This window comes from Vibrio sp. JZG120, from assembly GCF_053890955.1.
This window is the reverse complement of the sequence record NZ_JBSRRK010000001.1, coordinates 1-57,671: the sequence shown is the minus strand read 5'-3', so window position 1 is coordinate 57,671 and position 57,671 is coordinate 1. Positions and strand designations below refer to the sequence as shown.

Here is a 57,671-nt window from a genome sequence, read left to right as displayed (position 1 = left end):
CACGAAAACCGATGCCATCACACATTCTAACCATCTAACCTAGGAGCTTACTCATGGATTACGCATTAATTTGGTACGCTTTGATTGGGCTCGCTGTTCTGATTTATGTCGTGTTAGATGGCTTTGATCTCGGTATTGGTATCCTATTTCTCAGCGCTAATGACGATGAAGAGCGCGACATGATGATGAACAGCATCGCTCCTGTTTGGGATGGGAATGAAACTTGGCTAGTTCTTGGCGGAGGTGGGCTTTTTGCCGTGTTCCCCCTCGCCTACGCGGTCATTATGCCAGCACTCTATGCTCCCCTGATTTTAATGCTGCTCGGGTTAATTCTGCGCGGGGTTTCTTTTGAGTATCGCTTCCGAACACAACGCGGAAAGTTTTTATGGGATAGCGCTTTTTTCATTGGTTCACTCACCGCGGCATTGATGCAAGGCATTATGCTCGGAACCCTGCTCCAAGGTATAGAGGTTAGTGAACGAGCATACGCAGGTGGATGGTTTGATTGGCTTTCACCATTTAGCGTATTTTGTGGCTTGGCGCTTGTTTGTGCTTACATTCTGCTTGGTTCATGCTGGTTATTAATCAAGCTTCCAGAAGAGCTGATGGGGCGTTACTACGTGGTCGCGCGACGATGGGGACTAGCGATGGTAGCCTGTATATTCATCGCCAGTTTGTGGCTGCCATTGAGCCAAAATATCGTATTTGAACGTTGGTTCTCATTACCAAACTCGCTGCTGTTTTTCATTTTACCAATCATTGCAGCGGCATTCATTTGGCAGCTATTCAAAGCCTTACTCGACCACAAAGCTGTTCGTGCCTATGTACTTGCCATCGGCCTGTTTCTTGTTTCCGCGATGGGTTTCGGTGTCAGTACATTTCCTTACTTGGTTCCCTTCGCACTCACTTATCAAGACGTCGCCGCGCCAGATAAAAGTTTGGCATTTTTACTTGTCGGTGCGGTGGTATTACTTCCTCTGATCATAGCCTACACGGCTTATTCGTATTGGGTTTTCCGCGGTAAGATGAAACGTGGAGAGGGATATCACTAATGAAACTAAAACCCATTTTGTGGTTCATTGGTATTTGGCTGGCAAGCGTGGTCGCCTTGTTTATCATCAGTTCGTTGATACGAGCTGCGATATTGTAGGCCAAGAGTCTACTGCACCACATCTGAAGTCATTGAGGTCTATACTCAAGCAAGAGTAAAACAACGGAGTGTTTTTATGACCTTAAAGCAGATTCTGGCAACTTTGATTCCTTTGACAGGTCTACTGTATTCACCAAATGCATTGTCCGTAGACAAGCAGATGTCATCCGCCATGAAAAGTAAAATGCGGTCTATTTGCTCCACAACAGACAAACAGGGCCATTGGCAAATTGCTGAAGCAACTCCTGACGCCAGACGCTCACTCAACATGGTGCTTTATCAAATGAATGCCGATGATAAATTGAAAGCAATTCATGAGGTGAGAACGAAAATGGTCGGCGGCACCCATTATGCATTTGAGTTCGAGTTGCAAGATGGCCAAGTCTGGAATGCGATTGTGTTGCACAGTGCCCGAGGCGATTACATGATCGAAAGACACGCCAAGAAAGGTGAGCTTTGCTCCAAAGAGCAATAAACACTGCAGCTCTACAGTCAAAACAGTAAAGGCGACTGAGTCAGTCGCCTTTACTGTGGGTATGTTTAGGTATCGCTTCAAAAGCTTGGGAAAAGTAATAGCTTTTAACCTGAGGTCTAATCAAATCACAAGCTAACCCAAGGTCATCATGCTTTGTGAAAGGTAAATGTTCTGATAGAACCTCTTTTGACTTTTTATCAACCGTTTTAAAAGATTCAATAATTCTTAGAGGAACGTGAAACTGATGATCTCTCACGAGAAAGAAATAGTATTGGAGATGCTCGCCATATATCGCAGCGTTATTAATCTCGCTACCAATTTTCACAGCTTCAACACGACTGCCTTCACAATCAAATTTAAACACATTGGTAATTTCTGCTTCCATAGAGCCTGGTACATAAACGATATAGCCAGCACTGAGCTCATGACCAATTAATACATAGCTCTCGTCGCGCTCATGCAGTTGATACGCAAAAGAATGAAATGCACTACAAAGTAAAATGAATCCAAGCCGTTTCTTCATTTTGTCTTCAACTCATTTATGACTTTACGTACGAAGTTTGCCTTAGCATCCGTATATTTTTCGATGGTAATTTCAGCTTGTTCCACCAAAGAAAGTTTTAGAGAAACATGAGGAAAGTGCGCAATACCTAGTACCATATCGATAATAGGTTTGGCAGGCATATCCAAAATGGCAGTACTGCCAATATGCTCGATTTGAGTTGACATCATCTCCGTCACTAACGCCAGTTCAGATCGGCTGCGTGCAAAATCCTGTCGCCATGCAGGATCATGCTTAACAACACCTACGTTGTAATTGGCTAAACCTAATTTCATCCATCCCTCTCCTAATAAACCCAAATATCATAAGAAGGAAATTATCCAATCACCAAAGTAAAAGCCAAACTTCCGGCACACCCGACACTAATTACTCAACAAATAGAGTCATCTCTGGTGTACTTTTGGTTTGGCTTTCTACTGTTAAACCGTCTCGGTTTTCGCCTCTATCTTCTCATTCACCTTATCGCAAATGTATTCCCCAATAGGCATTGCAGATGTCGCTGCAGGAGAGGGTGCGTTGCAAACATGCAGGCTTCTCGCACTCTCGGCAAACAAGAAGTCATGAACCAAAGTGCCATCAGATAACACCGCTTGCGCACGAATACCCGCAGGATATGGTTTGAGATCGTCGACCTTGATGCTTGGGCAGTATTTATTGACCAGCTTGAGATAACCCGGCTTCCACCACGAGTTCTTAAACTCATCCAGTCCGGTTTTTAGATGCTTTTGTGTCACCTTCCAGAAACCGGAGAAACTGAGCATTTGCATGGTATCTTGCAAGCTGAAATTAACCTTGTTGTACCCTTCTCGCTTCCAACCTTGCACCGCATTTGGACCAACGGTCACGCTGCCATCAATCATACGCGTTAGGTGGACACCTAAGAATGGCAAATCAGGGTCGGGAATTGGATAAATAAGATGATTCACCACTTGGTCGTGTTTGCTATCTAAGCGGTAGTATTCACCACGATAAGGGATGATCTGAAAGTCAGTTGGAATACCCATCATCTTAGTCATACGATCCGCCATCAAGCCGCTGCAAGTAACCAAGAACTTAGCATTGAGCTGCATGGTTTGACCGTCTGAAATGCAGGTCAGTTGGACTTCTTCGTCCTTCTCTTCGGCTGCCACCACTTTGGTTCTCAGGCTGATTTGACCTCCGAGCTTTTTGAACTCTTCCGCCATCTGCTCAGTGACCAAACGATAATCGACAATACTGGTGGTTTTGACATAAATCGCGCCCAAGCCTGTGATGTTTGGTTCAGCCAGTTTGAGTTGAACTTCATCGAGTAGCTTTACGTCGATACCGTTGACATGGCAGCGCTCATAAAGGGCATTCATACGTTCGACTTCTTGCTCATTGGTCGCAACCAACAACTTGCCACAGCTCTCCACCGGAATATCGTGCTCAGCACAGAACGAAATGGTTCGCTCTACCCCACGCTTACAAAAATCGGCTTTTAAGCTGCCCGGTGCGTAGTACACCCCAGCATGAATCACGCCGCTATTGTGTCCGGTTTGGTGCTTGGCAAAACCGGACTCTTTCTCAACCAATAAAATGGATTTGTCTGGGTGACGCTGCTGCAGTTGCCATGCCGTCGACACACCAACGATACCGCCACCAACAATGATGTAGTCATAGACTGATTTCATACGACCTCTTATAAAACCGATAGTTGAGATTGTTGCAATTTGAACTTGCGACCACTGTAAATGAACACCGCGACAAATACCGCGCAGCTTGCCACACGAACCAACATTGGTATGTCGTGCCAAACCAGCAATGTACCCACCACTACCAACAAGAGACGCGTAAGAATGTTTAGAGGGCCTTCTAAGTAACCTTCAGTCGCACCAATCAATGCATAGGTACCGATGATGGCAAAAAAGCCCACGGTAATTACCGACGTTACATCCCAACTGACTAAGCCTGTGTAAGCAATAAGTAGCGGCACAAGATACAAACCTTTGGCGATTTTCCATGCCATCAAACCAGTACGCATTGGCGGTGTTTTCGCGATGGTTGCTGCTGCAAATGCGGTCAAACACACTGGAGGCGTTACGTTACTGTCTTGCGATAACCAGAAGATGATGAGGTGAGCAGCCAGCAATGCCAAGCCTACCTCTTCCATACCCAAACTTTGCTCTAGTAGGGTTTCCATAAAGTCCGCAGGTACTAGCGCCACCATTTCTTTCGCGGTTTCCAACGCCATTGGTGCGTTAAGCAGTTCCAGCTTTTCTGGCGCTGCCAACATGAAGATGGCTTTTGCTTGTTCAGGCAATTGACCTGACACCATCAATTCAAGCAATTGGTTTTCCGCAATCAACTTGTAAAGCGCAGGGGCAGACAGTGTGCCCAATACAATATACGCCGCTGTCACGGGTAAACCCATACCCAAAACAAGAGAAGCGAGTGCAATCAGAACGATCATGATGAACAAGTCGCCATTCGCCCAACCGTCGATCATCAACGAGAACGTGTTGCCGATACCCGTTGTGCTGATCACGTTGATCACCAAACCGATACCCACCAGCAATACGGCTGTTGTTGCCATGTTTTTCGCGCCTTGCGAGAGTGCTTCGATGATCGCTTTTGGTCCCATCTTGTGATCTTTCGAGAACCAAGAAGCCACCACCACAGAAATGATCGATAAGCCAGCAGCGTAAGTTGGCGTAAAGCCTTGAACCAACAAAGTAACCAATACCGCCAGCGGGATAAGGTTGTGCCAACCGCTGATCAACACTTTCAGTAGAGATTCATCGCTGGTCGTGATTTTTTGAACGCCGCTGCGTTTGGCTTCAATACGTACAAAGAACGCCACAGACAAGAAATAGATAAGAGCAGGAATGAAAGAAACCGCAATGATATCAACATAAGGAATTTGTGTGTAAGACGCCATGATGAAAGCACCCGCGCCCATCACTGGAGGCATCAACTGACCACCTGTTGACGCTGCAGCTTCAACACCCGCCGCAAAGCGCGAAGGGAAACCTGCTTTTTGCATTAAAGGAATACTGATAACACCGGTGGAAACCGTATTTGCCACACTAGAGCCAGATACTGAGCCCATCAAACCGGAGCCAATCACCGCAATAAAACCGGGACCACCGATGATTTTGCCAGCCGCAGCACGTGCCACATTGATGATGTAATCACCAACACCTGAGCGAACAAGAAACGCACCAAACAGAATGAACATGAATACGAAAGTCCAACTGATGCGCGAGATAGAACCAAACATGCCCTCAGAAGAATAAAAGCTACGGTAGAGCAAGGTTTCCATGCTCAACCCCGGGAAGTGGAAAATGCCTGTCGCCCACTTACCCCAAAGCACAACGTAACTCAGACACACCACAATCAGCACAGGAATAAACCAGCCCATGGTGCGTCGGATCAGCTCAATAACAATCAAAATTGCCATGATGGCGAAGACCCAATCGCTGGTCACGAACTTCACGCCACGTTCATACAGCGCATCTTCGGCATAGGGAATGTAGAGTAAACATGCGACCGCGCCCATAGCAATTAACACATCGATGCCGAGTGCAATCTTGCTCTGCTTTAGAGAGATATGAGCCGGATACCAAAGCGCACAAATCACCGCAAAGCCAGCAAAGTGGGTCGCGGAAATCCATAACTCTGGTAACGTCGATAAGGTATTAAACCAAATGTGCAAAGCAGACAACACCACGCCAAACACTGTGATTGTGGTGGTTACCCACGGAAAATCAGTGCGCGTGGGCAGCTCAAACTTCTGCAATTCCTTTTCTATTGAGTCGCTCATCTCATACTCCAAGCTCTGGCGGCTTTTTCCATCTTAGAAATCGGTAGGGATAAAATGCCCCGAGCCGAAACTCGGGGCGAAGTTGGCGTTATTTCGCCATTAGATCTGATGGGATTTCGATGCCCATTTCTTTGTAGTAACGCGCTGCGCCTGGGTGAAGAGGCACTGGCAAACCAGCGATCGCTTTCTCAATCGCCATTGCCTTTGTTGCTTTGTGGATGCCTTGTAGGAAAGGCAGGTTCTCGTAGATCGCTTTGGTTAGCTGGTAAACGTCTTCTTCCGAGATATCTTCACGAACTGCCAAGAAGTTTGGCTGTGCAATGGTGGTGATCGGCTTGTCTAAACCCGGGTACGTGTTCGCAGGAATTTCGTACTTCGTCCATAGGTTGTAGTTACCGTTCGCCTCTTTGATTTGCTCGTCAGTAAACGAAAGAATCGAAATGTCTTTACCCAGCGCAGCAAAAGCTTGAGTGACCGCACCAACAGGTACACCCGCAGGCGTGTTCATGCCATCAATGGTGCCGTTTTGAAGTGCGCTCGCACTGCCGCCATAGCCCATGTACGCAAGATTGAATTTATCAGGGTCTACCTTCAGCCCTTTCATGATTTGGCGACCAGAGTTTTCAGTACCTGAGTTCTTCTTACCGATAGAAAACTTCTTGCCATCTAGGTTGTTCAGGTCAGTCACTGTGCCCGTTTTTGCTAGATCCGAGCGAACAATAAAGTGCTCAACGTTTTGCCACAGCATAGAGACTGAGCGCAGTTGTTCTTGGCGACCGCTCTTCTCATAAGGACCTTCACCAGACCAAGCCCACGCACCGTAAAGACCTTGTAGAATCGCGAACTGTGCTTCGTTTTCGTTCAGCAGTTTAACGTTTTCACCAGAGCCCGCAGAGCTGATTGCAGAAAGGGAGAAGTGGTGCTTTGGTGCCAATTTCACTTTGCTTAACGTCGCCAGTGCTACGCCCACAGGGTAGTAAGTACCACCTGTCGATGCCGTTGCAAGAATGTAGCTACGATCTTCTGCCGCAGCGTTAGCAGCAATACCAAAAGAAGTCACAGCGACAGCCAAAGCTTTTACCAGCTTATTCATTTTCATTATTACTCTCCGTGTAGTCGTTTCACGATTGGGGATTTACATCATGTTAAATCTTTATTAACAACACATTCCCTAGAGCAATTGAAATGCCAACTTTTAACTCTTTGTATTTATTGAACTAAGTGCTGAAAGACATCAAAAATGAGCAAAATCCTGCTGATTTGATAGCAAAGTAATGAGCAAGATCTTGCTTATTCAAGAGAAGAAGGTTGCACGCCTAGATCGCAAAAGGTTAATAAAATGTGATCAAGACAAAATAAATGCACGACTCACTAATAAGCAATATTTTGCCGATGCAATTTTGGATTGAACTGCAACTAATGAGTGTCTTAACAATAAGAAGAAAAAGCGCATCATTCTAAACTGCTCACTTTATCAGCGGAGGCTTATAGCCTAAACGACTACAAATAGCACAAAAATACAGCAAAACAAGCCATGTTACAGAAATGAAAAGTCATTTATTCTAATTTTGAATTTAAAAAGCAGTTCGATCCACCAGTTAAGAAACAAACATTGACCGTATCAACTTATTTTCTACTTCGGGGTTGTACCAATAGCCCTATGTTCGTTAGGGTAACAACACGCCAAGGCAAACGTATTCCTTGGTATTTTTTCGTCATTAAGGATCACCCATGTCAGCAACTGCGCGATTACAATTCGCTTTAAAACGCCCATCTGGCGTTGCTGCTGCGATCCTCCTGCTCTCTCTGAAACTGATTCAGAGCTGACAGGCTATATCTAAACTTTCTGTCAGCTTGAGAAGAAGCTGACGGGAACACCACATACTCCTCCCATTCCTTTCAGTTTCTTCCAAGCGAAACATAAGAGGAATAACAATGTTAAGCGCACGCAATATCGCCGCTTTGGGCTTCATGACTTTCGCCATGTACTTAGGCGCGGGTAACCTGATCTTCCCTCCATTTTTGGGTTATCAAGCAGGTGAGAACTTTCTGAGCGGGATGTCTGGCTTCCTCTTAACGGGCGTAGGTCTGCCTGCAATGGCATTGGTGATGGTCGCTATCGTAAACGGTTCAGACAAACTAACCGCCGCCCTACCTAAACCTTTGGCGACCAGTTTTTGGGTGATGGTGTTTATCGTGATTGGTCCTGCTTTCGTAATACCACGTGCGATTACCGTCGCTTACCAATTTAGCTTTGCGCCAATGTTTGGTGATGCCGCTTTGGTGCCTTTCACTATTGCCTTCTGTGCTATCACCATTCTATTTGCCCTATATCCGGGTAAGTTAGTCGACAACCTAGGCAAGATCTTAACGCCTGCATTGATGGGTATCTTGATCATCATGTCTGTGACGGCTTTGGTTTCTCCTGCTGGCGAGCTAACTGCCGCAACGGGACCATACGTATCTGGCGCATTTGCTGAAGGCTTGACGCAAGGCTACATGACCATGGATGCGTTAGGTTCTATCGGTTTTGGTTGGATCATCTTCCGAGCGATTCGCAGCATGGGGGTGGATTGTCCGAAAGCCACCGCAAAATACACGCTAATCGCAGCTTTGATGTACGCGGTTGCCATGGCATTTGTTTACATCTCATTGGCTTACATTGGTTCGACGAGCTCGTACTTGGGTTCTGAATTCAGCAATGGTGGCGACATCTTAACGGCATTCACCTTCAGCCACTTCGGCGCATTTGGCTCACTATTACTAGGTGCCGTGATGGTATTGGCGTGTTTGACTACTGCTATCGGCGTAACCACCGCAGGCAGTGAGTTCTACGACAACACTTTCAGCAAAGTGAACTACAAAGGCTGCGTTATCACGACCATGGTACTGGCTGGTTTGATCGCCAACGTAGGTCTGGAGCAACTATTGGCTATCACATTGCCAGCGGTTGTGGCGCTTCACCCAGTAGCGATTGCGTTGATGATCATGGCACCAGTGCGCAACAAGATGTCGCAAATCATGGTCGTCGCGACGGCGTTCACTGCTCTAGCGTTTGGTTGTGTTGATGCGCTGCACATCCTCGGTTACATGCCAGATTCCACCGATGAGTGGATGGGTAATTACATGCCTCTGTACAATGACTTTGCTAGCTGGATTATGCCTAGCGTATTTATGATGATTGTTGGTCTGCTGTTTACGACGAAAACCAACCAAACCGAACAATTCGAGCTGGTAAATGAATAGCCGTTTAACATAAGACATCACTCAATAAGTAAGTTAATATGTAGTTCGCTTATTGATATCAGGCAAAGGAGTTGCCTGAACTATGGATTGATGTGGAGCGCTTATGGACAATCAGTATTTAGACATCAGAACGCTCAACTTTATCGTTATTCTGTTCTCTTGCATTTACTCAATCAGTCTACTTTGTTACCAATACACACAGAAAAAAATCAAAGGCTTAAAGACTTTTTCTCTCTCGCTGTTATTTATTGGCTTTGGGCCTTTTTTACTAGGATTTAGAGGCTCCGCACCAGATTGGCTTACCATCGTCATAGCGAATACGCTCATATTAATCGGCTTCTTGCTTACGCTTTACAGCGTGAGCATTTTTCGTCAATTCCCTCTAAAACTGGCCCACTCACTCGCTTTTTTAACGCCCATTTTCAGCGGTTCGTTTTATTATTTCACCTTCCATGACCATTCAATTAAAAGCCGTATCATTTACTTAAGTGTTTATATCTGCATCGTTACGTTTTTTAGTGGGATCGCCATGCTGAAAGGTACCAAGCAAGACCAAAAACTCCCAACCATAGTGATGGCGTGCTCCTTCTTTTGCTTCAGTATTTTTATGGGCTTCAGAGCACTTTGGAGCGCTTTCGCCAATGAAGTGCCAAATTTTATGACCGCAGGTTTTATCCACCAGATGACGTTTTTACTTAGCATCTGTCTGATTGTCGCTATGAGCTTTAGCATGTTGTGGCTAATTAATGGTCGCTTAATACAGTCAATCAATGATCTCTCACATTTAGACGCTCTCACAGGGCTTCATAATCGTCGCGCGATGGAAGAAATTGTTCCAAGCCTTGTTAATCAAGCGCACAAACGGAAGCAATCAATAAGCATCATCATGACCGACATGGACGAGTTCAAAGCGATTAATGATCACTACGGCCATACGGTAGGCGATTCCGTCATGGCTACGATTGCCGCTATCTTTAAGAAACACCTCCCAGAGTCAGCTTGCACAGTACGATTTGGTGGTGATGAGTTCATGATTGTTTTACTTGAAAAAGCACAACGCGCCAAAATTGTTGCCGAGCAAATTCGCCTGGCGGTGGAAACTGAAGCCTCATTGCAGTCATTCGAGAATGAGATCACCATGAGCTTTGGAATCAGTGAGTTATCTGAGGGACAATCGCTTCACGAGGTCGTTGCTGAAGCAGACGAAGCGCTGTATAGCTCTAAACATACGGGCAGAAACCAAGTCACCTTGTTTGGAGAAGGGAAAGGCCTAACTTATAAGTTTGTCCCAACCCCCTCAAAGAGCGCATAATCATATTTGTGACGCCCATAGCGGTAAGTCAGCTTAAAAATTGCGTTAAGTATAATCAGAACGATTTAAACCAAACTTTTGCATCTTTTGGTTAAGGGTTCGACGTGGTAAATCCAACTCCTGCATCACTTCATTGATGCGTCCGTGATGCCTGACCAATGAATCATGCAGCACCTTGCGCTCAAAATTGTGTAATTGAATAACCAGTGGAACACCCACTTGCGTCTCCTCCGTGGTTGACGAAGGACGGCTAGAGAGAATTTCCATCACAGATACCGTTTCATCCAAAGCAAAACGCATAGCCACGTTTCGCAGCTCTCGAACATTCCCAGGCCAAGCGTAGGAAAGCACAGCGTTTCTGTCGGCATCACTCAATGGTCGGGTTTCAGGGTTAGTTTGCAAGGTGAAGTGCTCAAACAAAATCAGTGAATCTTCTTCTCGCTCACGTAATGGTGGCAAATAGATCTGCGCCACATTGAGTCGATAATACAAATCTTGCCGAAACTCTTCATGATCATTGAGATCTTCTTTCGCCGCCGCGATCACTCGTAAATCAACCGAGATCTGTTGATTGCCTCCAACGCGCTCAACTGTATGTTCCTGTAATGAACGCAGCACTTTCACCTGCATGGACAGCGGCATACTCTCGATTTCATCAAAGAATAAGGTGCCTTTATCCGCGTATTCCAATTTGCCAATGCGTCGTTTGTTTGCACCAGTGAACGCCCCAGCTTCGTGACCAAACAACTCACTCTCGAAAAGGTGTTCTGGAATCGCACCACAGTTTATCGGCACAAAGTGATGAGGTTTTCTTTGGCTTTCATTATGTAAACTGGTCGCCACCAGCTCTTTACCACAACCTGTTTCGCCGTAAATGATCACGTTAGTATCGATTTTCGCCAATTTCGCAACTTGCTCGCGTAATTGCTGCATCACTCGACTTTGACCAATGAGCACCTCTTCTAAACCACTCACGCTAGCTAGATACTCTTGGCGGTGAAGCGTCGATGTTTGCGCGCGATGGCTCTCGACCGCATCTGTGACACGTTGAGACAAACGCTCCGGCTGGAAAGGTTTTTCAATAAAATCAAACGCGCCGTTTTGTAGCGCATTCACCGCCATATCCACATCACCATGACCAGTAATTAGTATCATTGGTGTTGGAATGTGATTCGCAATAAGGCTCTCTAAAATCGAAATTCCATCAGTATCTGGCAAACGAACATCACTAACTATCGCATCAAACTCTTGGTTCAGAATGGCGGTTTTGCCTTCCTCCCCCGAGCTAAAAGCTATGACGTCAAACCCCGCCAATTGCAGCCATTGGCTTGTTGCTTGACGAACGATGTCATCATCTTCAATTAGGGCGATACGCGGAATGTCGTCAAAAGTCATGAGTTACTGCCTGATCGGTGATAGAAGTCTTTGCTAAAGTTAGCAAAAACCATGCTATAGAAAAGGAGCTAGATCCCACTTCTTAATCACAATTCTTTAACATCCAATCAGTTAAGCGCACTCTTTCACTACCAACTACGATAACTATGTTCAGCCAAACGGAGCTCGTATGCAGCGCACTAAGAATGGGAAAATGTGGCTAACCGCCGTATTGATCAGTGCGCTGGTGATCTTTTTCTACGGTGCTAGCCGAGAGGTGGCCCATCAATGGCTGAGCGTCCAAACTCAACAAGAAGCACAACAGAAACTCCTCGACTACATTGGTGAAGTCCGCCGAGCATTAAAACGTTTCTATCACCTTCCCTATCTCGTCACGAATAACCCAGAAACAATTGCGTTTGTGAAAGGCAATTTAAACTACTATGAGCCACTTCAAGCACAACTGACACAGCTCGATAAAGCCGCGAATACAGAGGGTTGGTTGATTCTTTCAACCTCGGGAGAAGTGTTGGTATCGAGTCTGATCGATGAACGGTTCAGCCGCTCTGACCGCCGTGCGATTGTCGAACAAATACAACGTCAGGGAGAAGGCGTCTCACTGGTGAATAAAACAAAAGGTTCTAGTCCGCTTTACTACCTCTCGGCACCAATTTTTGATGGTTTGGAGATAGCGGGCATCGTTGTTGTTCAAATCAACCTGAGTTTGCTAACGGAGCAGACCATCACCAGCCAAGACATCATCACGCTACAAAATCGCCATCAACGCTTCTTCCTCTCCAGCAGTACAAACTATAACGCCGACTGGTTTAATGAACCGAATAACCAAGTCAAAGTCGAAACTCAAACGCTGTATGACAATACGGTGATTCATTTCTGGACTCTCAATCAGCAGCGCTACTTTGCACACACAGTAAAGCTGGACGACTTAAACTGGTTTGTCAGTTACCTTATTCCGACCAAACCTGTTCAGCAAACGATTAGTGTCATTGGATGGAGCATCGCAGCGCTCCTCCTGCTCCTTATCCTGTTGGTCATCATTGGTTTACAGCGTCGACAAAAACATCTCAATCAGCAGCGTATTCAAGCCTTACTAGAAGAATCGCAACGCCGACTTAAACAGATGATCAATAAAACACATGTTGGTTTGTTGTTGATTGATGAACAAGGTCTATTGTTCGACCTCAACCCAATGGCAAAACGCCTTTTTTGTCTTCCTGAAAGTGTGAATCGTCATACCTTCGCCTGGGAGTTATTTGATGCGGGTAATTCAAATTCGACCACACTCACTTTGCTTAGAGATCTGCCAAAGCATAAGGAACTAGCAGAGATTAGCGCTGTAGAAACTATGGCGCGACGCAGTGATGGCAGCGTATTTCCTGTACTATTTTCACTCACTAGCTTCCCATGGCACGGTGAGCAGTATTTCCTTGCTACCATAATCGACATTAGCAAACGTAAAAAAGCGGAACAATCGCTGCAGCTGATTAACCAAGAGCTCGCTCAAAGGGTGGAAGAGCGAACTCAAGCTTTAAAACAAGCCCAAGAGCAATTGATTGAATCAAGCAAAATGGCAGCATTGGGCAGAATGTCGAGCGCGATTACCCACGAGTTAAACCAACCATTGACTGGCCTGCGTACCCTTTTAACCACCAACGAGTTGCTAGCAGAACGTGGACAAACAGACATGATGAAAGCCAATAACAAGTTGATTCAAAAGTTGATTGACCGCATGGCAAGCATGACCAGTCAGCTAAAAACGTTTGCCTACAATAAACCAGAGACACTGCACGAGATATCGCTGACAAACGCTTTAGAAGAGACGCTACGCGTCTATCAATCTCAACTCGCGAAGGTAGATGTTCGGGTACGCATTCCCAACGACTTACCCAATATCATTGGCGAAGAGCAACGCCTACAACAAGTGCTCGGCAACCTAATTTCTAACGCATTAGATGCGATGAAAGAGACCCAAGATCCACAGTTAATGATTGCCGTTACACCCACTACCGATAATGTTGAGGTCGTGGTAAGTGATAATGGGTGTGGGGTACCTTCGGACCAACTCGATACCATGTTCGAACCTTTCCAAACCAGTAAAAAAATTGGTGAAGGACTGGGGTTAGGACTTTCCATCACCGCCAACAATATGCGAGATATGCAAGGGAAAGTCAGTGCGCAGCTCAACGCTGATAAAGGCATGTCCTTCACCTTAATGTTTGAGCTCGCTCCTCATCGTAGCTAACCCAATACCATCCACCTCTCCAGCTTTTCTCCACACAATTAAAGAGCAATAAATCTTGATCAACTTTATAAAGCGAGTTGCCTAACCTACGCTTAACTTGATGAATCACCACATGCTATTCATCAGCACAATTTTTGGTGGTTGACACCAAGTTTTAGCTCCCACCATCTAATTTATTGATAAGTAATTATTTAAAGTAAGAATGGATGCGTTATGAGAAAACTAACTTTAGCAGCAACAGGGGCGCTTTTTATTTTATCACCTCACGCTTTTGCAGCACCTTACGCAGCAGACGCTCGAAGTCACGGAATGGGAAATACAGGCGTCGTTTCCGCTGACTATTTAACCGCTCCTCTACACAACCCAGCCCTAGGCGCTCTCTATCGAGAAAATGACGATATCGGCCTACTCATTCCTGCTCTCGGCGTCAATATTCACGATGAGGATGAAGCTTTATCAGCCGTTGATGATGTTCAAGACCTTTACGATAGTATTCAGGGCATTCCCACACCTGCGAACGAAGCCGAACTTAATCGACTACTCGATCAATTAGATAAGAGTGCTCCAGTCGTCATTAACGGAGGTCTGAGCCTCGCGATTGCGATTCCGACACGCTACATGTCGGTAAACCTTTTTAGCGCTGGTTATGTGGAGATACTTGCGGCACCCGATATCTCAGATTCAACAAACACCGCAGATCGATACCTCAATTCTGCCGTCGACCTAGCGGCTTTCGGTAGTGCGGAATATGGCGTTGCCTTGGCTCGCGCTTACACGATAGGTGGGCAGCAATTCGCATTTGGTATTACGCCCAAATACCAACAGCTTAAAACCTATACGCAGCGTACAACACTAGATGACTTTGATATCGAGGATTACGACAAAAGTGAAGTATCAAAGAACACGTTCAATATGGATCTTGGGGTCGCTTGGTATCACAACGCATTTAGAGCTGGTCTCTCGTTAAAAGACGTCTTCGAACAAGATATAGAAACAAAACTAGGCAACTATACCTACGAACTCACGCCACAAGCGACCCTTGGTATCGGCTATGTCGGGGACTATGTAGCTCTGAGCCTAGACGCCGATCTCACCAAACAAAAGCGCTTTAAAGAGCTCGACGATGACACGCAGTTTATTCGCGTTGGTATCGAGGGGAATGCTTGGGGATGGGCTCAACTCCGCGCTGGTTATGAAGTTGACCTAGAAAATAACCTCGATAACTCGGTGACAGGTGGCATTGGCATCAGTCCTTTTGATGTGATCAGTGTAGACCTAGCAGGGTCTTACGCTGGCGATAACCAGTTTGGCGCGGCGGCGAATTTAGCATTTACGTTTTGAATACGAATGCCAACCTAAATTCACTTAGGTTGGCATTGTTAACAACCATCCTATATCTCAATGTTTATCATTACTGACGTTTGGTGATGAACTGATAAAAACACGATCTCGCTACAAGTATCGAGATGTCTCCTACACTATTCTCAAGCAATAAATCCACAAACATTTCCTAAATATAAAGAGTGAGAAACATGATTAAGTTTCCAGATAATTTCCTTTGGGGTGGTGCCATTGCGGCAAACCAGGTAGAGGGGGCATACAACCTTGGGGGGAAAGGTTTATCAACATCAGATATGTTGCCAAACGGCATTCTGAGCCCGCATCAAACGCGTGAAGAACGAACGCCTGGTATCAAAGATCTTGCGATCGATTTCTACAATCGCTATCCAGAAGATATTGCCCTGTTTAAAGAGATGGGATTCACCTGCCTGCGCTTGTCCATCGCTTGGAGTCGTATTTTTCCTAATGGCGATGAGCTTGAGCCAAACGAAAAAGGACTGGCGTTTTACGACAAAATTTTTGATGAGCTAGCCAAACACGATATGCAACCATTTGTGACGCTTTCTCATTACGAGATACCTTACGCCTTGGTTGAGAATTATGGTGGTTGGAGCGATCGTCGAGTGATCGAGTTTTTCGAGCGTTACGCTAAAACCGTGTTAGAACGCTACAAAGACAAAGTGAAGCTGTGGCTTACCTTTAACGAAATCAACATGTCACTTCATGCGCCATTTACGGGAGTGGGCTTGCAAGAAGACGCCAGTGAACAAGACATTTATCAAGCGATTCACCACCAGCTTGTAGCAAACGCGAAAGCGGTAAAACTGTGTCAGCAAATCGTACCGAATGGCAAAATCGGCAACATGCTGCTTGGCGCAATCAACTACCCATACACCTGCAACCCTGATGATGTGCTTGCTGCTATGCATGAAAACAATAAGTGGTTGTTCTTCGGTGATGTGCAGACTCGTGGTCAGTACCCAGGCTACATGAAACGTTACTTCCGTGAAAACGGCATTGAAATACAAATGGAAGCTGGCGACTTAGAAGAAATTGCATCGGCCAGTGTCGATTTTATTTCCTTCAGCTACTACGCAAGTGGCTGTGCGAGTGCCGATCCGCAACAAAAAGAAGTGGGTAACATCGTCGATAGCGTACCAAACCCATACCTTGAAAAGAGCCAATGGGGCTGGTTGATCGATCCAAAAGGCCTGCGCGTTTTGCTTAACTTCCTTCACGATCGTTACCAAAAGCCGCTATTTATCGTCGAGAATGGCTTAGGCGCTCGTGATGAATTCGATGAAAACGGGGAAATCCAAGACGATTATCGAATCTCATACCTTAATGATCATTTGGTTCAAGCACACGAAGCGATTCTTGATGGCGTTGAGTTGATGGGCTTCACCAGCTGGGGGCCAATCGACTTGGTGGCTAACTCAACAGCCGAAATGAGCAAGCGTTACGGTTATATTTATGTCGATCGTCATGATGATGGGCGAGGAACGCTAGAGCGTAAACGCAAGAAGAGCTTCTACTGGTATCAAGACGTGATTCGTACTTCAGGCGGTTCATTGAAAAGCTAAGCCTGTTGTCTGGATATAAAGTGCGACTGGGCATTCGCCTAAACCATCAAGCCCTGCATTTGCAGGGCTTGAATTTTCAGGTGTTAATGCATTTAGAGATTAAACTGCAATCTCTCCACCGTCTTCACGTCGAATGACAACCGTCGCCGCTCTTGGGCGCACAGAAACACCAGCAGGCGTTTCTTCGGCGGCATCTTCACTGTATGGCCAGTTACCTGGGTGCTGAATATTCACAAACAATGATTTGTAATCAGGGCTGATAGTAAAGCCTGTCACTTCACAACCATTTGGTCCGACAAAGAAGCGTTTAAGCTCCGCTTGGTTATCCGCACCAATCACTGCTTGGTCACCATTCTCATCTGTTAGCTTAGATGGCACAACGGCCAACATTTGATCATTAGTGTAAGACGTAACTTCATCTGCGCCGTTATCGGTCTGAATCCACAAAATACCACGGCCATCAAACGCTAATCCGTCAGGGCTAGCAAACTGGTTTAGCTCATTCAGGCCAGAACGGTTGGTATCTGCATCACCATTTGCTGGCGAACCAAAGACAAAGATATCCCAAGTAAAGTCTGTAGCTGAAGCCCCTTCATCCCAACGAATAACGTGACCAAACTTATTGTTCAAACGTGGGTTCGCAGGATTGGTTTCATCAGTACGGCGCGTATTATTCGTCAATGTTAAGTAAACCGAGCCTGTGAATGGATCAACCGTACACCACTCTGGGCGATCCATTGGGGTTGCCCCAACGAGGTCAGCCGCGCCTGCCGTATTAATGATAATTTCAGCCAATGAGTTAAAGTGCTCCGCTAACGTACCACCAGATTTTGTTACGCTATCAAGCCTCAACGGCAACCAAGTACCTGTACTGTCTTCATTGAAACGCGCAACATACAGTGTGCCTTCGTCCATATACTTATCGCCTGTCGCTAGGCGGTTTTCCGAGTTTGCATCTGCTGGATCCCACGCTGCCGCAGATTCAAATTTGTATAGGTACTCAAAGCGAGAGTCGTGACCAGAGTAGAATACCACTGGTTTGCCTTCTTCAAGCTTACCAAACGTACAGCCTTCGTGACGGAAACGACCTAGTGCAGTACGCTTCTTCGCACGCGAGTTTTGCGTGTAAGGGTCTATTTCGACGATGTAACCGTGACCATTGGCTTCATTACGGTAATCATCCATTGCACTTGCTCCTGTTGGAGCCACATTAAAGCGAGAGAACTCATCAAGACGCTCTTCTGCATTTCCTGCAAGTGTTTCCCACAAGTAGCGTGTGCTTTGGTCATCAACACCAATGCGATCTTGTTCTTCTGTACGAGTCCCGGCGTTAACAAAGTAACCTGGCCAGTTCTCTTCACAAGTTAAGTAAGTGCCCCATGGCGTGTAGCCGTTGCCACAGTTGTTTAACGTACCACGTGCTTGGCTGCCATCTGGCGAGAAACGAGTGACGGTTAGTGACGTGTGCGCGACCGGGCCAGATAAGTCCATTGCTGTCGCACCAGTGTAACGGCGGTTTAGTGGATCGGTATCGACTAGCTTCCACATGTTGTCTTCAAGCTGAATACGAACCACTGATACACCGTGCGCGTTAATCTCTTTACGCACTTCATCTACAATGGTACGTACGCCATTTTCAACCGTCGGACCGTTTGGATGCAGTGCTGATGTATCAATGTACTCGTGGTTGATGCAAAGCAGACCGTCGGTCGTACTGTCATTTAATGGGAAAAAGTGCATGCCATCATGGTGCATGCCCAACGCGTTAAGTTGGTCTGAGCTGGTATTGCTGCCATCATTTTTCCACGCGCTGCCTTGTGCATTAAGTGGTGTTCCCCAAGGTACCAATACTTGTGCGGTGTAGCCTTGTGGAATTGAAACGGCGTCAGTGAGTGAGCCAGGGATAGATTCAAAGTTAAGAACGGCTTTAGATACGCCCGAGCCACTGCTTACTGTACTTCCTGAGTCAGACGAATTACAACCAGCCAATCCGAAAGCACCAAACGCTGTCATCGCACTGATACCTAAACCACCTTTTAGAATGCTGCGTCGAGATAGGCTCGCTTCTAATACTTCTTCAAATGGTTTGTTTTCACTTTGGTTATAACGCGTCGCGTCAAAGGTTTCCTTGCTCATTTTTACTTTCCCGATCTTATAGTTTAATTAATAAATAAGTGATTAGTTGAACGGCAAGAAGTTTGGAGAAGAAAAATGACAAAAGTGCTTAAAACATATGAAACTTGTGTTTCAGCAGTGCAGCAAACTCAGCAGCGTTACCAATTGAGCAATTAAGTTTTGGTCACATAATCACCAACTGTATCGCTTCATTCTGATTTTACTTGGGCTAAAGTGTGATAGAAGGTATAAGGTGTACGAATTCAAATCATCTACGAGAGATAATCATGAAATTAGACAAGATCGATAACAAGAGCCGTCGTATCCGTAAAAAGCTGTTCTTAGGTGAGTTCGCAATCCTAGGTTTCGAGATCAGCTGTGAAACAGACATCAACGACTTCGACCGTTACGATGCATTCGTTGATGACTTTATCGACTACATTGATGGGCTTGGCCTTTGCTTCGGCGGCGGTGGTCTAGAACTGTTTGAAGGCTTCCTATGCTCTACTGACCGTTACGGCAGTGCTACTGAAGAGCAAAAAACACAAGTTATTGCATGGTTAGAAGCACGTCCAGAAGTGAAAAGCGCAAAAGCTGGCGACTTGGTTGACGCAAACTACCTGTAAGTAACAGAGTCATACTGACAATAATAAAAAGCTGGTCTCCGGACTGGCTTTTTTACTTTTGGAAGTGTGTGATAGTAAAAGTAGAGTGCTGGGAGGTTGTGCGGAGTGAATGTGATTGTGGCGTTTTTGAGCTGGCAATCAGCGGGAAACGGCGTTCCACTGCCAGCTCGTGCCTTTAGGTATCATTAACTATGATTTTTTAGCTGGTGCGTCTTTCGTGTCTTTCCAGTATTGAATGCGCACACGATGTAGCTGAGCTCTTCTAGTCTTTTTCATAGTAAAATCCCTCATCTTATATAAGTAACGCTCCTTATGGAGCTTATTGTCTAAGGTCGAATCCCCTTCAATCTATAAGGGAACCAATTATTTAACCGTGACCAATTTCACAACATAATGATAATTACCGATTTCTTGCAGTCATCTTTGGCTAGTAAACGGCGTATTATCTCTCTGACACGGTTAACTTACTCACCAGATATGACAGAAAAATGGCAATCAAGTTCCCTATATTATCTGTCACTGAATCTTAATAATGATTCCTGAAAAATTTTGCAAGTAAGATATCAATTGCCCATCACTTTCAGCCGAGTAACTCTTTTCGCGTTCGTGATCGCAGTTGTGTGCGACCCAATTAAGGCTGGATTCGCTGCTGATATTGCTGACGGTACTCGCGTGGCGTAAGCCCTTTATACGTTTTGAAGTGACGATTAAACAGGGCTTGGTTTCGATACCCTACTCTCTCAAACACAATTCCAATCGGCAAAGGCGTTGATTGCAGCAAATCTGCGGCATGATTGATCCGCAATTTCATTAGGCGTTGGCTAAACGGCTCTTTAAAGTGCTTTTGAAACAATCTTGTGACCGCACTTTCACTCAGCGATAAGTAGTTCGCCAAGTCTGCGAGCGTCACTTTGCTAGCAAAGTGACGCTCGAGATACGCGTTGACACTTGCCACTCGTTCTCTTTCCTGTAATTCGTGTTCACTCATCGATAAATAAGAGTGAGTCATCAGTGTTTTCGCTCCTTCATCGTGAGCAATCAGAGACAAAACATGGAGAAATCTCGAGAGTTGCTCCATTGCAGGAAACGTCATGAGCTCATGCAGAAGATCCACAACGTGCTGAGCTGTCCGCTCAGAAAACACCACACCTTTGTTGGCCGCCTTTAAAAGCGGATCAAGCTTTCTAAGCTCTGCGCAATAGAACATCAAATTGGCAATCCACTCACGCTTAAACCAGATCACATGAGTCTCGCACTTGCTCTCGACCAATGTGGAATGAATAGAGTGAGGCACACCTGGAGCGATCAATAGCATTTGGTTGTGAGTCACTTCTAATTCGTGATGACCAATATGCAAACTGCCAGTGAAGTGGCGATGGATGACTAATTCAAACACATCATCGTGAAAATGGAGATCGTACTCTTTTTCTGGCTCATCAATGCGACGATAGCGCCAAGAAAAACCTGGTCTTTGTGGTACTTTTTCGATGTGTGCCATTGGCTACTCCACAAAATAGTATTGTTTCACGCTCAAATAATATCAGTATTGCCAGCTTAATCTTCATCACGCCGAAATAGTATTGATATTAAGCGGCATACTATCAACTTTGTGTCGTCACGCTCCTTATTGTTGCCTTGAAAGACAAGATAACTAAGGAGGCTTTCATGAGTCACTTCACTGTCAAGCTACGCCAAGTCCTGCACAAAACACGTGATGAATGGGCAACATTCGCCATCAAAGAAATGGAAATTCCACCTAACACTATCGCCAAATTTTATGGCTACAAATCGAGTTGTGATCTTGAGCAAACTCTTAAACAGGATGTAAACGACGCCAATTCGGACATTTGCTCGACACCTTGTGCGAGATCTCTTACAAGCAATGTAAGCAAAACGACCATCATTGACTAAGACAAAATCGAAAAATTAACATAAGCCATTGAAAATTATCAGTTATATCATTTCAAACAATATTCGCTGCCAAAGTTTTTTTACCTAGCTAATTGAGAGTAATCAGCAAAACATCAATACTGATTGTGTCGACAGGATGTTGGCGGGAACAGGAAAAAAACCTAATGGACTAGGTATCTTCAGGATGAAGATTTGGTAGCTTAGGATGAGTTATCAGCAAGGATGTAGTTAAGCTCTAGGATAGAGTTCGCCCGTCAGGATGATAGGCAAGAATGGACACCGCTAGGAAGGCGATGAACAAGGAACTCGGTTAAAGGACTTAACCACAATCAAGGATAGATGCAGGGAGCACCTATAGTAGCCGGATTGCTGCGAAAAAGAATAAGCCCCGTCTGGGAAACCAGGCGGGGTTTTATTTTGTCTGCTATTTATTATTCGCGAGGCACCCGATTCTCTTGCGTCGATTTATTTCGTGCCGTGCTATCATTTTCTCTACGTCTTTCAGCAAGCTCAAAGCAAATCTCACATTATGCTTAATCCTGTTTGGTTACATACATTTAAGACATTGATTGAAGTCGGTCATTTCACACAAACGGCAGAAAAACTTTTTATGACCCAACCTGGTGTCAGCCAACACATCAAAAAGTTAGAGCAAAGTTGTCAGCATGCGCTGATCAAACGTGAAAACAAAAGCTTCGAATTAACAGAGCAAGGTCGGATTGTTTACGCCTACGCGCTGGAGTTAGAAGAAAGAGAGAAAGCGTTGCTCGAAGAACTCAGTTTTGATGATGCATTTTCAGGTCACTGTAAACTGGCCTGTTCTGGCGCAATGGCATTGATGCTGTATGGCCCTCTTTTAGAAAAGCAAAAACAGCACCCAGGCTTATCGCTGCATTTAGAAGCCGCACCCAATCACTCGATTCTCAATGCAATAACGGAAGGGAGCATTGATATTGGTATCGTAACTGATGTTCCTCACAAAGGTTTATTTCACAGTGAAAGAATTGGTAAGGAGCAGTTGTGCTTAGTCCTACCTAATCAATACCGCGAAAAGCAGATAACACCACAACTCTTGCACGACTGTGGTGTCATTGCCCATCCTGATGCCAAGCACTACATGACGCTGTTTTTTGACCAATGCGCGGAACAAGAGCTCCAAGAAATTAAGATGAGCGATTTACCATTATCCGGCTACGTGAATCAATTAAGCCAAATTTTACTACCTGTGAGTAAAGGACTCGGCTTCACCGTGCTGCCTCAAAGTGCTGTCGACAACTTCCCACAAAAAGATACCTTGCACATCGCACAACTGAAAAACACCGTGTGTGAAGAGTTATTTTTAGTTCGCAAACGCAGTCGTGTTCTGCCACTGCGCTATCAAACAATTAAAGATGTGTTATTGGACGTCATCACAAACTCAAAACAAACTACAGAATAGCCTAACGTTTTAAACTCGTTGTAATCCGTTTGCTTAAAAAAGCCCACAGACAACTTCCAGCTTACAACGCTGGGAATGCCCGATGATTCAACAAATTATTTTTGTCGTAACGACGAGTTTTTTTCGTTTTCTTCTCGCGAGAAAAAAACCTAAGGTGCGCACCTCTAACGAAGTGGTTGTCCAACCACACATCTAAATCGTTGAAGTCAGTAGGTAATATCACCTAAATATCACATACCTGCTGCATTCTATACTCTATACTTATATTTTTAATTTGGTACTGACTTACTAAGGAATTGCCATGCGTATTGCTATTCTCTCTCGTAATGAGAATTTATATTCAACCATGCGCCTAAAACAGGCAGGTGAAGAGCGTGGACATCAAGTAGACGTCATCGATACTCTGCACTGTTATATGGACATTACGAGCAACAACCCTAAGATCCGCTATAAGGGTGAAGAATTGCCACAATACGACGCTGTGATTCCTCGCATCGGTGCATCCATCACATTCTACGGTACCGCGGTTGTACGTCAGTTTGAAATGATGGGCACATTTTGTGTCAACGAATCAGTCGCGATTAGCCGCTCTCGTGACAAATTACGCTCGTTGCAACTGTTATCGCGTAAAGGCATCGGCTTGCCGCGCACTGGCTTTGCTCACCACCCTGATAACATTCAGGACGTGATCAAAAATGTTGGTGGCGCACCTCTAGTGATTAAATTACTAGAAGGAACTCAAGGCATCGGTGTTGTGCTTGCTGAAACCAACAAAGCAGCAGAAAGCGTGATCGAAGCATTCATGGGGTTGAAAGCAAACATCATGGTGCAAGAGTTCATCGAAGAAGCTAAAGGCGCAGACATACGTTGCTTTGTTGTCGGTAATAAAGTGATTGCAGCGATGAAGCGCCAAGCGAAAGAAGGCGAGTTCCGCTCTAACTTACATCGCGGCGGCTCTGCACAGTTAGTGCGACTAAGCAAAGAAGAGCGCGCTACTGCGATTAACGCGGCAAAAGTCATGGGGTTAAACCTATGCGGTGTAGATATCCTTCAATCTAAAAACGGCCCAGTGGTAATGGAAGTGAATTCTTCACCAGGTCTTGAAGGTATCGAGCTCGCAACAGAAAAAGACGTTGCTGGTATGATTTTCGACTTTATCGAGAAAAACGCAAAACCACACGCAAACCGTACTCGTGGTAAAGGTTGATAATTGTTTGAGTGAGAGCCTGCTTAGTAGGCTCTCGTATTACTCATCGCTAGGATGACACTATGAATCAGAAAATGATCATTGGGAACGCCGAAGCTATTTGCTTACCTGAGTTAGGGATTACTCACCTTGAAGCGCGCATTGATACGGGCGCACAAACCTCTTCATTGCATGTAGATAACATTGATTGCTTTGAAAAAGATGGTCAGTCTTACGTTGCATTCGATCTACACCCGGATGTTTATCATTTAGAACAAGTGGTTCGCTGCACAGCGAAGCTAAAGGCAAACCGTAAAGTGAAATCTTCAAACGGTACCTTTGAGCATCGCTGCGTTATCACCACCATGCTGCGCATGGGTGACAAACAATGGCCAATCGACATTACGTTGACCAACCGTGAAAAAATGACTTACATGATGCTGTTAGGTCGTCAGGGCATGGCAGACAAAGTGCTGGTAGACCCTAGCCAATCTCACTTATTGGCATCTTAACCCCGTAGCTTCAGATGAGTGATCGAACGTTTTTGTTGAGCATCACTCGTCTGGCTTTATCTTCGTCTACTTCCTACTAAATAGCGCAAACAACAATCCCTTCGCTTTGACCTTTGTAACGCGCCAATGGGTCATCGGCTTAGTTGGCGCAGTATGCAGAATGTGCTGATACGCTTTCTCATCAAAAGTCACCTCTCCCCCATGCGCCAAAAGCAAACATTGCGGATTCATCTCAAACACACGCTTTAATGATTGGCGATATTGGTTTGGATGAAATATGGGAAACGGCGCAATAAGATGTTTCTTAACCTGCACCATCAAATCCGCCACATACAATACATCTTGTTCAGAATGATAAACCGACAAATCTCTATCGGTATGTCCCTGCGTTTCTAGCACCTGCCAATCATCAAACCCCGGAATACACTCACCATCGATGAGTTCTATATCGGGCTTTAACTTGCGCGAATACCACAGGTTTTGCTTTGGTTTACGCATCCGGTTCGCCATCCAGCGCGCTAACATCAAATCGGTCAAATGCATTAGCCAACCATCTACACCGCTATACCATTGGCTCTCTCGCTTTGCGGCCAATAGCTTACATCCAGTTAAATCACGCAGTTTGTGCGCGCCACCAGCGTGGTCTGGATGCATGTGTGTCACAACGACCAACTTTAGGTCAGAAAAAGGACGATGGAGTTGATGTTCAATAAAATCTTTAAGGTGAGGAATGTCTGCTCGACTTGCACCATCAAGCAACATTAATTTATCGGGATATTCGGCGAGATACATGGTCTGAATGTATCCCTGAATTCTGTGCAGCTGCAAAATATGTCCTTATTTGAGTGAGATTTTTCATGACCGCTTCCATGCTGGTCAGACCAACTATAACAGCTGAATGGACGCACTGGTAAACAAATGTTCACATCAGCGCACGACAAGAAATCATAATCGAGATGATAGATTTTAATCATTAGACTCAGCGGCACTTTTGTCCGTTAATGCGCGCACACGGAGTTCGTGTCAGGGTATGAGGTTAATGCCTCATGATTTGCTTTTTTGTACTTTTCCTTCTAATTAATTAAGGACTTAAGTACATTTTTGTGAGAATCGAGTTGGAAAAAGCAACTAAATTAGACCGCATCCGCGCGGACTACAACGTTCACTACTGGAGCCAAGGTTTCTACGGTATTGATGACCAAGGCGAGGTTTACGTATCACCTCGTAGTGATCGTGCACATCAAATCCCTTTCAGTGCCATTGTAAATGAGCTAGAAGCGAAGCAGTTAAATCTGCCTGTATTAGTGCGCTTCCCGCAAATCGTGCACCAACGTGTGCATGGAATTTGCCACGCTTTCAACCAAGCAATTGAAGAATACCAATATCCAAACAAATACCTGTTGGTGTACCCAATTAAAGTAAACCAACAACGTGAAGTGGTGGATGAAATTCTAGCGAGCCAAGCTCAACTAGAAACCAAACAGCTTGGTCTTGAAGCGGGTAGCAAGCCAGAATTGTTGGCAGTACTTGCATTGGCTCAACAAGGCAGCTCCGTGATCGTGTGTAACGGCTACAAAGACCGTGAGTATGTGCGTCTTGCACTGATCGGTGAAAAGCTGGGCCACAAGGTATTCATCGTACTAGAGAAGCTTTCTGAGCTGGATCTGGTGCTAGAAGAAGCGAAAAGCTTGGGCGTAAAACCGCGCCTTGGTTTGCGCATTCGCCTCGCCTCTCAAGGTGCGGGGAAATGGCAAGCAAGTGGCGGTGAAAAATCGAAATTTGGTTTGTCTGCATCGCAAGTGCTTAGCGTTATTGAACGTCTGAAACGCGAAGGCAGCCTAGATGCGATGCAATTGGTTCACTTCCACCTTGGCTCACAGATGGCAAACATCCGTGACGTACGTAATGGTGTGAATGAGTCTGCACGTTTCTACTGCGAACTGCGCGCACTGGGTGCAAACATCGAATACTTCGATGTGGGCGGCGGTTTGGCAGTCGACTACGACGGCACACGCAGCCAATCATCGAACTCGATGAACTACGGCCTTGCAGAGTACGCACGTAATATCGTCAACACAGTGGGCGACGTGTGTCAGCAATACGAACAACCGATGCCAGTGATCATATCGGAATCCGGTCGTTCACTGACAGCGCACCACGCTGTGTTGATTTCTAACGTAATTGGTACAGAAACATACCAACCGGAAGAAGTGCATGAACTTGGCGCAGATGCTCCACTTTTACTACAAAACATGTGGCGAAACTGGGAAAACTTACAAGATGGTACCGACGCTCGTGCGTTAATTGAGATCTACAACGATACCCAAAGTGATTTGGCAGAGGTACACTCTCAATTCGCAACTGGCGTGCTTAACTTGGAGCAACGTGCGTGGGCAGAGCAACTGTCACTGCGCATTTACTTCGAACTAAGCCGCAAGATGAGCACTAAAAATCGCTTCCACCGTCCGATTCTGGACGAGTTGAGCGAACGTCTTGCAGATAAGTTCTTCGTGAACTTCTCTCTCTTCCAATCTCTACCAGATGCTTGGGGTATTGATCAGGTGTTCCCTGTTCTACCACTTTCTGGCCTTGGCGATGCGGAAGAGCGTCGTGCGGTAATGTTGGACATCACCTGTGACTCTGATGGCGCGATCGATCACTACGTTGATGGTCAAGGCATCGAGAGCACGCTACCTGTACCAGCTTGGAGCAAAGACAAACCATACCTAATGGGCTTTTTCCTAGTAGGCGCATACCAAGAAATCCTTGGTGACATGCACAACCTATTTGGTGACACCCACAGTGCAGTAGTCAATGTTGATGAACACGGTCAATTTGAGATCAGTTACATCAATGAAGGTGATAGTGTAGAAGACATGATGCGCTACGTTCATATCGACGTGGATGCGATTCGTGACAATTACAAACAATTGGTTTCCCAACGAGTTGAAGCCAATGAACAAGCAAAAATCCTAGCAGAACTAGAACAAGGTCTAGCGGGATACACCTATTTAGAGGACTTCTGATATGAATGATTTGTTTACTAAAACCGATTATTCGCTTTACTCCAACTCTATGTCGTTTTTACGTCTACCGTACATTCGTAATCCGGTATCGGCAGACGCAGACGTTGTGGTGCTAGGAGTTCCTCTGGACATGGCTACATCTGGTCGTCCAGGCGCGCGCATGGGTCCAGATGCGATTCGCCGTGCCTCAGTCAACTTGGCATGGGAAGGTAAGAAGTTCCCTTGGGACTTCAACGTATTGGATAAGCTGAAAGTGATCGACGCGGGCGATCTCGTGTTTGACTGTGGTGATGCGGAAGATTTCACTTACCGTCTAGAGGCGGCAACCAGTGAAATTCTAAAAAGCGGTAAAACCATGTTGGGATTGGGCGGTGACCACTTCATCACACTGCCTATCCTGCGTGCCTACGCGAAGCATCATGGTCAAATGGCTCTGATTCACTTTGACGCTCATACGGATACCTACGCAAATGGCAGTTCATACGACCACGGTACAATGTTCTACCATGCGCCGAAAGAAGGTTTGATCTCTGCGAAGAACTCAGTACAAATCGGTATTCGTACTGAATACAAACAGCAAGATCACGGCTTCAATGTGATTAATGCGATGCAAGCGAATGACATGTCGGTGGACGAGATCTTAGAAGAGATTCGTCGCACCGTCGCAGACAAGCCAGTGTATGTTACTTTTGACATCGACTGCTTGGATCCAGCCTTCGCACCAGGAACAGGTACACCCGTTTGTGGTGGCTTGAACTCAGACAAAGCACTGAAGATCATTCGTGGCTTAGCCGGTATGAATATTGTGGGTATGGATGTTGTAGAAGTATCGCCTCCGTACGACCACAGTGATGTTACCGCATTAGCGGGAGCAACCATCGCGCTAGAAATGCTTTACGCATACGCATCTGGCCGCGAATAAACATAATCATTTCTAAGGGAGCTTCGGCTCCCTTTTTGTTCATGGTGCCTTCTCCAGTCTTTTCTTCGTTCGAACCATGTCTTGCTCTGGCTAACCAAAACAATTCTTCTCCCCTCGATTTTAACCATAAAAACCAATGACCTATAAGTAGGTTTACATTCACAACAAATAAGAGATTTAACGTAATTCAACAAAGAAAAGCAGCCTATTTCCGAATGCAAATTAAGATTAGTTTTTCTAATGCATATTATAGATTTTTATCTTGCTCAACTTCACACTTTTCGATTGCTAATTGTACACGCAAAGACTAATATCTCGCGCAAATAGCCCCGTAACACCAAAAGTCTGTTGGCACTCTGCATTAGAGCGCTAAGGGTTTTTACGTCTTAAATTTTTTGGAGAGATACGCAAATGTCTGCTTCGTTTCCATTAGCGAAACTTACCTTTTTAATCGCAATATTGACTGCCGTGGGTCAAATGACCCAAACAATGTACGTGCCTTCAATCGGTCATATGGCGGGTGAGTTTTTGGTGTCTGCGTCATCACTTCAAGCTGTGATGGCTTGTTACCTGATTCCATATGGCTTATCGCAATTCGTGTACGGTACGTTATCGGACCGCTTAGGTCGCAAGCCAATCATCATAGCAGGCCTACTTATCTACATCGTAGGTACATTGGTGGCGCTCTTTGCACACCAATTTGAATGGTTCTTGATTGGTAGTTTCATCCAAGGTTTAGGTATTGGCTGCGGTGGTGCGATGTCACGTACTCTGACTCGCGACTGCTTTGAAGGTTCTGAGCTACACAGAGCAAATAGCTTAATCAGCATGTGTGTGATTTTCTCACCATTGTTGGCTCCCGTACTTGGCGGCTACTTAACCGAAGCGTTTGGCTGGCGCTCTAGCTACCTATTCTTAGCGCTGTTTGGCATTGCAGTGGTGATTACCATGATGACCAGCATGATGGAGACGCTACCAAAAGAGAAACGCAAGTTCGAACCAGTAGCCAAAAGCTACAAACACGTTTTGTCTGACCGCCGCTTCCAAGGCTTTTTGATCTGCCTAGTTGCGACGTTTGCTGGCGTAGGTGTGTTCGAGGCAGCAGCTGGGGTATTGCTAGGTGGTGTATTGGCATTACCAGCAACAACGGTAAGTTTACTGTTTATCTTACCGATCCCGGGTTACTTGGTGGGTGCCGGCTTATCTAGCTACATCGCGCAGCGTCGCTCTGAGCGTCGTGCTTTAAATGTGGGCTTGGTATCGATTTTTGTTGGCTCTGCTATTGTGCTCATCCCTGGCTTGTTTGGTTTAACCACGGCGTTAACGCTGGTTGGTGGCGCAACCGTGTACTTTTTGGGTGCGGGTATCCTATTCCCAGCCGCAACAACCGGAGCAATTGCTCCGTTCCCTTACCACGCGGGGACAGCTGGTGCGACTCTGGGTGGCATGCAGAACTTGGGCGCCGGTATTGCAACCTTGCTTGCATCGCTATTTCCAGCGCATAACCAGATGCCACTAGGTGTTTTGATGATGGCAATGTCGGTAATTGCAATGCTTGGGCTCATGTGGGTAAATCGAGCGCACAACCACTCAAACGAAGTGCCGCAAGTCATCTGATCATTATCGACTAACGTTCAAAATCCAAAAGGGACACACTAAACTAGTGTGTCCCTTTTTCATATCACACTATATCGATTTACCGATGAGAATGATTTAACTTTCGAATTGATATTTGTTAAAAATAACAGCTGCTTACACAATGTGTTTTCAGCTCCCTTCAAATTGAGTAGCCAACTCGGAAATATTGAGAATTCTCACTTTTTCGGCACACCCCATAACAAAGAATGGACAACTGAAAACCACTAACGAAATGAAAGCCCAGCCCTCAGGATGAGGCCACTTGGGCGTATAATAAGGACAAAAACAGATGCGTTTCACTTTAACTACGTTGGCCGTCTCGGTCGCGCTTGTCGCCGGATGCAGCAATCAAGGAACCCCCAGCATGACTCAATACTCCCAATCACAGATCGTTGCTCAACAAACTCAAGCTCCGGTTGCGAAAAAAGTCCCTCACGCGATGACTATTCATGGTGATACTCGCGTTGATAACTACTACTGGATGCGTGACGACGAACGTAAAGATCCGGAAATTTTGCAGCACCTAGAGCAAGAAAATCAGTATGCGGAAACCGTTCTCAAGCACACTGAAGCTCTTCAAAATGAGCTATTTGAAGAAATTAAAGGTCGCATAGCAAAAGACGACAACTCCGTTCCTGTGCGTAAAGGCAACTACTTCTACTCAAGTGAAGTGACCGGAGATAACGAATACGAAGTTCACCTTCGAGCTAAAGACTTTGGAGGTAAAGACAAGCAAGTCATTTTAGATGTCAATGAACTTGCAAAAGCACATGAGTTCTTCAGTATTGGCGGCTTGTACGTTAGTCCGAATGAAAACTTACTAGCGTATGGCGAAGATACATTAAGCCGCCGCGTTTACACTCTTAAGATCAAAGACCTGAAAACAGGCAATTACCTACAAGATGAAATCGAAGGCGCCTCAAGCGCGATTGCATGGCAGAACGATAACAACGCCTTTTACTACATCAAAAAAGATCCACAGACCTTGCTGGGCTACCAAGTGTATCGTCATGTTTTAGGCACGCCACAAAGCAGTGATGAGTTGATTTTTGAAGAAACCGACAGCGCCTATTACACCTCACTAAGCAAAAGCAAAGATGGCGAAGATATTTATATCTGGCATTCCAGTACAGAAACCAGCGGCGTCTCCATCATCGATGCGAACAACCCTAAAGCAAAGGCGAAGCCTTTTTATCCTCGTGAAAATGGCATTGAATACAGCATTTCTAAGCTAGGCGATTGGTATTACATTTATACCAACTATCAAGCCGTGAACTTCCGTTTGATGAAAGTTAAGCAAGAAGAGATGCACGATCGCTCTAAGTGGCAAGACGTGATTGCCGCAGACGACAAGACTCAACTTGTCGACTTCGAGCTATTCGATGATCACCTCGTCTATGAGCAGCGCTCTAACGGCCTAGCAAGCGTCACTGTACGTCAGCTCTCTACAGGAAAAGAATTCCCCCTCACATTTAATGACGATGCGTTTGCAGCCTATTTGACAGGTAACCTAGAGCTGGATAACGAGAAAGTTCGTATTTATTACAGCAGTTTAACCACTCCAGGAACCTACTACGATTTCGATCTAAAAACGGGCGAGTCAGAAATCATGAAGCGAACACCTGTACTTGGTGATTTTAATCCTGACAATTACCAATCAGAACGCATTATGATCACAGCCCGTGACGGTAAAGAAGTACCCGTTTCTTTGGTGTATCGTAAAGACTTATTTAAGAAGGATGGTACGAATCCACTCTACCAATATGGTTATGGATCTTATGGCGCAACCATTGAGCCAACTTTCCGCTCGACACGTTTGAGTCTATTAGACCGCGGCTTTGTTTACGCCATCGCTCACATTCGCGGTTCTGAAATGCTTGGCCGTCCTTGGTATGAGGATGGTAAAAAACTCACCAAGCAAAACACATTCAACGACTTTATTGATGTAACTAAAGGTTTGGTTGAACAAGGCTACGGCGCGAAAGATAAAGTCTTCGCTGTTGGTGGCTCTGCAGGTGGTCTCTTAATGGGGGCAGTCATCAACCAAGCACCAGAATTGTATCGCGGTATCGGTGCACATGTTCCGTTTGTGGACGTGGTAACCACCATGCTCGATGAATCAATTCCATTGACCACCAATGAATATGATGAATGGGGTAACCCAAATAACAAAACATACTATGACTATATGTTGAGTTACTCGCCTTACGACAACATCAAGGCGCAAAACTACCCAAACATGTTGGTAACGACTGGCTTGCACGACTCTCAAGTACAGTACTTTGAACCAATGAAGTGGGTCGCCAAACTTCGTGAAATGAAGACAGACGATAACGTCTTGTTGTTCAAAACCGATATGGAAGCCGGACACGGCGGCGCATCTGGTCGATTTAAACGCTTAAAAGAAGATACGCTAGAGTATGCGTTCTTTCTCGATTTACTCGATAAAAAATAATCGTTTCAATTGAACTGTATCTCTAACAACAAAATGCCCGCAGTTGCGGGCATTTTTTATAGACGCACTCTCTAAACAGAGAGTTGGGGTACCTAAGCACATCATTACCAGTGTCTCTTATAGCCAACGGAAAGCAGAAAGAAAAACGCCTACTCACAACGAGTAGGCGTTAACACAATAAATGTGTTTAGGCAGTAGAAACTGGCCTATTTATTAGAAGTAGTAACGAGCACCTAGAGTCCAGTAGTCGTTCTCTTCGCTAGTGTAATCGTTACCTAGGTCAAACTGGTAAGCAGCAAACGTTACGAAAGCAGGAGTTACAGCGTACTCTGCTTGTAGCGCAGTTTCGCTTGAAACTGTCTTGTTGTCTTCTTCGTCTTCTACGCCTTCGTAGTTAACGCTGAATGTCCAATCGTTCACGCCGTATGCCAAAAGAGCTTCAATTTGAGAAGTCTCTTTACGCATCTCGTAGAAGTAATCGTTCATACCGTATACTACTGCTGCGTATAGACCTGAACCGTACTGACCGTAGTTTACAGAGAATAGGTGTGATTCAGCGTTCTTAGTACCTAGAGTCGCGTTTTTAACATCACCGCCGCTGTATACGTAGCCTAGGCCAAAGCCAGCTACAGAACCGCTCAGTGCAACTTGACCACGTTGCTCGTATGTTGTTGCATCTGAAGTTTGCTCACCTTGCCAACCTAGACCTAGGTTGAAAGCAAAGCCTTCACCAAATTCAAAACCTTTACGGTAGCTAAGCATTTTATCAGCACGAGCTGAGCCTAGGTTGCCGTGGTTGTCGTACAAAAAGTCGTTCGCAAACGCGATTGGTAGATCCGCAACACCAGCGACATCGTAGTAAGGTGACCATTGAGTACCTGCAACAAGGCGACCGTACTGCTCGTGAGTTGCACCGATGTAACCTAGACGAGTTTTGAATGACTGTTCACCACCATTTAGGTAGTTAAGCGCCCATTCACCTTTAGCGTCGATAGTGATACCGTTGCCAATGTCTTTCTTACCCGCGACGTTAATACGTGGAGACACTTGATGAACTTTCACATCTTCCTCGTAGTACTCACCCACGCCAACTGAAACGTGACCGCCGATCGATAAAGATGTACCATCGCTGTTATAAACTTCTGCTGCGAAGGCCTGTGAACCACATGCTAGTGCCGCCACTGCAACGGCTAGAGTTTTCATTTTCATTGTTAACATCCGTATAGTTGTTTGTACCGGTTCGCTTAGAGACAGATTAAATCCGAATCAATCGCAACGAACACATAACAAAGTAGTAATGAAATAGAAATGAAACAAACACTTTCTTATGCAACCAGTGGTATTAATGCTCACATTTTGAACTAAGTCACAAAAAAATAGGGAACTTTTCATTCCCCATCATAAAATCTGTGGCTTTTTACGTGTCACATCTCCCAACGTGCGAGTGGCTTCTCAGTTTTGATACCCTTACTGCCCCAGCGGTCAATAACATCAATTTGCAGTATACGACTCGGTTTAATAAGCGATGTCAAGGTTTTCGACGGTCGTTTATCCGTCACTAACCATAGCGTTTTATCTTGTTCAAACTGAGCTTTTAAAGATAATTTGTCTTCTTCTGTCCACTCGAGTTCCGGCTTAAATTCGCGCCCAACCACAAACAATTGGTTGCCAGAGGCAAAGTCCTCTAGTGACTCACTCATCAGTACCACTGAATCGATGCTTTTATCGAAGATCTCTGCCTGTTGTTGGTTGATCAGTTCACGCACATTGAGCATAAAAGCCTGTTGATTCGTTTGAATCGCCTTTTGGTGTTCAGGATATACACGTTGTAGATCCTCTCCAACAATACCCGCCATTCGGATTAAGTTTGTAGGGTTCAGCCACGCGTACTTCGATGTTGACCCGTTTTCCAATGTCAGTACTGCAACTCCTTGAGCTCTAGGAGAAATGGCCTGCGATGCATCGATTTCAATCAAGTGAATGTTGCCCTGTCGAGCGTAAACATAAGTCGGGTCTTGTTTCCAAATCGCACCAAGAGTAATAGCAACCGTCGCGGCTTGACCCGCTTGCTTAACTTGCTCTGTACCTTTATTTGCGAACCAGTTCTCAAGACGCTCAACGCCGTAACGCTTTGGAGGCAGATACTGAGTCTCTATCCCTGTACCTTTCATGAGTTGCTCAGACAACATGTACGTGACGGGAGTGCTGGTTAAAATGTCTTTGGCGCTTGCCAACGATGGAAGTGTCGTCGCTATAACCAAACCAAAAGTTATCGCTAATTTTTTTATCTTCATGTTCATTACTTTATAAAAAGGGTTACGCTTTTTGGATAATTCGGTAAACCGTTGCTGTTAGGAAAAAGGCCGCAGAAACAATGATGATGGATGCGCCTGATGGCACTGGTAGCTCAAGCTCCATCGGCAGTATGGTTCCGACTAAACACGCAATGGTTGCCAATAAAGAAGAAAGGAGAACGAAACTGCCCATGCGTTTAGTCAATAACCTAGCCGTTGCACCAGGAATCAGTAGCAATGCACCAACCAATACCGCGCCAATAATCTTGACCGCGGCGATGGTGACCAAGGTGATCATCATGACAAATAAGTAATCATAAAAGCTGGTATTAAAGCCGCGTACACGTGCAATATCCGGGCTGATACAAGTCAGCAAAATGCGGTTAAACGTAGGAATAAGAAGCAGTAATATGATCAAACAACTGATCGCTAAAATAAGGATATCGTTGTCCGTCACCGTCAAGATCGATCCAAACAACACGTTCTCCAACATGTGAATGTTGATCTTACGAGCGACGTACATTAACAGCGCAGCACCAACCGCTAACGCTAGTGCAAGAAAAACCCCAACCAGTGTGTCGTAAGGTACATTCGTACGATTACGAACAAAGTGAAGCAACAGCGCAAAAATCATACAAAAGCTAAACAATCCGATGATCGGATTCTCTGGCGGCTCACCGAGTAACACACCAATCGCGATTCCGGTAAGCGCAGCGTGCCCAACCGCTTCGGAGAAAAAAGCCAGTCGCTTGGCGATGACTAATGTACCAAGGCCACCAAGTAATGGTCCTAATATCAACGCAGCCACAATTGCGTTCACCATGAAGGCATAAGAAAAGCTATCGCTTAACCATCCAGCTTCAACGCCGCTAACCGCTAACTCTCGTAACCAATCCATTATGCAGCCTCCACTTTTGCTGTGTAGTGCTTAAATAATGTTTCTATACGATCAGGGCTTAGCACATCTGAATGGTGACCTGACGCCACAATTTGACGATTTACGACATGGACCTGAGCATCTAAACGGCGCACTGCGGTCACGTCATGGTGTACTGCCAGTACCGTTTTGCCTTCTCCAACGACTTCATGAATCAAACCTTCAAGATACCGAACACCTTGCTCGTCCATACCAGTTGTAGGTTCATCTAAAACCAATAAATTGGGCTCATCCAGTAAAGCTTGCGCAAACAAAACACGCTGTTGTTCACCGCCAGAGAGTTGCCCCATACGACGGTCGCTACGCGTTGCCATACCCACGCGATCCAGCTGGGCCAGGGCATGTTGAGTTTGTTTAGTTTTACGTCGCCAAAATAGAGGGATACGGGTTTGATTAAGCAGCACAAAATCCATCACGGTTAACGGGAGGCTTGCCTCGAACATCGCCTTTTGTGGTACATATCCTATCTTACCCGATGCAGCTGATTGCTCTGGCCAATTGAGTGCAATGTTTCCCGAAAATGTTGTTAGCCCAAGTATCGAACGAAGCAAAGAGGTTTTCCCACCACCATTCGGCCCCATGATAACGTGGCATTTAGCGCTCTCGAATTCAGCGCTGATGTTCTGCAAAATAATATTGTCGGCGTATTTTAGGCCCACGTTACTTAAGGAAACGGAAGGTCCAGTCATTACGCCTTTTCCCCTGCTCGCTTGCTCGCAACAAACTTCATTGCCTCAATGAGCGTTTCCACGTTATCTCGCATCTCAAGTTCGACTTTATCAGCCTCATACTCACCGTGAGTCATGTGAGAAAAGCGATAAAGCTGCACCCCAGTCGCCTCTTCGATGGTATCAACAAAACGGTTCGGCATATTGAGCTCATAAAACAGCACATCAATACCCGATTCACGAATTTTCTCAATCGTTTCCTGCAACTGACTGGCACTTGGTTCAACGCCATGAGCAGGCTCAATGACAGCTGCGACGTCAACACCAAACTCCTGAAGGATATAGCCGTAAGCATTATGGGTTGTCGCCACCTTCATACCAGCCGTGTCCAACTCACCAAGAGACAACATTGCATCACGCTTCATCAGGCGGAAAGTTTTCGCATATTTACGAGCATTTTGGCGATAAAAAGTAGCGTTGTCTGGGTCCAGTTTACTTAGCTCACTCGCGATGGTGTAAACCTTTTGAATAGTGGTCGATAGACCAACAAAGGTGTGAGGGTTCACTGCACCTTGACCAACTGACTGCCCCATCGCCGGTAACAGAGGCACTTCTTTGTTCGCTTCGATAACCACGAGATCATCACGCTGAGAGGCTTTGATCACTTTCAGTGCAAAATCGTCATGACCAATACCATTGATCACTATCGCATCCATTTCATTCAAACGTTTAAGATCATTGGGTTGCGGTAAATAGTTATGAGGGTTAAAACCAGCATCGACCAGAGGAATGATGTTCGCCTTGTCATCAACAACAGCTTTGACATAGCTGTAATAAGGTTGAAGCGTAATACCAATACTGAGTTTATCGGCAGCAAAGCCTGTAGAAGACACCGTCAATAACACGGTGGCTGTAAGAATACGACGTAAAAGAGAGCGTTTGATCATAGTACTTATCAATTATGTTGTCTTAATGGGCGTGAGAATGGGAAGAAGAGGAATCTGACAGAACGATTTGTTGCCAGCCATGCTGGCGGCGTTTTGCTAGATCGCTTAGTACCTCCGCATTTAACGATCGGCTAGAATCACTAAACCAAATATCAGCTTGAGAGCCACGGCTATCCAGAAGCATAGAGGCAGAACCTTGGGCATTTTTCTTCATGCCAATGTAGACTCCGTCATCGATTCGTTTCCACTGATGAGACCCTTTGCGCTTCCAGTTTTGGTCTTTTACGAATGGAGCAATCCAAAGCGCCTCCATGTCAGAGACCTCAGGCCAAGTTCCAGTTTCTAGCTGCAAATCACGAATCTCTTCATGAGCAAGCTTAAGTTCAGCGATCAAACCCAACTCGTTTTGATGTAAGTCCGTGATTAAAACTTGATGAGCCTGTATGTCTGGCTTTTCAGTCGCGACCTGATGGTAGGGCATAATTATGGCTGCAGAACCGAGAATCACTGCGATTGTCAGTGCGACCCACTTTCCTTCTCGGTTACCATCATCAGGGCGAACTTTCTGTACACTCATTTCTCTTTCAGCTCAACGATATCCACTTCCACCGGGCTTTCATGTCCGGCATCAAATACCAAATAGAAATCTGTTTCAGGGTGAGTAAATTCTGCGATGGAACGCTTATCTGTTTTTTCTTTGGCGATCAGATTGTCGTCGTAATCGTACATTTCGACATCGTAGTCGACCGCTGTCGATCCATCCGAGTAGCCCGCTTCACAAATCACTTTATCTTGCGCCAAGTGACAACTCATCAGAGGGAAGTGTGCAGCAGCGTGAAAAGAAGCAAATCCAGAAAAAAGCAAAACCGCTTTTAGAAGAGAAGTGTTATTCATGATAATTCCAAAATGGCCCAGCAATTGCTGAGCCTAATTCGATTAGTTAAGTTGAGTTTCAAACGTAAGATGAACATTGGCACTCGCTTTATCCGCCAATGGATTATCTTTTAATTCACCTTTGTAGTTCGCTTTCATTAAGTAGCGCCCGGCGACTTCTGGCGTGAAGATCACTTTGCCATCTTTATCGCTCACCACATCGATTTGTTCTTGATGGTTTCGGTACATGGTACCTTCACGTGTGATCTCCGCTGTGACGCCCTCTTGTGGCTCACCATTGAAGAAAAACTGGAAAGTGACTGGTTCACCTTCAATGATATCCGATGGATGCGTGATCGGTTTCATCTCCAGCATTTTGCCTTCAATCTCCAACGCTTTGTCCGTTGGCATACCAACCGTAATGTAGCTTTCTGCTCGGGTGTAGCTTAGTTGAGTAACCACATCACGCGCTTGCTCGGGAAGCACGTCATCACGCTCAGCTTTGTTTGCTCGCGCCCATTTCACCGTATCACGACGGCCCGCTTTGTATTGTGTGTAATAGCTCGGCTGATTATTAATCGCGACTTTGTGCGTGCCTTCTTCTGTAAAAAAGAAATCAAACATAGAGCGACGCTTGCCACGAACAACAAAGTTAGGACGCTCAGAGCGGCCATCCGGCATCACCACAAACGCCTGGTCACTACCCGCAGGCTTATCAAAAACAAACGTTCCGTGAGAGGCAGTAACATCAAATGTCAGCCAGTCACCGCCTTCTTTAGAAACCGTAAAGTGAGAGGGCAGAACCCAACGTGGATGTGCTTGTGCGGTGGTGGTTACAGCCAATCCCATTGCCATTACACTCGCCCATGCCACTGCTTTCATTTTGGTTTTCATTGTTGTGTCCTTTAATCACTTAACTTGATAATTGACGGTGATGACACCCGTCTCTTGTGTTGGTTTAAGCTCATAGCGCACGTCACTGTCCGCTAGCGTTATTTTTTGACGTAAGTAGTTTCGCCCACCATGTTCACGAACAACTTCGACGTACAACGTGTAATTTCCTTGCTCCAAACGCTTTCCTGCATCATTGGTTCCGTCCCAGACAAAACGGTACTGTCCAGCAGGGCGCGTTGCAGACGTCACCGCATCAACAAGTTCACGATCATAACGACCCGCTTTTCTCCACCAGCTGCGCAGGTCTTTTAGCCATTCGTCTTTTCCTACCCATAGCTGAATGGTTTTAACCGGTTTACGCTGGTCATTTTCAACCCACACCGCCACATAAGGGCGTGCGTACATTGAAGTGTCTATCTTTGGAAGTTCGAATTCGAAATCGATCTTCGCGTTATCTGGTAGAGGAGCCGCAGAAAGAGAGAAAGGAGCAAAAGCCGCGATCAAAGCGGCTTTACAAAAGTGATTACGGCGGAAAAATCTTCCTGTGTTCAACATAAGTGTTCTCTAAAAAAGCTGTTATGGAACAGCAACAAAATAAATCACGAGCGACAGTAACGTACCAAAGCTCATCCATTGCATTGACGTTCTAAGCGTCTTCTTCTTAGGCAGTAATAAGCACACACCTGTTAGAACAAAAAACACCATCAAAAGCGCAGTGACGTCGATAAACCACTTCCAAATCCCACCACTGTTGCGGCCTTTATGTAGATCGTTCAACAACGCAACAATACCGTAGTGCGTCGTTTCAACCTCTGCCGCACCGGTGGTCATATCGATAAAGACCGTAGCGTTATAACCTGGGCCTTTAAAATCCATAGACAGCTCTCCGAGTAACAACTCACCTTGCTCAACTTCGGTATACACATCTAGTGCGGAGGGAGTGCCGCGAAGCTCGGTTTCTTTAGTCAAGAAAGCCACCAGCCCTTCACGATTAGGTTGAAAGGTATCTGAATGTGAGAATAGAACTGAGTGCGGAACCGTCAGAGTATGTTGTTGAATGATAGGTTCACGGCGTTCAAATAATTCGGGGCGATTGAGGGTAATTCCAGTTATTGCAAAAAACAGCGTAACTAAGAGAAGAGCCATCGAAATATAGATATGTAGGCGGCGAGCCCAAGTTTGAACACCTTTGCTTTTAAGCAGCATAGAAACAATCATCACCAATAAATGTGGGGCATAATTTAGGTGATAATCATTCGTATTGGCATTTAATTTACATTGTTTACTTTTTCAATTCAGCTTGGCTGGCGCATGTTGTAACTATTTGCGCCAATATGAGTGACCAATTGCCTACCCTCTAGATAATAACCCTATTAATTTTAATGACTCAAAATTTAATGATATTTCCAATACTAAAAAGTGGGATAGACTCCACCAAAATGCGCCTTTATGTATATTTAATGAAAAGCTTAAAAGCTATCGATAAGCTAGATTAAAAAGGTAAGCTAAGAAGTTAGTGTAGGGTTAGATAGAGAAGATTTTCTGATGCTAGCCAAACGTTATGGTGTAGTTCAGAAGGAAAAATATGAACAAGAATGTTGGAATAATTCTCTTATCACTTTTCTCAAGTGTCACTTTCGCAAGTGAAAAGTTTGAAGCCAGTTTGTTTAACAACGTAAGCCAATCTATCGATAATTATGGTGCTAAGATAAAGCTGTGCGAATCTATGGCAGACCAGAATACACCTGACAAACAAACCCTAGAGTATTCAAAGAAGCATATAGAAGCATTTACTCCTGTTCTGCCGTTTTTAAGCGAGAAAGCTTTTGAGGCTTGTGTATTAAAAGAGAAGCAAGAACTAGCGTATTATCTATTAATAGCAAAAAATAACGCTTCAAGAACTTCAACATTAAAGCTTGTAGAATCGACTGAAAGCCTTACTTTTCATATCGAATCTACATCGAGAGAAAAGTTTGAAACACTAAGCAAAGTGCATCAAGAATATATAGAGAAAAGCCCTTTTTTCTCCCGACCATTTGATGCGTTAGCCTTTTATGAAAAGCTCATACAGTAAATAGCCTTTATGACTTTAGACAAAAAAATACCCGAGACTGAGCTCGGGTATTTAATAAAAGTGTTCGCTATGAGTTCTGCGTCGATTCTACTTTGCGTAGCTGTGATAGATACTTAACCCAACTTTTTGCCTGATTCGACGGTTTAATCTCATTCGCTCTTTTGGCATTAGCGAGCGCATCTTCAAACCGCTTAAGTTTGTAGTAAGCGCGAGTTTTGATAAGTGCGACATCCGCCTTACGTCCACTGACCTTATCGAGCGCGGCAAGGGCATCTTTATAGTGGCCTTCTTGCACCAATAATTGAGAATAGTTCCAGTAATACTGTCGGTCTAACTGAGCAGCAACACGCCAACTATCGATAGACTCTTCCCACTCTTTTGCCATTTGCCAATACGTCGCTTGCTGAGCTTTCAGTTTACTATTCGAGTTTACATCCTCTAGCTCGTTCATCACCAACGCAGCTCTCTCAGGAATACCTCGTTTCGCGTACAATTGTGCCAGCAGCTTTAAGTCATCTTGGCTAAGTTGTAATCCTTTCAGTTTTGCCAACGCCAAAGAGTCCAGAGCACGTTTGTTGTCATCAACACGCAGGTAAAGAGCAACAAGCTGACGCCACCATTCAATTCGCTCAGGTTCAATCGCGATCAATCGTTTGATGGTCGAGATTGCCGGCTTCCACTTTTTCAGTTCTAGCTCAGCAGAAAGCTTTATCGACAATGCGCCAAGCTTGTCTGGCTGACCAAACTTCTCATAACGAGCCATTGCTGAAAGCACTTTCTGCCACTGACTCAGTTGATAATGAGATTGGGAAATACGCAGCCATAGCTCATGCGCTTTTTGACCTTTAGGAATGTTTTTGCTCAAGGCATAGTAATGAGGTAACGCCTTAGAAAAGCGTTGCTCGTTCAGCAGTATATCTGCCAACATTTTTCGGGTTTGCCATGCTTGCTCATCTTGTAGCAAACCACTATTGACTGCCAACTCAAGTTGCTTAATCGCCGCTTGAGTTTGCTCGTTCTGCCAGTAAAAAATACCCAACATTCGAGCGACATAAGCTTGGTCATATCCACGAGAAAGCTCCATAGCTTCAAGAGATGAAATCGCTTCTTTTAGTTTCTCCTCTTGAGCCAAGTTATGTGCTCGTTGAACTCTCGCGGCAGTGTATTGGCTTAACTCACTGGCAATAGTTGAGAGTACACTCAGACTTAATACCGTACCGATTAAGAATTTTTTCATCATTTGGCTAACTTGAACTCCACTTTAGCGGTTTGTCCATACTGCTCAATTGACACACCATCCTCAACTTTTGGCTGATACTTCCATTTTTTAAGCGCACGAATCGCTTCTCTTTCGAACATACGCTGTGGCTCAGCCTCGATCACTTCAATATCTTTTGGTCGTCCCGTAGCGTCGATCGTGAAACGCATAATGACATAGCCTTCAACTCTACGTTTCAGCGCCTTACTTGGATAACGAGGATCAACACGATACAACGGCAGTGCTTGTTGGTTACCCATTGTTCCCTTCAAGTTTGGCGCGCTGATCGCGATACCTTCAAGAGCAGTGTTCAAACCTAAAGCACTGACTGGCGTCATCTGGCTCATTGGCTCCATTTGAGTGTCAGCTTGAGACAGATCCATTGGCTCCGGCGCTTGGGGTGGTTCTGGTTGCTCCGGCACTGAACGTTGACGACGCTGCACGTCTGCTTCATTCTCTACCATCACCATATCAAAACGAACCGCTTCCGAAGCTTCTGGCGCACGCTGGTTGCCTTTATCAACCATCCACGCCATAAAGCTAAACAGGCTCACAGAAATTAACAATGATGCTGGTAGTGCAAGTAACAGCCTGCCCATTAAGGTTTCTCCGCCGCCAATGCGATGTTTTTCACGCCCGCCGCTTTTGCAGCGTCCATCACTTTCACGACAGTGCCATTGTAAGCATGCTCGTCAGCTTGGATAACTAACGAAGCATCAGGCTGATCAAGTAACAAGTGCTCAATAGAGGCCTCAACACGCTCAATATCAACCACTCGTTTGTCGATGTACACGTCATTTGCTGCCGTTACCGCGATAAAAATGCCCGCATCTTTTTGGCTTACCACATTAGAAGCCTGAGGGCGGTTCACTTCTACACCGGATTCACGTACAAACGAACTAGTCACAATGAAGAAGATCAACATGATGAAGACGATATCAAGCATCGACGTTAAATCGACTTGAGCTTCATCTTGTTGGTTAGGTCTGCGTCCGAGTCTCACTTTTGACTCCTTAAAGATTGTTCTAACTGGATAGCTTTTCGTTCACACACTTTGCTAAGGCGAGCATGAATAAACATGCCCGCCAGCGCTGCTACCATACCCGCCATGGTTGGCAGCGTAGCAAGTGAGATACCAGAAGCCATCAATTTCGGATTGCTGCTGCCTTGCGATGCCATTACGTCAAACACCGTAATCATGCCCGTCACCGTCCCTAACAACCCTAACATTGGGCAAACCGCCACAAGTAGTTTAATAGTCGATAGGTTTTGGCGCAGTTCGATTTGCGCTTTTGCAATCCATCCTTCACGGATTTGATGCGCGTACCAAGAGTGGTGCTCTGATCTTGCTTGCCACTGCTCACAAAGCTGTTTCTTTACCCCAGGGAAAACCGTTGTGAGATAAATAACTCGCTCCATAACCAACAGCCAGCACACCGCCACGACGGCAGCCAGCCACCATAGGATTTGACCACCTTGCTGCATAAAGCTCATCAAGGTTGTGGCCCAATCCTCACTGATCAAACCCAATGTGTTGAGTAGGATCTGCTCCATTACGCTGCGTTCTCCGCTAAGGTGTTAGAGTGACTTTTGTTGCTCGGCATATCACGCTCAGCTTGTTCTGCAACTAAACCGATACCTTGCTTTTCTAAGATACTGCGAATATTTTCTGCTTGAGAGCTCAATACGTTGTGCGCCAATAACAATGGCATGGCTGAAACAAGGCCAAGTACAGTAGTTACAAGCGCCATCGAAATACCACCCGCCATTACTTTCGGATCACCATTACCAAATTGAGTGATGACTTGGAAGGTTTCGATCATACCCGTTACCGTGCCCAGTAGACCAAGCATAGGGGCCAGCGCAGCAAGAAGCTTCAGCATCGACAACCCTTTTTCTAGGTGGGTTTGCTCATCAACAACGGCTTCCAAAAGACGTAGCTCTAACGCTTCTACGCTGCGATGCTTATCTTTCTGATACACCGCAAGCACACGACCCAAAGGGTTGTCTCCTGGCTGTGCTGGAGTTTTCAGTTGCTTCATGATTTTCTGGCGCGAAATCATCAGAGATGCACCACGTACGAGAGCAATCAATAGGCCGATAGCTAATAAACCAAGGATGATTTTACCGACAACGCCGCCTGCATTTAGGCGATCAGCCAAAGTCGGTGAGTTTGCGAGCTGCTCAAGAAGAATGCCGCGTGACGGGTCAATGACAAGCGCATCAATGTCACCAGAGGAAATAGTATTCGCTGTTGGACCGCTTTCAGGCTGACGAAGATAGTTTACCGCATCTCCGCGTTGACCATTCCACTTAACGTAGCCAGTGTCATCCAGCAGCGCCATAGAACCAAGACGAACACCATTAACCGTTTGTTCACGACCTTCGCCATTTAGCAGTGTGAAAGAGACGTTTGCCATCTCACCACTTGCTTTGATTTGTTCTTCCATGCTGCGCCACATCGCCTGAAGTTGGGTCAACGTTGGCAGTGATTTAGCTGCAACAATAGCATCGATATCTTTCTGATATGAATTTGCATCAACACCCGTTACTGAGCTCTTGAGCTCTGACTCTAGCTCTTTTGCGTTCTGGCGAACGACGCCAAATAGCTCACCTAAGCTCCCGGTTTCTAGACGTAGCTTTTCTTCTAGCTGCGCCAGTTCCGCTTCGTTTTCACCGAAAGTAACACTTAATGAGTCCGCTTCTGCTTGAAGAGCCGCTCGCTCTGCGGCCAATTTATTCTTTATAGCCTGTAGCTCTTGCTCTGTTTTCTTAAAACCTGATTCACGCGTGACATTGTGCGATTGCTGTTGACGATTTTCTTGCTGCGCCTTTTGTAACAACGCATCACTAGCAACAGTTGTATGAGGCATTAATGCGGCTGTCGAGATTAGTGCAACCGATAACCATTTTTTCATCATTTATTTGCCCTCCGCAGCGGTTAACGACACTGGCAGAGTTAACATACTCGGCGCGATCTGTTTATTCGCCATAGCGAACGCTTTATCTAGCTCTGATTTTTGCTCAGAACCCACTTGTTGCCATGCTTGTTGTTGCTGTGACCAGCTCCAGAATGTGTCACCAGATAAGCTACGTGCTACCAAAGACAAACGCCCTAAATAGAGAATGTCCGCCTCCACAGCTTCATTGTCACCCAGGTTAACCTTGCCTTGGTAAACGCCAAGCTTGGTGCCGTAATCCATTTCAATTTGGTACGCTTCTAAAATACGACGAAACTTCTCTGCATCCGCAACGTCTGCACGCGTCATCATGGAATCCAGCTTTGCAATTCGTTCCTCACGTTGCGCTTTGCGTATAGGTTTGTCGTTAGCAACGAGCGCTTTTAAGCCTTCAAGCATGTGATACATCAAAGGCACGACACCTTGACGAGTTTGAGCAATCTGCTCAATTTGCTCGTTCAAGCTATCAACTTCTTGATTTTGGCTCTCAACAAGGCTTGCAAGATGATCGCGATAAATCTTCAAGTTACCGACTTCCTCTTGCAGCTGCTCAATTTCAGCTTCTAGAGTAAGTGATTTTTCTGCGCTTGCATCAATACGTTTTTGGCTTACCGCCGACGACTGGTTTGTTTTACTCTGCACAGCTTGTGCATCGTTTAAGTTCGCCGCGTGAGCGGGAATCAAAACCGATGATATCAACAGAGCGATACTTGATTTCATTAGATTCATACGAGTTATATTTCTGTGTTCCAAAAACGACCAAAGGGGAAGACTACCCTTCCCCTTTAATAATCAAATTGTTATCAGTACTTGAACTGGATTGTTGCCATGTAGTTGCGGCTTTCTCCAACCACAACCCCACTCGCACCTTTTTGCTCGCTATTCGTGCTACCACCACCTGCGAAGTAGTCGGTATCGAATAAATTCTCGACATTGAATCGAGCAATGATATCCAAGTTTTCATCGTACTTATGTTTGTATGACACGCCCATATCAACGCGAGCGTAGCCATCTTTCTTGAAGGTATTCGCTGCATCACCGTAGCGATCACCTTCATAAATCAAACCAAGGTTTAGGTTCGTATTGTCCTGAACCTTGTAGCTAGACCATAGACTTGCTGAAAACTCTGGCACATCTACAGGGCGGTTGCCTTCATATCTTTCTGCCTTCTTAAGCTCTGCATCCAAGTACATTGCAGAAGCGGTTAGCGACAACTCTGGGGTCACAAAACCTTGAGCCATTAACTCAGCACCTTTGTGAACTTGCTCACCACCTTGCGTTTTCTTGTGTAGGAGATTACCGCCTGCGTCTTTGCCGCTTTCAACATCCAGCGAGATGTTCTCTAATGTGATATCAAACACTGCACCGGATACAAATAAGCGCTGATCGAACAGTTCCCACTTAGTTCCGATCTCGTAAGAGATACCACGCTCTGCGTCTAGCTTCTCGCCATCGTTCACGTAAGTTTTGCCACGACCACTGCTGACTTCACCTTGCGGCATAAAGCTTTCAGAGTACTGAACGTAAACCGAGCCATTTGTCGCTGGGTGGAAAATCACACCAAACTTAGGAGAAACTTGATTCTCTGTCAGGTCATCATTACGCTTTTCATCATAACGAACCCCTGCAAGTACTTGCCAAGACTCGTTAATAGTCATCATGTTTTGCGCATAGATACCCCAAGTATCGTACTCAGTTGTTGGTGATTTCTTCGAACTACGATAGCCAGGCTTAGGCACCGTTTCTCCTGGCGCAATACTCGCCTCATTATGAAATGCCATAAAGCGATCATAACTGTAATCTAAGTAGTTAGCGCCCACTAACAACGTGTTTTCCGTACCGAACAAAGTCAAGTCCGTCGTCACATCTATATATGCAGTATCAAATACCCAATTATCGGAGCGATCATTCCCTTTGTGTCGAATCACACCGTCTTTGTCATAATTATCAAACTTAGGGTAAGACTCCACATCAAAACGCTTAAAGTCTTGGCGGTTGTAACCCGCTTTTACGTTTACATTGTCAGTCACTTGAGCATTAATATCGATGCCATAGTTTTCTACATCGTTATCAATTTCAGACCACTGCGCATCCCAGATATACTTATCACCGCGAACCGCTTTGCCATCAATAATGTATGCACCAGAATCCACGCTACCATCGTCTTTCGTGCGATCGTAATGCGCTGACACCATAAAGTTGTCGGTGATGTCGTACTCAACCACTAGGCCCGCAACCGTACGATCCGTTTCTGGCTCGGTACCATCGCCGTAGCTGCGCCAAGAGCCGTAGCTTTCTTTGGCAAAAATTGCGCGCGCGCGCAGTGTCTCTGCATCATTTAGCGCGCCACTCACATCAAGCACCGTGCGTGAGTGATCATTCGAACCTAGATCTTGACTCAAACTAGCTTGTGTTTGAGTTGTTGGTTTTTTCGAAACCATGTTTACTAAGCCACCCGGCTCAGATTTACCATATAGCAGGCCTGATGGACCTTTAAGCACTTCAACACGCTCTAAAAGCTCAATTGGCTGACGGTAGTGTGACCAGTGTTGACGGCCATCACGAAGAAAACCGTCTGAACTACTAAGCTCAAAACCACGTAGAGAGAAACGTTCGCGGTTACGGCTTGTACCACCCGCGCTAACACTTGCATCGTTACGTAGCACTTCACCAAGTGTACTTGCACGCTGCTCATCAATTACCGTTTCATCGATAACCGCTACTTGTCCTGGCGTTTCCAGCTGCGTCATTTCCATGCGCATTGCTGTACTGTTTGTATCCGCCTTGTAGCCGAACTCTCGACCTTCTACAACTACATGTTCGTCTGTTTGAACGTCCGCCACTGCAGGTGTTGCTAACACCGCACCGATCACTAGCGCCAAATGGCTCTTAGTAAACATATCCTTTCACTCCGATTATTATTTTTCGGGTCACATGCTTGTTGAATGCGATTCCCTCTTAATTATTTCGCGGGTGAATATAAGTGATAAGTATTACCATTTGCATTAAATTTACATTCTTTGCATTTGCAAACTTTTGTAAAGTACTCTCTGATGATGAGCTACAATAACGTGATCAAAATCACAGTTAATAAGACTTAACCATACTTACTGCTTGAACACCAAAGTAACACTCAGACCTCCTTGTTCACGATTTTTCGCCGTAACGGATCCACCCATAATGCGCATGGATTCTTTGACAATCGCGAGACCTAAGCCGTAGCCGCCAAGCTTCTTATCTCTTGATGCATCTAAGCGAGTAAACGGGTCAAAAATATCGACCAACTTGTTCTCTGGAATACCAGGCCCATTGTCGGATACAGACATGGAAATCAATTGCTGCCCATCTTTGACATGATTAGCCAGAGAAACTTCTATCTGAGATGCTTGCCCTGAATATTTGATGGCATTTCCAACAAGATTATTCAAACAACGAATGATGAGCGTTTCTTCGCAAAAAGCTTTGGCGCATGTTGCTTCTGAACGGAATGACAATGTTTGTTCTGGTTTTAAATCGATTTTGCACCGCTCTACTTGCGGTGCGAGCAACACCTCTAAATCACGGCGTTTCGCACCTTTGTCGAAACGCGCATTTTCCAAGCGACTGAACTCCAAGATATCGCTTATCAAATGGTTTAGCTCTTTAGCTTCGTCTTCTAGCCTGGTCACCAAGCTTTGCTCGTTCTCCCCAACTCGCTTCCGCAAAAGGTGTAGAACTAAATTCTGTCTTGCTAACGGCGTTCGGAGCTCGTGGGAGACATCTCTTATAAGCAATCGCTGCTTTTCGGCAAGAGAATGAATTTGCTGTGTCATGTGGTCGAAGTCTTGCGCCAGCTCGTTAAACTCGCGCGTATTCGATTTTAACTCTTTCACCACACTGACATTAAAGTCGCCGTTAGATAGCTTTTTGCTTGCTTCTCTTAAGCGATCAAGCGGCTGTTGTAAGTTGCGTGCCATTAGCAATGAGAACAACGCCAAAATAACTACCGCAATCACCACTTTGAGAATAGAGAAATATAAAATGAAGTCATGTGCGGGATGCAGTCGATGTGGCAGTTGAATCACCAAGCTATTATCTTTAACCAAAGGGATATTGATAATCGGGCGATTTACCTTTCCCTCAAGTTGATCATCAATACTTCTTTTAAATTGAAGTTTGAACTCGAAGTGTGGATGCATTAAACGGTGAGTGACGGGTTGCTGGTGCTCATTCAGCACAAACAGATAAAAGTTTTGCGCGTTCGCCCAATCCGCAAGTTCATCCATGTCTCCGTGCTCAATCAGCACATTGGCTTGATGTGCAAGATCGAGCATTTCTTCTCGCACACTGTCCGGCACTTTTAGCATGGCTTTCACGAGAGCTTGCTCCGCCATTGCTTGTACGACCAAAATACTTATCACAATTGCAGTCATATAACTAAACAACTTAAACGCTAAGCTGTCTTTACGTTTCGCGATAAAAGGTGGGCACGTGAGCTTCATTAATTGTTTACAGCCTCTAGGTAGCTGTAACCTTTGCCACGGAAGGTTTTGATATGTTGCTTAGAGAGCCCTGCTTCTACTAGCTTGCGACGTATATTACTGATGTGCATATCAAGGTTGCGGTCAAAAGGGCTTAGCTCTTTCTTTAATACTTCGGTTTGGAGTTCCGCTTTTGAAATCACCACACCTTGGTTTTTGACTAGATAGCTCAGTAACTCGGCTTCCGTGCTTGTGAGTGGTAAGCTATTGAGCTGATCACTGATCGTTTGAACGGTACTGCACATCGCCTGACGTTGGCGCTCTAAACCAACACGACGAAGAATCGCTTTGATGCGCATCAGAAGCTCAGCAACATTAAAAGGCTTTCCTATGTACTGATCGGCTCCCGCTTGGTAGCCATCAAGCATCGAGTTTTCATCATTAAGAGCAGTAAGCATTAGAATAGGTGTCGCGAAGCGTTGACAGATTCTACGGGCAACTTGCATGCCGTTAAGGTTTGGTAACATGACATCAAGCAGTACAAGATCTACCGGCGTTTTTTCCATATATTGCAAAGCACTTTCACCGCAATGTACAGAAGAGACAATATAGCCCTCCTCTTGCAAAACTGCTTCTAATAGCTCACACAAAGGAACGTCATCATCCACTATCAAAACTCGAGACATTACCACTCACCATTCAAATAAAAATGGTTCGCATTCTATTACTCATTTACAAATTAAACAACTACACATCCTAGGGCTTTAGTACAAATAGCTCTATAGCAGTAGACCGGAGTGCTAAGTTAACTAGCACCTGATAATGAGGGTAGATCAGGGCATTAGATTCGTCTGCTTAGCGACATTTTCCACGATGTGTTTTAAATGGGTGCTGATCGTTTTTAATGTGACAAGCTCCTCTTCAGTGAAGGGATGCATCAGAACTGAATTTGCTCCGCTTTTTCCAATAACCGTAGGTAGGCTGAGAACAACATCATGCAAACCATATTGCCCCGACATCATCGTACCGACGGGCAACACCGATCGTTCGTTAATCGTCACAGCTTGAATGATTCGAAAGACACTGGCGGCAATGCCATGAACGGTGTTCTGCTTACGCCGAAAGATTTCGTATCCCGCCTGTTTCACCGCCTCAAGAAGTGCGTGCGGATCAATTCTCTCAATGTTATGGGTATCGCAGTAATAGTCGGCCGGTTGCCCAGCGATAGAAATTAAGCTCTTAGGAGTAAAGCAATGGCTACCATGCTCTCCTAATACATAACCAAACACGTTCTTCGGGTCTAGGTCTACACGGCCAGCAACAATACTCATTAAACGAGCGGTATCAACTACACAGCCACTGCTAATAACTTTACTAGGCTCAAAACCGGTGTTGGTGACAATAAAGTGCGCCACGATATCACATGGGTTTGACACAACAATCAACACCGCATTTGGCGCTACGCGTTCTATTTGACGCGCAATATCAACTCCAATTTGAGCATTAACCTCAGCAATATCTAAACGAGTTTGTCCTTGTTTAATCTGCGTACCAGCGGTGATAACAACAAGAGAGGCTTCGAGTAAATCTAAGTAATCATCCGACGGCATAATGCGTGTGTTTTTTGAAAAAGTCAGTGCCATCGTGTGACGAAAATCAAACACTTCACCCTCGGCACGTTCTAAATTTTTATCAAGTAGAACAAGCTCACTAATACCACCCAGAGTGAGTAAGTAATTACATACTCCCACACCAACAGCTCCTGCACCAATAACACCGATCTTCATATTTCTCTCTCCCGATAACCATGATGCACTCGCAACTACCTTGCTCTTTAAAAATGAGCGGCAGGAGAATAAAAGTCCAACTTTGGTTCATGATTCGACAGGAGTGCTTCCAACGACCTACCTTGACGAATGGGCGATGTAGCTTTTATTAAGACGATCTTACAACATGCACCTTGAGGTATATCTTCAAAGCAAAAAACGAGTACAATCTGCTCATCACAAAGCAGAAGATGAAGAACATGGAAACATTAGTAATTGGTCATCGTGGTGTTGCTGGCTCATACCCAGAAAATACAAAAGTGAGCGTTCAGGCCGCCATTGACCTCGGATTAAATTGGGTTGAAGTTGATGTACAACCGACCAAAGATAATGTTTTAGTGGTTTGCCATGATCACACCATAAATCGATGCAGTAATGGACAAGGGCGTGTCGATGAACTGACTCTGGAAGAGTTAAAGGCGTTGGATTTTGGTAGCTGGTTCAGCGCAGATTTTTCAGGTGAGAAAATCATGACATTAGATGAGCTGCTCACTTTAGCTACTGAGCATAAGCTTAACTTGAATATTGAAGTTAAGGTAGATCGCCACCCAGCAGAAGAAGTGGCACAAGCTCTCGCAAACGTACTGGCAAAAAGTCCCATGCCGCAAGAGAAGGTACTACTCTCCAGTTTTAGTCATGATGTCATTAGAGCGCTGCATAAATACTGCAGTGAGTATCGATTAGGTGTATTGAGTGAATTCTTAACGAGAAAAGATAAACGCCTTTTGGAAGAAGTTAACGCCTATAGCTGCAACCTAAACATTAACTGGGTTCGCTCGCGCCAAATAAACAAACTCCAGCAGGCGGGTTACAAAGTGATGTGTTATACAGTGAACAATCCAAACAAACTGAAGTACCTACCTCAGTTAGACGGTATATTCAGTGATCATCCACAACGCTTTATGCCATAGCACATACCACCTTGAGCTTCAGAGGCACCATTTCGTTACCACTCAATCTGAATTGGTGTCCCCATCTCGACAAGCTGGATAAATTCATCCATCTCTTCATTGGTAATCGCAATACACCCATTGGTCCAATCAAAGCTTTGGATATAAATCGGCAACTGACTCTCACCGTTTTTTAAACCATGAATTTTGATGTTTCCTCCTGGGGACACACCTCGGCGCTTCGCTTCCAACGTATCAATCGCATCAGGGTAGCTAATATGCACAGAACGATAAAAAGCAGAGTCTTCTATAACGTAATCTAAGGTGTATTCGCCCTCAGGTGTACGATTGTCTCCCTCTTCTTGTTTATGCCCTTGAGGGCTTGCCCCTAAAGCAATGCGGTATTCTTTTAGTATTGTGCCTTGTTCCATTAAATACATTCGACGCTTTGACTTGTCGACTTTAACAAGATCTACAGCTGCATGGACGCCAGAAGCCAACACACAACACAAGAACATAGAGAACCATTTCACTGACATTGCCGGAACGCCTAACCTAACTAAAGTGAACAAGAAAAGAGCGATTATGCTAGTCAGTTAGCGCCCGTAAAGCAAACAGTATCTAGGGTAGACCCTGTATTACCCCAGGAGCTAATGGATGAACGCACAAGTGCAGAATCGTAAGATAATACTCATTGAAAGGCGTGATCGTTATCGTTGTTTGATATGGCAAAAGTTAAAGAGAAGATTTCTCTATTCATTCCGCCTAAGTTGCATTACTTTATAAGTATATTTATTTATAAAGTCCGCACTTTTTGAGAGGGAACCATGATTAATATTGCTTTTTTTAGTGCAAAATCCTACGACGAGGCCTCTTTTAATAAAATTAAAAATAACCGAGATTTTGAATTCCACTATCACGACTTCCGGCTAACCGAAAAAACCGCCAAAATGGCACATGGTTGCGATGTCGTGTGTGCTTTCGTCAATGATGACCTTTCAGCTCCCGTTCTTAAACAGCTTTCTCTAGGCGGAACTAAGCTTATTGCCATGCGCTGCGCGGGTTTTGATAAAGTTGATCTACAAGCCGCTAAAGAACTTGGCTTACAAGTGGTTCGAGTTCCTGCTTACTCACCAGAAGCGGTGGCTGAACACACAGTCGGTTTGATGATGTGCCTAAATCGTCGCCTTCACAAAGCCTACCAACGTACACGTGACGCCAACTTCTCGCTAGAGGGCCTAGTTGGCTTTAACTTTTACGGGAAAACCGTTGGTGTCATTGGTACAGGTAAGATTGGTATCGCGACGATGCGTATCTTCAAAGGGCTTGGCATGGAGCTGCTTTGCTATGACCCTTACGAAAATCCATTAGCACTAAAAATGGGAGCGCGTTACTGTTCGCTTGAAGAAATCTACGCTAATGCGGATATTATCTCTCTCCATTGTCCAATGAGTGAAGAAAACTATCACCTATTGAACGAAAAAGCCTTCGCGCAAATGAAAGATGGTGTGATGATCATTAACACCAGTCGAGGCGAGTTGCTGGATTCACTAGCAGCGATAGAGGCATTGAAACAAGGTAAGATTGGCGCGCTTGGTCTAGACGTGTATGACAATGAAAAAGACTTGTTCTTCCAAGATAAATCTAACGATGTCATTGTAGACGATGTTTTCCGTCGCTTATCGGCTTGTCATAACGTGCTCTTTACTGGCCACCAAGCATTCTTGACTCACGAAGCACTTAATAATATTGCCTCAGTTACGCTCGATAACGTCGAAGCCTTCTTCTCTGGTAACGTATCGGGCAATGAACTGATTAACTAAAGCCAGACAATCGAGAAGTATAGTAGAGCGTGTGATCTCAGCTATGCTATACTTCTCGACTATTTAAAATTTGAGCCAAATTACCATGAGCATAAAAACTGATATTCAAAAGCTGCACAACCGTTTAGATACATGCCAACGTAAACTTGATGCGGCACGTTCTCGTGGTGATCACGAAATGATTACAAAGTTCACGGATGAAGTAGAACAGCTAACCAAAAAGCTTAACCAGTTAAAGCATAAGCAAAACTATGAGCTGAACAAAGAACGTAAAAGCTTACTTGATATGCCATTCTCTCGTGAAATCACCAAAGCAGAACAAGCGGACATCGGCAAACTGAAAAAACGCGTACGCGGCTTAGTAATCGTTCACCCACTAACAAAAGTTGGTAAAGAGCTTCGCCTCGATGTCATGACAGGCTTTGCGCCAAAAGAGTTTTAAACTCATATTAATACTCGTTGAGCCTAAGCATTTGCTTGGGCTTTTTATTTTGTACTGCTTCATTAAATTTCATCGAAATATCAACCCATAAGCTCTTAAAAAGGCCAGCGACAAAAGCCACTGACCAAATTCAAAATGCCAGTCTGCATTACTCGCCTACGACAGTTGCTGCAACTTGTGCTCCACAACGGGGTCATTCGGAACTAACTGCTGAGCCACTTCCAAAAGTTGTACTGCATCTTGCGGATTGTCATGCTCATGCTTCATCGCAATATCAACAAGTGGCTGAATATCGATTTGCGCTTGATGCTCCTTCACATGTTCTTTCTTTTCTTCAATTAACACATTATGAGCGGTACTCAGTAAGTTCAAACGATGCTGTGAACTCGCATTCGCCTTGTTAAGGCACTGATAGTAATCTTCTTTTAATCGCAGCGTTTTAGTCTGATGACGAAACTGCGCTATATCTATCTTCTGATAACGTATAAAGTCTACAGCCACTTGCTTATAAAAACCGAATTTATTCAAATACGTCGCGTGGGTACCATGTCCCATACCGAAGACTCTCAAGTGAGTGAGCTCTGGGTAGCGTTTGGCGTGAAGGCGGTCGATTTCATTGGTTGGATCATAAATGATGTAACCTTTTGCATCTCCAAGGTCGAGGTCGTGGTACTTTCCTTCCCAATCAAATTGTTGGGCAAGTTCAGTACTTGGCCTGTCATCCCATGGCACTAGCACTTTGTTTTTTGTACTGACCGGGTGAAACATCAATACTTGATCCAACTTTAATAGATTGGAAAAAGCGCCAATAGCAAAACCACCGCGGCTAAGGCCATAACCTAAACGGCATTCAAAAGGCTCAAGTAATGTCGATAACTGCTCTAGAAAGAAAATCAAATTACGGCTGCGAAACCAGTTACTTTTCCCAAGGTGCTGAAAAGAAATAATATTTACTTTTTGTTTCTGGGCTAAGCGATAGCCCCAAGGCGCAAAGTCTGAGTGTAAGTCCTGTACTTGTAGATTCGTACCAGCAGGGGAAAAGGTGAACAACAGCGGTTTATTGCGGTCGACAAACTCATACTTAACAAACACATCATCAAGTAAGTCCTCCCCGGACATCGGTAGCCTGGTTTGCTGGTCTTCACGAGAAAGAGCCAGCCATTCATCCAACCAGTACAGTAACTTCATTAATCCTCCATCTAAATTGCGCCTAGCAATTGTGTTAAAAATCTAGTTTTTAGTGTGTGATCATCTCCCCCTGGTTACAGGGGACTCTGATATCAGTCCTCTTTTAAAACAAAGCGTGAATTTGCTTATTAAATTGGTCAATATCTATGGTTTGATGACGAACAAACTCCTTCGCCACCAGATTAAAAAATTCTAATTTATCTAATTGTGTGGATTGAGTGCCGTGCCCCATACCGACGACTTTTAAATGAGTTAGCTCTGGGTAACGTTCAGCATGAAGACGATCAATACGATTGGTGGGGTCATAAATAATGTAACCTTTGGCATTGCCCAAATCTCGATCATGGTAGCCGCCTTCCCAATCGAACTGTTGAGCAAGCTCAGTGCTGGGCCGATCATCCCAAGGCACTAAAGCTTTATTTTTTGTGCTCACAGGATAAAACAACAAAAGATGTTCTAATTTCAGCAAGTTAGCGAACGCGCCAATTGCAAAGCCACCTCGACTTTGCCCATAACCCAAACGACATTGGAAGGGATGAAGCAACTCAGACAGCTGCTCCAGAAAGAAAATCAAATTCCGACTACGGAACCAATTACTTTGTCCTAAATGTTGAAAGGCAATAATGTTTACTTTTTGTTGTATTCCGAGCTCGTAGCCCCAAGGAGAAAAATTCGGAGTTAAATCTTGTACCTGCACATCAGTGCCGGAAGGAGAAAATGTGAACAACAATGGCTTGTTAAGATCGACGAGTTCATACTTCACAAATACATCATCAAGTAAATCGTAGCCAGAAATTGGTAAAGCAGCATTTTGCTCTTTTTGAGTAAGCACTTGCCATTCATCTAACCAGTAAAGTAGCTTCATTTTTTCTCCTAGTACATCAGCAGTATTTAGACTGAAACTCTATCAAAATGCTTTTAAGCATCCCACGTTGAGACTTAACAAAGCTCTACTTAAAGCCTAAATGACCTATGAAAATGTCTTCGATTGCAGATATTACTGCGTAAACTAAACCCAAAGTGAGTACGCTAAAGAACTTAGAGAAAGGGCCGGAGAAAAGCCAATTAGAAGTTTTCGATAACAGCTGTTAAAAAACAGCAGATACAAAAAAACCGCTGTAAGAACAGCGGTTTTTTAAAGGTGGCGGAGAGATAGGGATTTGAACCCTAGATACGCTATTAACGTATGCCGGTTTTCAAGACCGGTGCTTTCAACCA

54 protein-coding genes (1 of these 54 running past the window's edge) are annotated in these 57,671 nt (G+C 45.0%); 22 read left to right on the top strand and 32 right to left on the bottom strand.

Annotation, left to right across the window (positions count from 1 at the left end):
• The 4 genes from ACWPOD_RS00270 to ACWPOD_RS00255 all read left to right on the top strand — a co-directional run.
• Positions 1-43: the 3' portion of a cytochrome ubiquinol oxidase subunit I gene (locus ACWPOD_RS00270; protein ID WP_456231407.1), read on the top strand. Its footprint begins 1,346 nt before the window's first position; 43 of the gene's 1,389 nt are visible here — the last part of the coding sequence; the start codon falls outside the window, past its left edge; it ends in the stop codon at positions 41-43.
• A gap of 10 nt (positions 44-53) precedes the next feature.
• On the top strand, positions 54-1,052 hold the full coding sequence (gene cydB / locus ACWPOD_RS00265) for a cytochrome d ubiquinol oxidase subunit II (RefSeq protein WP_046873882.1): 999 nt from the start codon (positions 54-56) through the stop codon (positions 1,050-1,052).
• Positions 1,052-1,150, top strand: coding sequence for a DUF2474 family protein (locus tag ACWPOD_RS00260; RefSeq protein WP_074189740.1), 99 nt, complete (start codon positions 1,052-1,054; stop codon positions 1,148-1,150). Before cydB ends, ACWPOD_RS00260 begins: the two co-directional genes overlap by 1 nt.
• A 76-nt stretch (positions 1,151-1,226) precedes the next feature.
• The gene (locus ACWPOD_RS00255; protein ID WP_446571641.1) at positions 1,227-1,625 is read left to right on the top strand and encodes a cystatin; all 399 of its coding nucleotides are present in this window, start codon (positions 1,227-1,229) and stop codon (positions 1,623-1,625) included.
• A 40-nt stretch (positions 1,626-1,665) separates the two neighbouring features.
• Here the strand turns inward: ACWPOD_RS00255 and ACWPOD_RS00250 are convergent, their stop codons facing one another.
• The 5 genes from ACWPOD_RS00250 to ACWPOD_RS00230 all read right to left on the bottom strand — a co-directional run bounded on the left by ACWPOD_RS00250 (position 1,666) and on the right by ACWPOD_RS00230 (position 7,070).
• A complete protein-coding gene (locus ACWPOD_RS00250) occupies positions 1,666-2,148 on the bottom strand; it encodes a hypothetical protein (RefSeq protein ID WP_456231406.1) in 483 nt (160 codons plus the stop codon).
• Positions 2,145-2,462 (bottom strand): GrpB family protein, encoded by a 318-nt coding sequence (locus ACWPOD_RS00245; protein ID WP_005393624.1) that lies wholly within the window; start codon positions 2,460-2,462, stop codon positions 2,145-2,147. Before ACWPOD_RS00245 ends, ACWPOD_RS00250 begins: the two co-directional genes overlap by 4 nt.
• Before the next feature lie 144 nt (positions 2,463-2,606).
• Positions 2,607-3,839 carry an L-2-hydroxyglutarate oxidase gene (gene lhgO, locus ACWPOD_RS00240; protein ID WP_456231405.1) on the bottom strand — a complete coding sequence of 411 codons (1,233 nt, stop codon included), beginning with the start codon at positions 3,837-3,839 and terminating at the stop codon, positions 2,607-2,609.
• A gap of 8 nt (positions 3,840-3,847) precedes the next feature.
• On the bottom strand, positions 3,848-5,971 hold the full coding sequence (locus ACWPOD_RS00235; RefSeq protein ID WP_456231404.1) for a TRAP transporter permease: 2,124 nt from the start codon (positions 5,969-5,971) through the stop codon (positions 3,848-3,850).
• 88 nt (positions 5,972-6,059) lie between these two features.
• A complete protein-coding gene (locus ACWPOD_RS00230) occupies positions 6,060-7,070 on the bottom strand; it encodes a TAXI family TRAP transporter solute-binding subunit (RefSeq protein WP_005374185.1) in 1,011 nt (336 codons plus the stop codon).
• An 836-nt stretch (positions 7,071-7,906) separates the two neighbouring features.
• Between ACWPOD_RS00230 and brnQ the strand changes: the two genes are divergently transcribed.
• Both brnQ and ACWPOD_RS00220 read left to right on the top strand, forming a co-directional pair.
• Positions 7,907-9,217: a branched-chain amino acid transport system II carrier protein gene (gene brnQ, locus ACWPOD_RS00225; RefSeq protein WP_005393618.1), complete on the top strand. Its 1,311-nt coding sequence runs from the start codon at positions 7,907-7,909 to the stop codon at positions 9,215-9,217.
• A gap of 103 nt (positions 9,218-9,320) precedes the next feature.
• Positions 9,321-10,529, top strand: coding sequence for a diguanylate cyclase (locus tag ACWPOD_RS00220; RefSeq protein ID WP_456231403.1), 1,209 nt, complete (start codon positions 9,321-9,323; stop codon positions 10,527-10,529).
• A gap of 45 nt (positions 10,530-10,574) precedes the next feature.
• Here ACWPOD_RS00220 and ACWPOD_RS00215 read toward each other — a convergent pair whose 3' ends face one another.
• Positions 10,575-11,924: a sigma-54-dependent transcriptional regulator gene (locus ACWPOD_RS00215; protein WP_048624672.1), complete on the bottom strand. Its 1,350-nt coding sequence runs from the start codon at positions 11,922-11,924 to the stop codon at positions 10,575-10,577.
• Positions 11,925-12,093: 169 nt separating this feature from the next.
• On the opposite strand from ACWPOD_RS00215, the gene ACWPOD_RS00210 reads away from it, so the two are divergent.
• The 3 genes from ACWPOD_RS00210 to ACWPOD_RS00200 all read left to right on the top strand — a co-directional run bounded on the left by ACWPOD_RS00210 (position 12,094) and on the right by ACWPOD_RS00200 (position 17,090).
• Positions 12,094-14,166, top strand: coding sequence for a sensor histidine kinase (locus ACWPOD_RS00210; RefSeq protein ID WP_074189734.1), 2,073 nt, complete (start codon positions 12,094-12,096; stop codon positions 14,164-14,166).
• Between the two features lie 213 nt (positions 14,167-14,379).
• Positions 14,380-15,507, top strand: coding sequence for a conjugal transfer protein TraF (locus ACWPOD_RS00205; RefSeq protein ID WP_006741246.1), 1,128 nt, complete (start codon positions 14,380-14,382; stop codon positions 15,505-15,507).
• Between the two features lie 191 nt (positions 15,508-15,698).
• Positions 15,699-17,090, top strand: coding sequence for a glycoside hydrolase family 1 protein (locus tag ACWPOD_RS00200; RefSeq protein WP_456231402.1), 1,392 nt, complete (start codon positions 15,699-15,701; stop codon positions 17,088-17,090).
• A gap of 99 nt (positions 17,091-17,189) precedes the next feature.
• On the opposite strand, the gene ACWPOD_RS00195 is transcribed toward ACWPOD_RS00200, so the two are convergent.
• A complete protein-coding gene (locus tag ACWPOD_RS00195) occupies positions 17,190-19,226 on the bottom strand; it encodes a PhoX family protein (protein ID WP_456231401.1) in 2,037 nt (678 codons plus the stop codon).
• A gap of 266 nt (positions 19,227-19,492) precedes the next feature.
• Between ACWPOD_RS00195 and ACWPOD_RS00190 the strand changes: the two genes are divergently transcribed.
• Positions 19,493-19,831: a YggL 50S ribosome-binding family protein gene (locus ACWPOD_RS00190; RefSeq protein WP_074189730.1), complete on the top strand. Its 339-nt coding sequence runs from the start codon at positions 19,493-19,495 to the stop codon at positions 19,829-19,831.
• Positions 19,832-20,462: 631 nt separating this feature from the next.
• Here ACWPOD_RS00190 and ACWPOD_RS00185 read toward each other — a convergent pair.
• Positions 20,463-21,329 (bottom strand): helix-turn-helix transcriptional regulator, encoded by an 867-nt coding sequence (locus ACWPOD_RS00185; protein WP_048624666.1) that lies wholly within the window; start codon positions 21,327-21,329, stop codon positions 20,463-20,465.
• 167 nt (positions 21,330-21,496) lie between these two features.
• Between ACWPOD_RS00185 and ACWPOD_RS00180 the strand changes: the two genes are divergently transcribed.
• From ACWPOD_RS00180 to ACWPOD_RS00165, 4 genes are all read left to right on the top strand, one after another.
• A complete protein-coding gene (locus tag ACWPOD_RS00180; RefSeq protein ID WP_456231400.1) occupies positions 21,497-21,742 on the top strand; it encodes a hypothetical protein in 246 nt (81 codons plus the stop codon).
• A gap of 529 nt (positions 21,743-22,271) precedes the next feature.
• On the top strand, positions 22,272-23,180 hold the full coding sequence (locus ACWPOD_RS00175) for a LysR family transcriptional regulator (protein ID WP_065645588.1): 909 nt from the start codon (positions 22,272-22,274) through the stop codon (positions 23,178-23,180).
• A gap of 301 nt (positions 23,181-23,481) precedes the next feature.
• The gene (gene rimK / locus ACWPOD_RS00170) at positions 23,482-24,387 is read left to right on the top strand and encodes a 30S ribosomal protein S6--L-glutamate ligase (protein WP_005393586.1); all 906 of its coding nucleotides are present in this window, start codon (positions 23,482-23,484) and stop codon (positions 24,385-24,387) included.
• A 62-nt stretch (positions 24,388-24,449) separates the two neighbouring features.
• Positions 24,450-24,878: an ATP-dependent zinc protease family protein gene (locus tag ACWPOD_RS00165; protein ID WP_005393584.1), complete on the top strand. Its 429-nt coding sequence runs from the start codon at positions 24,450-24,452 to the stop codon at positions 24,876-24,878.
• Positions 24,879-24,944: 66 nt separating this feature from the next.
• Here the strand turns inward: ACWPOD_RS00165 and ACWPOD_RS00160 are convergent, their stop codons facing one another.
• Positions 24,945-25,670, bottom strand: a complete 726-nt coding sequence (locus ACWPOD_RS00160; RefSeq protein WP_046873896.1) for an MBL fold metallo-hydrolase — start codon at positions 25,668-25,670, stop codon at positions 24,945-24,947.
• Between the two features lie 323 nt (positions 25,671-25,993).
• Here ACWPOD_RS00160 and speA point away from each other — a divergent pair, with 323 nt between their 5' ends.
• The 4 genes from speA (at position 25,994) to ACWPOD_RS00140 (ending at position 32,919) form a co-directional block, all read left to right on the top strand.
• Positions 25,994-27,904 (top strand): arginine decarboxylase, encoded by a 1,911-nt coding sequence (gene speA, locus ACWPOD_RS00155; RefSeq protein ID WP_456231399.1) that lies wholly within the window; start codon positions 25,994-25,996, stop codon positions 27,902-27,904.
• Position 27,905: 1 nt separating this feature from the next.
• Entirely contained in the window at positions 27,906-28,826 is a 921-nt protein-coding gene (gene speB / locus ACWPOD_RS00150) for an agmatinase (RefSeq protein WP_167427198.1), read from the top strand.
• 411 nt (positions 28,827-29,237) lie between these two features.
• On the top strand, positions 29,238-30,443 hold the full coding sequence (gene emrD / locus ACWPOD_RS00145; RefSeq protein ID WP_005393574.1) for a multidrug efflux MFS transporter EmrD: 1,206 nt from the start codon (positions 29,238-29,240) through the stop codon (positions 30,441-30,443).
• 310 nt (positions 30,444-30,753) lie between these two features.
• A complete protein-coding gene (locus ACWPOD_RS00140) occupies positions 30,754-32,919 on the top strand; it encodes a S9 family peptidase (protein WP_456231398.1) in 2,166 nt (721 codons plus the stop codon).
• 213 nt (positions 32,920-33,132) lie between these two features.
• Here the strand turns inward: ACWPOD_RS00140 and ACWPOD_RS00135 are convergent, their stop codons facing one another.
• The 10 genes from ACWPOD_RS00135 to ACWPOD_RS00090 all read right to left on the bottom strand — a co-directional run bounded on the left by ACWPOD_RS00135 (position 33,133) and on the right by ACWPOD_RS00090 (position 40,738).
• The gene (locus ACWPOD_RS00135) at positions 33,133-34,128 is read right to left on the bottom strand and encodes a porin (protein WP_006741232.1); all 996 of its coding nucleotides are present in this window, start codon (positions 34,126-34,128) and stop codon (positions 33,133-33,135) included.
• A gap of 215 nt (positions 34,129-34,343) precedes the next feature.
• Positions 34,344-35,213: a metal ABC transporter solute-binding protein, Zn/Mn family gene (locus ACWPOD_RS00130; RefSeq protein ID WP_167427196.1), complete on the bottom strand. Its 870-nt coding sequence runs from the start codon at positions 35,211-35,213 to the stop codon at positions 34,344-34,346.
• A 22-nt stretch (positions 35,214-35,235) separates the two neighbouring features.
• Positions 35,236-36,111: a metal ABC transporter permease gene (locus tag ACWPOD_RS00125; protein ID WP_005393560.1), complete on the bottom strand. Its 876-nt coding sequence runs from the start codon at positions 36,109-36,111 to the stop codon at positions 35,236-35,238.
• Positions 36,111-36,839: a metal ABC transporter ATP-binding protein gene (locus ACWPOD_RS00120; protein ID WP_167427194.1), complete on the bottom strand. Its 729-nt coding sequence runs from the start codon at positions 36,837-36,839 to the stop codon at positions 36,111-36,113. Before ACWPOD_RS00120 ends, ACWPOD_RS00125 begins: the two co-directional genes overlap by 1 nt.
• The gene (locus ACWPOD_RS00115; RefSeq protein WP_047007957.1) at positions 36,839-37,765 is read right to left on the bottom strand and encodes a metal ABC transporter solute-binding protein, Zn/Mn family; all 927 of its coding nucleotides are present in this window, start codon (positions 37,763-37,765) and stop codon (positions 36,839-36,841) included. The genes ACWPOD_RS00120 and ACWPOD_RS00115 overlap by 1 nt, the downstream gene beginning before the upstream one ends.
• A 22-nt stretch (positions 37,766-37,787) precedes the next feature.
• Positions 37,788-38,342, bottom strand: a complete 555-nt coding sequence (locus ACWPOD_RS00110; protein ID WP_167427193.1) for a DUF6162 family protein — start codon at positions 38,340-38,342, stop codon at positions 37,788-37,790.
• A complete protein-coding gene (locus ACWPOD_RS00105) occupies positions 38,339-38,659 on the bottom strand; it encodes a hypothetical protein (protein ID WP_005374251.1) in 321 nt (106 codons plus the stop codon). Before ACWPOD_RS00105 ends, ACWPOD_RS00110 begins: the two co-directional genes overlap by 4 nt.
• 42 nt (positions 38,660-38,701) lie before the next feature.
• Positions 38,702-39,532 carry a DUF4198 domain-containing protein gene (locus tag ACWPOD_RS00100; RefSeq protein WP_167427192.1) on the bottom strand — a complete coding sequence of 277 codons (831 nt, stop codon included), beginning with the start codon at positions 39,530-39,532 and terminating at the stop codon, positions 38,702-38,704.
• Positions 39,533-39,547: 15 nt separating this feature from the next.
• Positions 39,548-40,087, bottom strand: coding sequence for a DUF2271 domain-containing protein (locus tag ACWPOD_RS00095; protein ID WP_124007440.1), 540 nt, complete (start codon positions 40,085-40,087; stop codon positions 39,548-39,550).
• Positions 40,088-40,108: 21 nt separating this feature from the next.
• Positions 40,109-40,738, bottom strand: a complete 630-nt coding sequence (locus tag ACWPOD_RS00090) for a PepSY-associated TM helix domain-containing protein (RefSeq protein WP_085344263.1) — start codon at positions 40,736-40,738, stop codon at positions 40,109-40,111.
• A gap of 379 nt (positions 40,739-41,117) precedes the next feature.
• Here ACWPOD_RS00090 and ACWPOD_RS00085 point away from each other — a divergent pair, with 379 nt between their 5' ends.
• On the top strand, positions 41,118-41,606 hold the full coding sequence (locus ACWPOD_RS00085) for a hypothetical protein (protein WP_167427191.1): 489 nt from the start codon (positions 41,118-41,120) through the stop codon (positions 41,604-41,606).
• Positions 41,607-41,673: 67 nt separating this feature from the next.
• Here ACWPOD_RS00085 and ACWPOD_RS00080 read toward each other — a convergent pair whose 3' ends face one another.
• From ACWPOD_RS00080 to ACWPOD_RS00035, 10 genes are all read right to left on the bottom strand, one after another.
• A complete protein-coding gene (locus ACWPOD_RS00080; RefSeq protein WP_167427190.1) occupies positions 41,674-42,846 on the bottom strand; it encodes a tetratricopeptide repeat protein in 1,173 nt (390 codons plus the stop codon).
• Positions 42,843-43,463, bottom strand: coding sequence for an energy transducer TonB (locus tag ACWPOD_RS00075; protein WP_006741220.1), 621 nt, complete (start codon positions 43,461-43,463; stop codon positions 42,843-42,845). Before ACWPOD_RS00075 ends, ACWPOD_RS00080 begins: the two co-directional genes overlap by 4 nt.
• Positions 43,463-43,867 (bottom strand): ExbD/TolR family protein, encoded by a 405-nt coding sequence (locus ACWPOD_RS00070; RefSeq protein ID WP_005374257.1) that lies wholly within the window; start codon positions 43,865-43,867, stop codon positions 43,463-43,465. The genes ACWPOD_RS00075 and ACWPOD_RS00070 overlap by 1 nt, the downstream gene beginning before the upstream one ends.
• Positions 43,864-44,418, bottom strand: a complete 555-nt coding sequence (locus tag ACWPOD_RS00065) for a MotA/TolQ/ExbB proton channel family protein (protein WP_006741219.1) — start codon at positions 44,416-44,418, stop codon at positions 43,864-43,866. Before ACWPOD_RS00065 ends, ACWPOD_RS00070 begins: the two co-directional genes overlap by 4 nt.
• The gene (locus tag ACWPOD_RS00060) at positions 44,418-45,785 is read right to left on the bottom strand and encodes a MotA/TolQ/ExbB proton channel family protein (RefSeq protein WP_104973336.1); all 1,368 of its coding nucleotides are present in this window, start codon (positions 45,783-45,785) and stop codon (positions 44,418-44,420) included. The genes ACWPOD_RS00065 and ACWPOD_RS00060 overlap by 1 nt, the downstream gene beginning before the upstream one ends.
• Positions 45,786-46,553: a DUF3450 domain-containing protein gene (locus ACWPOD_RS00055; RefSeq protein ID WP_167427189.1), complete on the bottom strand. Its 768-nt coding sequence runs from the start codon at positions 46,551-46,553 to the stop codon at positions 45,786-45,788. It abuts the gene before it with no gap.
• A 74-nt stretch (positions 46,554-46,627) separates the two neighbouring features.
• Complete coding sequence (locus ACWPOD_RS00050; RefSeq protein ID WP_167427188.1) at positions 46,628-48,724, bottom strand: TonB-dependent siderophore receptor; 2,097 nt, start codon at positions 48,722-48,724, stop codon at positions 46,628-46,630.
• 207 nt (positions 48,725-48,931) lie between these two features.
• The gene (locus ACWPOD_RS00045) at positions 48,932-50,305 is read right to left on the bottom strand and encodes a sensor histidine kinase (RefSeq protein WP_005393533.1); all 1,374 of its coding nucleotides are present in this window, start codon (positions 50,303-50,305) and stop codon (positions 48,932-48,934) included.
• A complete protein-coding gene (locus ACWPOD_RS00040) occupies positions 50,305-50,970 on the bottom strand; it encodes a response regulator transcription factor (protein ID WP_046873911.1) in 666 nt (221 codons plus the stop codon). Before ACWPOD_RS00040 ends, ACWPOD_RS00045 begins: the two co-directional genes overlap by 1 nt.
• A 147-nt stretch (positions 50,971-51,117) precedes the next feature.
• A complete protein-coding gene (locus ACWPOD_RS00035; RefSeq protein WP_167427187.1) occupies positions 51,118-52,071 on the bottom strand; it encodes a lactate/malate family dehydrogenase in 954 nt (317 codons plus the stop codon).
• Between the two features lie 239 nt (positions 52,072-52,310).
• Between ACWPOD_RS00035 and ACWPOD_RS00030 the strand changes: the two genes are divergently transcribed.
• A complete protein-coding gene (locus ACWPOD_RS00030) occupies positions 52,311-53,021 on the top strand; it encodes a glycerophosphodiester phosphodiesterase family protein (RefSeq protein ID WP_167427186.1) in 711 nt (236 codons plus the stop codon).
• A 35-nt stretch (positions 53,022-53,056) separates the two neighbouring features.
• Here the strand turns inward: ACWPOD_RS00030 and ACWPOD_RS00025 are convergent, their stop codons facing one another.
• Positions 53,057-53,539 carry a L,D-transpeptidase family protein gene (locus ACWPOD_RS00025; RefSeq protein ID WP_167427185.1) on the bottom strand — a complete coding sequence of 161 codons (483 nt, stop codon included), beginning with the start codon at positions 53,537-53,539 and terminating at the stop codon, positions 53,057-53,059.
• 288 nt (positions 53,540-53,827) lie between these two features.
• Between ACWPOD_RS00025 and ACWPOD_RS00020 the strand changes: the two genes are divergently transcribed.
• Entirely contained in the window at positions 53,828-54,823 is a 996-nt protein-coding gene (locus ACWPOD_RS00020; RefSeq protein WP_167427184.1) for a 2-hydroxyacid dehydrogenase, read from the top strand.
• An 85-nt stretch (positions 54,824-54,908) separates the two neighbouring features.
• Complete coding sequence (locus ACWPOD_RS00015; RefSeq protein WP_005374274.1) at positions 54,909-55,265, top strand: YibL family ribosome-associated protein; 357 nt, start codon at positions 54,909-54,911, stop codon at positions 55,263-55,265.
• Between the two features lie 156 nt (positions 55,266-55,421).
• Here the strand turns inward: ACWPOD_RS00015 and ACWPOD_RS00010 are convergent, their stop codons facing one another.
• Positions 55,422-56,453: a cytosolic protein gene (locus ACWPOD_RS00010; RefSeq protein ID WP_167427183.1), complete on the bottom strand. Its 1,032-nt coding sequence runs from the start codon at positions 56,451-56,453 to the stop codon at positions 55,422-55,424.
• Positions 56,454-56,556: 103 nt separating this feature from the next.
• Positions 56,557-57,318: a cytosolic protein gene (locus ACWPOD_RS00005; protein WP_167427182.1), complete on the bottom strand. Its 762-nt coding sequence runs from the start codon at positions 57,316-57,318 to the stop codon at positions 56,557-56,559.
• Positions 57,319-57,671: the final 353 nt, after the last annotated feature.

Bases quoted from the DNA above. Each gene is read 5' to 3' on its own strand.
- ACWPOD_RS00045 (WP_005393533.1), bottom strand. From the start codon at position 50,305: ATGAAGCTCACGTGCCCACCTTTTATCGCGAAACGTAAAGACAGCTTA.
- ACWPOD_RS00125 (WP_005393560.1), bottom strand. From the start codon at position 36,111: ATGGATTGGTTACGAGAGTTAGCGGTTAGCGGCGTTGAAGCTGGATGG.
- ACWPOD_RS00005 (WP_167427182.1), bottom strand. From the start codon at position 57,318: ATGAAGCTACTTTACTGGTTAGATGAATGGCAAGTGCTTACTCAAAAA.
- ACWPOD_RS00200 (WP_456231402.1), top strand. From the start codon at position 15,699: ATGATTAAGTTTCCAGATAATTTCCTTTGGGGTGGTGCCATTGCGGCA.
- ACWPOD_RS00130 (WP_167427196.1), bottom strand. From the start codon at position 35,213: ATGAAGATAAAAAAATTAGCGATAACTTTTGGTTTGGTTATAGCGACG.
- ACWPOD_RS00025 (WP_167427185.1), bottom strand. From the start codon at position 53,539: ATGTCAGTGAAATGGTTCTCTATGTTCTTGTGTTGTGTGTTGGCTTCT.
- speB (WP_167427198.1), top strand. From the start codon at position 27,906: ATGAATGATTTGTTTACTAAAACCGATTATTCGCTTTACTCCAACTCT.
- ACWPOD_RS00115 (WP_047007957.1), bottom strand. From the start codon at position 37,765: ATGATCAAACGCTCTCTTTTACGTCGTATTCTTACAGCCACCGTGTTA.
- ACWPOD_RS00050 (WP_167427188.1), bottom strand. From the start codon at position 48,724: ATGTTTACTAAGAGCCATTTGGCGCTAGTGATCGGTGCGGTGTTAGCA.
- ACWPOD_RS00230 (WP_005374185.1), bottom strand. From the start codon at position 7,070: ATGAAAATGAATAAGCTGGTAAAAGCTTTGGCTGTCGCTGTGACTTCT.
- ACWPOD_RS00100 (WP_167427192.1), bottom strand. From the start codon at position 39,532: ATGAAAACCAAAATGAAAGCAGTGGCATGGGCGAGTGTAATGGCAATG.
- ACWPOD_RS00215 (WP_048624672.1), bottom strand. From the start codon at position 11,924: ATGACTTTTGACGACATTCCGCGTATCGCCCTAATTGAAGATGATGAC.
- ACWPOD_RS00035 (WP_167427187.1), bottom strand. From the start codon at position 52,071: ATGAAGATCGGTGTTATTGGTGCAGGAGCTGTTGGTGTGGGAGTATGT.
- ACWPOD_RS00110 (WP_167427193.1), bottom strand. From the start codon at position 38,342: ATGAGTGTACAGAAAGTTCGCCCTGATGATGGTAACCGAGAAGGAAAG.
- emrD (WP_005393574.1), top strand. From the start codon at position 29,238: ATGTCTGCTTCGTTTCCATTAGCGAAACTTACCTTTTTAATCGCAATA.
- ACWPOD_RS00250 (WP_456231406.1), bottom strand. From the start codon at position 2,148: ATGAAGAAACGGCTTGGATTCATTTTACTTTGTAGTGCATTTCATTCT.
- ACWPOD_RS00175 (WP_065645588.1), top strand. From the start codon at position 22,272: ATGCTTAATCCTGTTTGGTTACATACATTTAAGACATTGATTGAAGTC.
- ACWPOD_RS00030 (WP_167427186.1), top strand. From the start codon at position 52,311: ATGGAAACATTAGTAATTGGTCATCGTGGTGTTGCTGGCTCATACCCA.
- ACWPOD_RS00260 (WP_074189740.1), top strand. From the start codon at position 1,052: ATGAAACTAAAACCCATTTTGTGGTTCATTGGTATTTGGCTGGCAAGC.
- ACWPOD_RS00105 (WP_005374251.1), bottom strand. From the start codon at position 38,659: ATGAATAACACTTCTCTTCTAAAAGCGGTTTTGCTTTTTTCTGGATTT.
- ACWPOD_RS00140 (WP_456231398.1), top strand. From the start codon at position 30,754: ATGCGTTTCACTTTAACTACGTTGGCCGTCTCGGTCGCGCTTGTCGCC.
- ACWPOD_RS00065 (WP_006741219.1), bottom strand. From the start codon at position 44,418: ATGGAGCAGATCCTACTCAACACATTGGGTTTGATCAGTGAGGATTGG.
- ACWPOD_RS00010 (WP_167427183.1), bottom strand. From the start codon at position 56,453: ATGAAGTTACTGTACTGGTTGGATGAATGGCTGGCTCTTTCTCGTGAA.
- ACWPOD_RS00020 (WP_167427184.1), top strand. From the start codon at position 53,828: ATGATTAATATTGCTTTTTTTAGTGCAAAATCCTACGACGAGGCCTCT.
- ACWPOD_RS00160 (WP_046873896.1), bottom strand. From the start codon at position 25,670: ATGTATCTCGCCGAATATCCCGATAAATTAATGTTGCTTGATGGTGCA.
- ACWPOD_RS00235 (WP_456231404.1), bottom strand. From the start codon at position 5,971: ATGAGCGACTCAATAGAAAAGGAATTGCAGAAGTTTGAGCTGCCCACG.
- ACWPOD_RS00185 (WP_048624666.1), bottom strand. From the start codon at position 21,329: ATGGCACACATCGAAAAAGTACCACAAAGACCAGGTTTTTCTTGGCGC.
- ACWPOD_RS00095 (WP_124007440.1), bottom strand. From the start codon at position 40,087: ATGTTGAACACAGGAAGATTTTTCCGCCGTAATCACTTTTGTAAAGCC.
- ACWPOD_RS00055 (WP_167427189.1), bottom strand. From the start codon at position 46,553: ATGAATCTAATGAAATCAAGTATCGCTCTGTTGATATCATCGGTTTTG.
- ACWPOD_RS00205 (WP_006741246.1), top strand. From the start codon at position 14,380: ATGAGAAAACTAACTTTAGCAGCAACAGGGGCGCTTTTTATTTTATCA.
- ACWPOD_RS00135 (WP_006741232.1), bottom strand. From the start codon at position 34,128: ATGAAAATGAAAACTCTAGCCGTTGCAGTGGCGGCACTAGCATGTGGT.
- cydB (WP_046873882.1), top strand. From the start codon at position 54: ATGGATTACGCATTAATTTGGTACGCTTTGATTGGGCTCGCTGTTCTG.
- ACWPOD_RS00165 (WP_005393584.1), top strand. From the start codon at position 24,450: ATGAATCAGAAAATGATCATTGGGAACGCCGAAGCTATTTGCTTACCT.
- ACWPOD_RS00085 (WP_167427191.1), top strand. From the start codon at position 41,118: ATGAACAAGAATGTTGGAATAATTCTCTTATCACTTTTCTCAAGTGTC.
- ACWPOD_RS00090 (WP_085344263.1), bottom strand. From the start codon at position 40,738: ATGCTGCTTAAAAGCAAAGGTGTTCAAACTTGGGCTCGCCGCCTACAT.
- ACWPOD_RS00075 (WP_006741220.1), bottom strand. From the start codon at position 43,463: ATGGGCAGGCTGTTACTTGCACTACCAGCATCATTGTTAATTTCTGTG.
- ACWPOD_RS00210 (WP_074189734.1), top strand. From the start codon at position 12,094: ATGCAGCGCACTAAGAATGGGAAAATGTGGCTAACCGCCGTATTGATC.
- ACWPOD_RS00220 (WP_456231403.1), top strand. From the start codon at position 9,321: ATGGACAATCAGTATTTAGACATCAGAACGCTCAACTTTATCGTTATT.
- ACWPOD_RS00080 (WP_167427190.1), bottom strand. From the start codon at position 42,846: ATGATGAAAAAATTCTTAATCGGTACGGTATTAAGTCTGAGTGTACTC.
- ACWPOD_RS00060 (WP_104973336.1), bottom strand. From the start codon at position 45,785: ATGATGAAAAAATGGTTATCGGTTGCACTAATCTCGACAGCCGCATTA.
- ACWPOD_RS00190 (WP_074189730.1), top strand. From the start codon at position 19,493: ATGAAATTAGACAAGATCGATAACAAGAGCCGTCGTATCCGTAAAAAG.
- ACWPOD_RS00015 (WP_005374274.1), top strand. From the start codon at position 54,909: ATGAGCATAAAAACTGATATTCAAAAGCTGCACAACCGTTTAGATACA.
- ACWPOD_RS00245 (WP_005393624.1), bottom strand. From the start codon at position 2,462: ATGAAATTAGGTTTAGCCAATTACAACGTAGGTGTTGTTAAGCATGAT.
- rimK (WP_005393586.1), top strand. From the start codon at position 23,482: ATGCGTATTGCTATTCTCTCTCGTAATGAGAATTTATATTCAACCATG.
- ACWPOD_RS00255 (WP_446571641.1), top strand. From the start codon at position 1,227: ATGACCTTAAAGCAGATTCTGGCAACTTTGATTCCTTTGACAGGTCTA.
- brnQ (WP_005393618.1), top strand. From the start codon at position 7,907: ATGTTAAGCGCACGCAATATCGCCGCTTTGGGCTTCATGACTTTCGCC.
- ACWPOD_RS00195 (WP_456231401.1), bottom strand. From the start codon at position 19,226: ATGAGCAAGGAAACCTTTGACGCGACGCGTTATAACCAAAGTGAAAAC.
- ACWPOD_RS00180 (WP_456231400.1), top strand. From the start codon at position 21,497: ATGAGTCACTTCACTGTCAAGCTACGCCAAGTCCTGCACAAAACACGT.
- ACWPOD_RS00120 (WP_167427194.1), bottom strand. From the start codon at position 36,839: ATGACTGGACCTTCCGTTTCCTTAAGTAACGTGGGCCTAAAATACGCC.
- lhgO (WP_456231405.1), bottom strand. From the start codon at position 3,839: ATGAAATCAGTCTATGACTACATCATTGTTGGTGGCGGTATCGTTGGT.
- ACWPOD_RS00040 (WP_046873911.1), bottom strand. From the start codon at position 50,970: ATGTCTCGAGTTTTGATAGTGGATGATGACGTTCCTTTGTGTGAGCTA.